The 56,837-nt window shown below is 70.2% G+C and carries 50 protein-coding genes, 1 tRNA gene and 1 pseudogene (2 of these 52 cut by a window edge); 31 read left to right on the top strand and 21 right to left on the bottom strand.

Going from position 1 to position 56,837, the window contains the following annotated elements; all coding sequences use genetic code 11:
- On the bottom strand, positions 1-1,429 hold the 5' portion of the coding sequence (locus tag AB4Z18_RS10290; protein WP_441782580.1) for a DUF4062 domain-containing protein. 1,154 nt of this gene lie to the left of the window's left edge; the window shows 1,429 of its 2,583 coding nt (coding positions 1-1,429); it begins with the start codon at positions 1,427-1,429; its stop codon lies off the left edge, out of view.
- Positions 1,430-1,581: 152 nt separating this feature from the next.
- Between AB4Z18_RS10290 and AB4Z18_RS10285 the strand changes: the two genes are divergently transcribed.
- On the top strand, positions 1,582-2,982 hold the full coding sequence (locus tag AB4Z18_RS10285; RefSeq protein ID WP_441782579.1) for an MFS transporter: 1,401 nt from the start codon (positions 1,582-1,584) through the stop codon (positions 2,980-2,982).
- 11 nt (positions 2,983-2,993) lie between these two features.
- Here AB4Z18_RS10285 and AB4Z18_RS10280 read toward each other — a convergent pair whose 3' ends face one another.
- From AB4Z18_RS10280 to AB4Z18_RS10265, 4 genes are all read right to left on the bottom strand, one after another.
- Positions 2,994-3,797: an alpha/beta fold hydrolase gene (locus tag AB4Z18_RS10280; protein ID WP_441782578.1), complete on the bottom strand. Its 804-nt coding sequence runs from the start codon at positions 3,795-3,797 to the stop codon at positions 2,994-2,996.
- A gap of 5 nt (positions 3,798-3,802) precedes the next feature.
- Positions 3,803-5,767: an MSCRAMM family protein gene (locus tag AB4Z18_RS10275; protein ID WP_441782577.1), complete on the bottom strand. Its 1,965-nt coding sequence runs from the start codon at positions 5,765-5,767 to the stop codon at positions 3,803-3,805.
- A 70-nt stretch (positions 5,768-5,837) separates the two neighbouring features.
- Complete coding sequence (locus AB4Z18_RS10270) at positions 5,838-6,035, bottom strand: hypothetical protein (RefSeq protein WP_441782576.1); 198 nt, start codon at positions 6,033-6,035, stop codon at positions 5,838-5,840.
- Positions 6,036-6,073: 38 nt separating this feature from the next.
- Positions 6,074-7,729: an HAD family acid phosphatase gene (locus AB4Z18_RS10265; protein ID WP_441782575.1), complete on the bottom strand. Its 1,656-nt coding sequence runs from the start codon at positions 7,727-7,729 to the stop codon at positions 6,074-6,076.
- A 146-nt stretch (positions 7,730-7,875) separates the two neighbouring features.
- On the opposite strand from AB4Z18_RS10265, the gene AB4Z18_RS10260 reads away from it, so the two are divergent.
- Together AB4Z18_RS10260 and sufU are read left to right on the top strand one after the other, a co-directional pair.
- On the top strand, positions 7,876-9,165 hold the full coding sequence (locus AB4Z18_RS10260) for a SufS family cysteine desulfurase (RefSeq protein WP_441782574.1): 1,290 nt from the start codon (positions 7,876-7,878) through the stop codon (positions 9,163-9,165).
- Entirely contained in the window at positions 9,162-9,599 is a 438-nt protein-coding gene (sufU, locus tag AB4Z18_RS10255; protein ID WP_441782573.1) for a Fe-S cluster assembly sulfur transfer protein SufU, read from the top strand. Before AB4Z18_RS10260 ends, sufU begins: the two co-directional genes overlap by 4 nt.
- A 175-nt stretch (positions 9,600-9,774) precedes the next feature.
- Here sufU and AB4Z18_RS10250 read toward each other — a convergent pair whose 3' ends face one another.
- A complete protein-coding gene (locus AB4Z18_RS10250) occupies positions 9,775-10,056 on the bottom strand; it encodes a hypothetical protein (RefSeq protein WP_441782572.1) in 282 nt (93 codons plus the stop codon).
- Between the two features lie 107 nt (positions 10,057-10,163).
- Positions 10,164-10,661 (bottom strand): MarR family winged helix-turn-helix transcriptional regulator, encoded by a 498-nt coding sequence (locus AB4Z18_RS10245; protein ID WP_441782571.1) that lies wholly within the window; start codon positions 10,659-10,661, stop codon positions 10,164-10,166.
- 40 nt (positions 10,662-10,701) lie between these two features.
- On the opposite strand from AB4Z18_RS10245, the gene AB4Z18_RS10240 reads away from it, so the two are divergent.
- Positions 10,702-11,655, top strand: coding sequence for a DMT family transporter (locus tag AB4Z18_RS10240; RefSeq protein ID WP_441782570.1), 954 nt, complete (start codon positions 10,702-10,704; stop codon positions 11,653-11,655).
- Here AB4Z18_RS10240 and AB4Z18_RS10235 read toward each other — a convergent pair.
- The 4 genes and pseudogenes from AB4Z18_RS10235 to AB4Z18_RS10220 all read right to left on the bottom strand — a co-directional run.
- Positions 11,565-11,841: pseudogene (locus AB4Z18_RS10235) on the bottom strand (Dyp-type peroxidase); the annotation flags it as partial. The gene AB4Z18_RS10240 and the pseudogene AB4Z18_RS10235 sit on opposite strands and share 91 nt — an antisense overlap.
- A 5-nt stretch (positions 11,842-11,846) precedes the next feature.
- Entirely contained in the window at positions 11,847-12,146 is a 300-nt protein-coding gene (locus AB4Z18_RS10230) for a hypothetical protein (RefSeq protein ID WP_441783014.1), read from the bottom strand.
- Between the two features lie 2 nt (positions 12,147-12,148).
- Positions 12,149-12,970 (bottom strand): hypothetical protein, encoded by an 822-nt coding sequence (locus AB4Z18_RS10225; RefSeq protein ID WP_441782569.1) that lies wholly within the window; start codon positions 12,968-12,970, stop codon positions 12,149-12,151.
- Positions 12,971-13,036: 66 nt separating this feature from the next.
- The gene (locus AB4Z18_RS10220; RefSeq protein ID WP_441782568.1) at positions 13,037-14,002 is read right to left on the bottom strand and encodes a Dyp-type peroxidase; all 966 of its coding nucleotides are present in this window, start codon (positions 14,000-14,002) and stop codon (positions 13,037-13,039) included.
- 74 nt (positions 14,003-14,076) lie between these two features.
- Here AB4Z18_RS10220 and AB4Z18_RS10215 point away from each other — a divergent pair, with 74 nt between their 5' ends.
- Complete coding sequence (locus tag AB4Z18_RS10215; RefSeq protein WP_441782567.1) at positions 14,077-14,955, top strand: metal-dependent hydrolase; 879 nt, start codon at positions 14,077-14,079, stop codon at positions 14,953-14,955.
- Positions 14,956-14,989: 34 nt separating this feature from the next.
- On the opposite strand, the gene AB4Z18_RS10210 is transcribed toward AB4Z18_RS10215, so the two are convergent.
- Complete coding sequence (locus AB4Z18_RS10210) at positions 14,990-15,751, bottom strand: nuclease-related domain-containing protein (RefSeq protein WP_441782566.1); 762 nt, start codon at positions 15,749-15,751, stop codon at positions 14,990-14,992.
- 63 nt (positions 15,752-15,814) lie between these two features.
- A complete protein-coding gene (locus AB4Z18_RS10205; RefSeq protein ID WP_441782565.1) occupies positions 15,815-16,003 on the bottom strand; it encodes a hypothetical protein in 189 nt (62 codons plus the stop codon).
- Positions 16,004-16,080: 77 nt separating this feature from the next.
- Between AB4Z18_RS10205 and AB4Z18_RS10200 the strand changes: the two genes are divergently transcribed.
- Positions 16,081-16,344 (top strand): hypothetical protein, encoded by a 264-nt coding sequence (locus AB4Z18_RS10200; RefSeq protein WP_441782564.1) that lies wholly within the window; start codon positions 16,081-16,083, stop codon positions 16,342-16,344.
- 16 nt (positions 16,345-16,360) lie between these two features.
- Here the strand turns inward: AB4Z18_RS10200 and AB4Z18_RS10195 are convergent, their stop codons facing one another.
- Together AB4Z18_RS10195 and AB4Z18_RS10190 are read right to left on the bottom strand one after the other, a co-directional pair.
- Complete coding sequence (locus AB4Z18_RS10195) at positions 16,361-17,734, bottom strand: cryptochrome/photolyase family protein (RefSeq protein ID WP_441782563.1); 1,374 nt, start codon at positions 17,732-17,734, stop codon at positions 16,361-16,363.
- 3 nt (positions 17,735-17,737) lie between these two features.
- Entirely contained in the window at positions 17,738-18,376 is a 639-nt protein-coding gene (locus AB4Z18_RS10190; RefSeq protein ID WP_441782562.1) for an MBL fold metallo-hydrolase, read from the bottom strand.
- Between the two features lie 108 nt (positions 18,377-18,484).
- On the opposite strand from AB4Z18_RS10190, the gene AB4Z18_RS10185 reads away from it, so the two are divergent.
- The 3 genes from AB4Z18_RS10185 to AB4Z18_RS10175 all read left to right on the top strand — a co-directional run bounded on the left by AB4Z18_RS10185 (position 18,485) and on the right by AB4Z18_RS10175 (position 21,853).
- Positions 18,485-20,665, top strand: a complete 2,181-nt coding sequence (locus AB4Z18_RS10185; RefSeq protein WP_441782561.1) for a heavy metal translocating P-type ATPase — start codon at positions 18,485-18,487, stop codon at positions 20,663-20,665.
- Positions 20,666-20,789: 124 nt separating this feature from the next.
- A complete protein-coding gene (locus AB4Z18_RS10180; RefSeq protein WP_441782560.1) occupies positions 20,790-21,692 on the top strand; it encodes a YegS/Rv2252/BmrU family lipid kinase in 903 nt (300 codons plus the stop codon).
- 88 nt (positions 21,693-21,780) lie between these two features.
- Positions 21,781-21,853, top strand: a tRNA-Glu gene (locus AB4Z18_RS10175).
- A gap of 184 nt (positions 21,854-22,037) precedes the next feature.
- On the opposite strand, the gene AB4Z18_RS10170 is transcribed toward AB4Z18_RS10175, so the two are convergent.
- From AB4Z18_RS10170 to AB4Z18_RS10155, 4 genes are all read right to left on the bottom strand, one after another.
- On the bottom strand, positions 22,038-22,466 hold the full coding sequence (locus AB4Z18_RS10170) for a hypothetical protein (protein WP_441782559.1): 429 nt from the start codon (positions 22,464-22,466) through the stop codon (positions 22,038-22,040).
- A gap of 325 nt (positions 22,467-22,791) precedes the next feature.
- Positions 22,792-24,165 carry a diguanylate cyclase gene (locus AB4Z18_RS10165; RefSeq protein ID WP_441782558.1) on the bottom strand — a complete coding sequence of 458 codons (1,374 nt, stop codon included), beginning with the start codon at positions 24,163-24,165 and terminating at the stop codon, positions 22,792-22,794.
- Positions 24,162-24,977, bottom strand: a complete 816-nt coding sequence (locus tag AB4Z18_RS10160; RefSeq protein ID WP_441782557.1) for an alpha/beta fold hydrolase — start codon at positions 24,975-24,977, stop codon at positions 24,162-24,164. The genes AB4Z18_RS10165 and AB4Z18_RS10160 overlap by 4 nt, the downstream gene beginning before the upstream one ends.
- A gap of 86 nt (positions 24,978-25,063) precedes the next feature.
- A complete protein-coding gene (locus AB4Z18_RS10155) occupies positions 25,064-25,291 on the bottom strand; it encodes a KTSC domain-containing protein (RefSeq protein WP_441782556.1) in 228 nt (75 codons plus the stop codon).
- Positions 25,292-25,506: 215 nt separating this feature from the next.
- Between AB4Z18_RS10155 and AB4Z18_RS10150 the strand changes: the two genes are divergently transcribed.
- From AB4Z18_RS10150 to AB4Z18_RS10075, 16 genes are all read left to right on the top strand, one after another.
- The gene (locus AB4Z18_RS10150; RefSeq protein ID WP_441782555.1) at positions 25,507-26,571 is read left to right on the top strand and encodes a TerC family protein; all 1,065 of its coding nucleotides are present in this window, start codon (positions 25,507-25,509) and stop codon (positions 26,569-26,571) included.
- A 71-nt stretch (positions 26,572-26,642) separates the two neighbouring features.
- The gene (locus tag AB4Z18_RS10145) at positions 26,643-27,461 is read left to right on the top strand and encodes a PP2C family protein-serine/threonine phosphatase (protein WP_441782554.1); all 819 of its coding nucleotides are present in this window, start codon (positions 26,643-26,645) and stop codon (positions 27,459-27,461) included.
- Between the two features lie 7 nt (positions 27,462-27,468).
- Positions 27,469-28,746 (top strand): FHA domain-containing protein, encoded by a 1,278-nt coding sequence (locus AB4Z18_RS10140; protein ID WP_441782553.1) that lies wholly within the window; start codon positions 27,469-27,471, stop codon positions 28,744-28,746.
- 5 nt (positions 28,747-28,751) lie between these two features.
- The gene (locus AB4Z18_RS10135) at positions 28,752-30,452 is read left to right on the top strand and encodes a protein kinase domain-containing protein (RefSeq protein ID WP_441782552.1); all 1,701 of its coding nucleotides are present in this window, start codon (positions 28,752-28,754) and stop codon (positions 30,450-30,452) included.
- Positions 30,449-31,216 carry a hypothetical protein gene (locus tag AB4Z18_RS10130; RefSeq protein ID WP_441782551.1) on the top strand — a complete coding sequence of 256 codons (768 nt, stop codon included), beginning with the start codon at positions 30,449-30,451 and terminating at the stop codon, positions 31,214-31,216. Before AB4Z18_RS10135 ends, AB4Z18_RS10130 begins: the two co-directional genes overlap by 4 nt.
- Before the next feature lie 127 nt (positions 31,217-31,343).
- Positions 31,344-36,611 (top strand): Ig-like domain-containing protein, encoded by a 5,268-nt coding sequence (locus tag AB4Z18_RS10125; RefSeq protein ID WP_441782550.1) that lies wholly within the window; start codon positions 31,344-31,346, stop codon positions 36,609-36,611.
- Between the two features lie 18 nt (positions 36,612-36,629).
- Complete coding sequence (locus AB4Z18_RS10120; protein WP_441783007.1) at positions 36,630-37,592, top strand: AAA family ATPase; 963 nt, start codon at positions 36,630-36,632, stop codon at positions 37,590-37,592.
- 48 nt (positions 37,593-37,640) lie between these two features.
- A complete protein-coding gene (locus AB4Z18_RS10115; RefSeq protein WP_441782549.1) occupies positions 37,641-38,957 on the top strand; it encodes a DUF58 domain-containing protein in 1,317 nt (438 codons plus the stop codon).
- Positions 38,954-41,305: a transglutaminase-like domain-containing protein gene (locus AB4Z18_RS10110; protein ID WP_441782548.1), complete on the top strand. Its 2,352-nt coding sequence runs from the start codon at positions 38,954-38,956 to the stop codon at positions 41,303-41,305. The genes AB4Z18_RS10115 and AB4Z18_RS10110 overlap by 4 nt, the downstream gene beginning before the upstream one ends.
- Positions 41,306-41,584: 279 nt before the next feature.
- Complete coding sequence (locus AB4Z18_RS10105) at positions 41,585-42,070, top strand: FHA domain-containing protein (protein WP_441782547.1); 486 nt, start codon at positions 41,585-41,587, stop codon at positions 42,068-42,070.
- A 151-nt stretch (positions 42,071-42,221) separates the two neighbouring features.
- Positions 42,222-43,706: a 3-isopropylmalate dehydratase large subunit gene (gene leuC, locus AB4Z18_RS10100; RefSeq protein ID WP_441782546.1), complete on the top strand. Its 1,485-nt coding sequence runs from the start codon at positions 42,222-42,224 to the stop codon at positions 43,704-43,706.
- Complete coding sequence (gene leuD, locus AB4Z18_RS10095) at positions 43,706-44,305, top strand: 3-isopropylmalate dehydratase small subunit (protein WP_441782545.1); 600 nt, start codon at positions 43,706-43,708, stop codon at positions 44,303-44,305. Before leuC ends, leuD begins: the two co-directional genes overlap by 1 nt.
- Before the next feature lie 38 nt (positions 44,306-44,343).
- The gene (murA, locus tag AB4Z18_RS10090; protein WP_441782544.1) at positions 44,344-45,672 is read left to right on the top strand and encodes a UDP-N-acetylglucosamine 1-carboxyvinyltransferase; all 1,329 of its coding nucleotides are present in this window, start codon (positions 44,344-44,346) and stop codon (positions 45,670-45,672) included.
- 47 nt (positions 45,673-45,719) lie between these two features.
- On the top strand, positions 45,720-46,514 hold the full coding sequence (locus tag AB4Z18_RS10085; RefSeq protein ID WP_441782543.1) for a lysophospholipid acyltransferase family protein: 795 nt from the start codon (positions 45,720-45,722) through the stop codon (positions 46,512-46,514).
- Positions 46,507-47,637 (top strand): NAD(P)H-dependent glycerol-3-phosphate dehydrogenase, encoded by a 1,131-nt coding sequence (locus AB4Z18_RS10080; protein ID WP_441782542.1) that lies wholly within the window; start codon positions 46,507-46,509, stop codon positions 47,635-47,637. Before AB4Z18_RS10085 ends, AB4Z18_RS10080 begins: the two co-directional genes overlap by 8 nt.
- Positions 47,549-48,646 carry a D-alanine--D-alanine ligase family protein gene (locus AB4Z18_RS10075; protein ID WP_441782541.1) on the top strand — a complete coding sequence of 366 codons (1,098 nt, stop codon included), beginning with the start codon at positions 47,549-47,551 and terminating at the stop codon, positions 48,644-48,646. Before AB4Z18_RS10080 ends, AB4Z18_RS10075 begins: the two co-directional genes overlap by 89 nt.
- Before the next feature lie 21 nt (positions 48,647-48,667).
- Here the strand turns inward: AB4Z18_RS10075 and AB4Z18_RS10070 are convergent, their stop codons facing one another.
- Complete coding sequence (locus AB4Z18_RS10070; RefSeq protein ID WP_441782540.1) at positions 48,668-49,177, bottom strand: DUF3515 family protein; 510 nt, start codon at positions 49,175-49,177, stop codon at positions 48,668-48,670.
- 25 nt (positions 49,178-49,202) lie between these two features.
- Here AB4Z18_RS10070 and thiL point away from each other — a divergent pair, with 25 nt between their 5' ends.
- Complete coding sequence (gene thiL, locus AB4Z18_RS10065; RefSeq protein WP_441782539.1) at positions 49,203-50,204, top strand: thiamine-phosphate kinase; 1,002 nt, start codon at positions 49,203-49,205, stop codon at positions 50,202-50,204.
- Between the two features lie 12 nt (positions 50,205-50,216).
- Here thiL and rsmD read toward each other — a convergent pair whose 3' ends face one another.
- Positions 50,217-50,801, bottom strand: coding sequence for a 16S rRNA (guanine(966)-N(2))-methyltransferase RsmD (gene rsmD / locus AB4Z18_RS10060; RefSeq protein ID WP_441782538.1), 585 nt, complete (start codon positions 50,799-50,801; stop codon positions 50,217-50,219).
- Between the two features lie 49 nt (positions 50,802-50,850).
- Here rsmD and AB4Z18_RS10055 point away from each other — a divergent pair, with 49 nt between their 5' ends.
- From AB4Z18_RS10055 to AB4Z18_RS10035, 5 genes are all read left to right on the top strand, one after another.
- Positions 50,851-51,678: a hypothetical protein gene (locus AB4Z18_RS10055; protein WP_441782537.1), complete on the top strand. Its 828-nt coding sequence runs from the start codon at positions 50,851-50,853 to the stop codon at positions 51,676-51,678.
- A complete protein-coding gene (locus AB4Z18_RS10050; protein ID WP_441782536.1) occupies positions 51,675-53,906 on the top strand; it encodes an ATP-dependent DNA helicase RecG in 2,232 nt (743 codons plus the stop codon). The genes AB4Z18_RS10055 and AB4Z18_RS10050 overlap by 4 nt, the downstream gene beginning before the upstream one ends.
- A gap of 106 nt (positions 53,907-54,012) precedes the next feature.
- Positions 54,013-54,495, top strand: coding sequence for a pantetheine-phosphate adenylyltransferase (coaD, locus tag AB4Z18_RS10045; RefSeq protein ID WP_441782535.1), 483 nt, complete (start codon positions 54,013-54,015; stop codon positions 54,493-54,495).
- 11 nt (positions 54,496-54,506) lie between these two features.
- Complete coding sequence (locus AB4Z18_RS10040) at positions 54,507-55,607, top strand: AAA family ATPase (RefSeq protein ID WP_441782534.1); 1,101 nt, start codon at positions 54,507-54,509, stop codon at positions 55,605-55,607.
- Position 55,608: 1 nt separating this feature from the next.
- On the top strand, positions 55,609-56,837 hold the 5' portion of the coding sequence (locus tag AB4Z18_RS10035; protein WP_441782533.1) for a DUF58 domain-containing protein. It continues 103 nt past the right edge of the window; the window shows 1,229 of its 1,332 coding nt (coding positions 1-1,229); it begins with the start codon at positions 55,609-55,611; its stop codon lies off the right edge, out of view.

The raw sequence follows: 56,837 nt of genomic DNA, 5'->3' as shown, positions 1-56,837 counted from the left end.
CGCCGAGTGCCGAGAGCACATCATCCCCAGGAGCCTCGTCGGCCCCCTCCCGGATGGCGGCGTCGACCGCCTCCGCTGCCTCGAGTGTGAAGCCGCCCTGGAACACGCCGAGCCGGGCGAGCAGCACGCGCTCGGGCTCGTCGAGCAGTTGCGCGCTCCACTCGATGGTTGCCCGCAGGGTCCGCTGGCGCTCGGGCAGGTCGCGTGCACCGCCGACGAGCAGCGGAAGCCGTCGGTCCAGGCGCCGCGCAAGCTCGGCGGGGGGAAGCACCCGGATGCGCGCGGCGCCCAGCTCGATCGCGAGCGGGACCCCGTCCAGCGCCGAGCAGATCCGACCGACATCGTCGGCGTTCGACGGGGTGATCTCGAAGTCGGGACGCACAGCGTGCGCCCGCTCGACGAACAGGCGCATGGCATCGTCGGAGGGGAGGGGGTCGAGTTCGTAGCGTCGCTCGCCACCCACCCGCAGCAGCGACCGGCTGGTGACGATCGCGCTGACCCCGGGGGCTGCCGCGAGCAGTTCTGTGACGGCGGGCGCCGCCGCGAGCGCCTGCTCGAAGTTGTCGAGCACCAGCAGCACCCGGCGGTCGCGGAGCGCCGTCGTCACCTTGTCGGCGAGCGGTGCGTCGCCGGTGTCGCGGACCCCGAGCGCCTGGGCGAGAGCCGCCGTGACGGCGTTCCGGTCGTGTGCGGGCGCGAGGTCGACGAACACCGCGCCGTCGGGGAACCTCTCGCCGAGGCCGGCGGCTGCGGCGATCGCGAGCCGGCTCTTCCCGATCCCGCCCGGCCCCGTGATGGTGACGAGCCGGGCGCCGTCGGCGAGCATCGCGCGCACGGCGGCGATGTCGTCGGTCCGGCCGACCAGCCGCGTGAGCGGCGACGGGAGCGACGGAGCGCGTGCCGGCGACGGTTCGTCGGGCGGGCGCGCTCTGCCGCCGTCGACCCGGCTGAGCTCGAACCGCTCGGCGAGCATGGTGGCGAGGTCCGCCTCCAGCAGCACTTCGAGCTCCTGGGCCGACTCGATGTACTTGAACGACGCGCGGTCGTCGGAGCGGATGCGGTTCAGCAGTTCGGTGAGCCGCTCCTCCCGGGCGGGCGCCGGGTCCTTGATGTAGATCAGGCGGGGGAGGTCGGGCGGGCACAGGTTGTACTCGTCCTCCAGCCCCGACACCTGCTCGTCGGGAGCCACCCATCCATAGCGCTCCCAGTACAGCCCGACGAAGACGTCGCTCTGGTCGAGGTACGCGCGGTACAGCTCGCGCGGTGGATGCGGCCGGGCGCCCAGCTCGAACATCACCGGGGCGAGGTGCAGGCGCTCGATGGCGGCCCGCGCCGCCCGGCGTTCGGGGGCGAGCTCCTTGAGGGTCGAGCTGACGAAGACCCGCAGCCTCTGGTCGGGCGTTCGGATCACCCGGGGTGCCGCGTCCATGCACGCATTCTGTTGCACCCGGCGCCCGGCGCAACAGGGGGTCTGGGGATGCGGTCAGACCCCGTTGCGTCGGATCCGAAATCGTATATCATTGGCGGATCGGAGCGCCGCTCCGTGACAACGACGTCGCACCACCCCGGGAGAACACAACGATGAGCGCATCCCCCTTCACACCCACCGGCAGCATCCGATCTCAGAAGGATCGCCGCAGGGTCGTCTTCGCAACAGTGATCGGCACCACCGTCGAGTGGTACGACTTCTTCATCTACGCGTCGGCAGCCGGCCTGGTCTTCGGCCAGCTGTTCTTCGCGCCGGCCGGGCCGCAGTTCGCAACCATGCTGGCGTTTCTCACGGTCGGCGTGAGCTTCCTGTTCCGGCCGCTCGGCGCGTTCCTCGCCGGTCACTTCGGCGACCGGTACGGCCGCAGAGTCGTCCTGGTGGCCACCCTGATCCTGATGGGCCTCTCCACCGCTCTGGTCGGCCTGCTGCCCACGTACGAGGCCATCGGCATCGCCGCGCCGATCCTGCTCGTGCTGCTGCGTGTACTTCAGGGCATCTCGGCGGGCGGCGAGTGGGGCGGCGCGGTCCTGATGGCCGTCGAGCACGCCCCCACCGCCAAGCGCGGCCTGTTCGGAGCGTCACCGCAGATCGGCGTCCCGCTCGGACTGCTCCTCGCCTCCGGCGCCATGGCGATCATGACGCAGCTCGCGCCGGGCGACGCCTTCCTCGCGTGGGGCTGGCGCGTGCCGTTCCTCCTCTCGGTGGTGCTGATCGCCATCGGCTACTGGGTGCGCCGCCGGGTCGAGGAGAGCCCGGTGTTCACCGAGATCGCGGTGCGCCGCGAGCGCACCCGCATGCCGATCGTGCAGGTGTTCCGCAAGCACGCCCTCCTCGTGATCGTGGCGGCGTTCATCTTCGCCGGAAACAACGCGGTCGGCTACATGACCACCGGCGGCTACATCCAGAACTACTCGACCGACCCGGAGGGCCCGCTGAAGCTCGATCGCGGCCCGGTGCTGTGGGCGGTCGCGGGCTCCGCGGTGACCTGGCTGCTGGCGACCGCGTTCGCCGGCTGGGTGAGCGACCGGATCGGCCGCCGCAACACCTACATCGTGGGATGGATCCTGCAGTTGATCGGAGTATTCGCTCTGTTCCCGCTCGTCAACTCGGGCAGCGTCGGGATGCTGTTCCTTGGCCTTGCGATCCTCACGATCGGCCTCGGCTTCACCTACGGCCCGCAGGCGGCGCTGTACTCGGAGCTGTTCCCGGCGTCCATCCGCTTCTCGGGCGTCTCGATCTCATACGCGATCGGCGCGATCCTCGGCGGTGCGTTCGCCCCGACGATCGCGACCGCGCTGGTGCAGGCGACCGGGACCACCCTGTCGGTGACCTGGTACCTCGCGGGCATGACCGTGATCGGGCTCCTCGCCACGCTGGTGCTCCGTGACCGCACGGGCATCCCGCTGGGACCCGACCACGAGGCGGAGCAGGCGGCGAGCCCCATCCGCGGACTCTCCGGCCGGCGGGAGCCGGTCGACGCCGTCCGCAGCTGAGGCGCAGCCGGTCAGCCCACGACGAAGCGGATCAGGTGCGGTGCGACCGCATCGGCCGACACGTCGTGGGTCTGACCGGCCACGACCTCGAACGTCCCGTCCTGGGAGCTTGCGGCGACGCCTTCCGCACCGAACCGCAGGAAGCCGGGGCTCTGCTCCCCGGCCAGCCCGAGCACCGGCACGCTGACCGCTTGCAGGAGCTCGTCCGGGATGCGGCTGTCACCCATCGCGGCGTCGTCGTACGCGAGCGTGGGCGCGAGGGCGAGGGTGGCGTCCCACCCGGGGGAATTCCGCATCCCCTCGATGCCCGCCTCCGGCACACCGACTCGGCGGAGGAACAGCTCGACCGCGCCCGCCCGGTCGCCAGCGGCGAGCGCCGCGAGGAGGTCGCGGGTGTAGGCCTCGGCGGAGGACAGCATCGGGTCGGGAAGGTACGGAGGCTCGTAGACGGCGACGCGAGGCACGCGCGCGGAGCCTAAGGCTGCGGCCGCGGCCAGCGCGAGCGCGCCGCCGGACGACATCCCGAACAGCGTGGCTGAGCCGCCCGCCGCCTCCACCAGTGCGGCGACGTCGTCGATCTCACGTGCGACGGTGTCGGCCCGGGCCGCCGGGTCCGCCAGCCGGTCGCCGCTCGCCCCGCGGCCGCGGCGGTCGTAGAGGACGACCGTCGCGCGCTCCCGCAACGCTTGCGCGATCGGCCGCATGGGTCCGGCGTCGCGGAAGCACATGGCGCCGTCGATCAGCACGATCGCGGGGCCGCTCCCGTCGAGCTCGTAGGCGATGGATGTTCCGTCGGAGGAGGTGACCGTGCTCATGGCGGTCAGCGTAGTCCGTGGCGCCTCCGCCGCGCTCCGACGAGAACGGCCAGCCCCGAGAACACGAGTAGTGCGGCGGCGAGGGCGACGGGAGCGGCGCCGGATGCGTCGGAGCCGGTGTCGGCGATCGTCGCGGTCTCGAGCGTGGCGGTCGGGTCACCGCCCGCGGGCGTCGTGGGAGGCGAAGGAGGCGGCGGAGTCGTAACCGGCGCGGTGAGCGCGAAGTCCTGGTCGTCCACGCTCTCACCGGCCGCAGTGATCGTGAACGTCCGGGTCGCGGCTCCAGCCACCGTGTAACCGGCCGGTGGCGTGACGGTCACGGTGTAGACGCCCGCGGGAAGCCCACCAAGGGCGTACGACCCGTCGGTCCCCGTGGTCAGCGTGGCGGTGGCGGGACCGCTCAGAGTCACGGTGGCACCGGCCACCGGCAGGCCGCCCGCGGTCACGGCGCCCTCGACCGCGCCCGACCGCGCCAGGGCGAAGTCGACACCGGTGACGTCGGAGGCCGCGACCGTCACGGGGAGTGAGGAGGGGCCGGCCGGGGTGTACTCGGGAGGAGCTTCGATCGTGACCGTGTAGCTTCCTGGCACGACCCGGGGGAGTGTGTAGCTGCCGTCGCCCGCCGTCACAGCTGTCACCGTGCCGCCACCCGCGAGTGTCGCGGTGACGACCACTCCGGCGACACCGCCTGCGCCGTCGGTGACGCGGCCGGTGATGTCCGGGTTCTCCTGGAGCACCGCATCCAGGCCGTCGATCGGGGTCTCGCTTCCGGCCGGTACCGTGAACGGTGGAGGCGCCACCGCGACGGTGTACCCGGCGGGCGGCACGACCGTGACGGTGTGGGGGCCGGGCTGCACTTCCTCGAAGCGGTACACGCCGTCCGGGCCGGTGGTCGTCGTCTCACCGGTGCTGAGGGTCACCGTCGCACCGGGGACGGGGTCGCCGCCGGTGTCCCGGACGGTGCCACTCACGCCCACGGGCACGATCACGTGGACGCCGAAGTCGACCACCGCATCCTGGGCAGACAGATCCGCCGGCTGCTGCACTGCCCCGTCGGCGATGGAGCCGGGCGGAGGTGTGATCGAAACGGTGTAGCCGGCGCTCGCCTGCACGCCCGCGAAGGAGTAGCTGCCGTCGGCCAGGGGCGACGTGGTTGCCACCGCGTCCCCGTCGGCGTCGCGCAGGGTGAGCACGGTGCCGGCAATCGAGCCCGTGGATGCCGTGACCGTGCCGGTGATGTCGCGCGCGAGGCCGGCGAACCAGGTCTGGAAGACGGGGAAGCCCGACCGCTGCGTGTACACGAAGGTGAGGGCGGCGATCGGCGCGCTCGGCTCGAACCAGGCGGCCGCACCGTTGGTGTCCGTGGCGCCCGCGTTACCGGTGAGGGTGGTGGTCGCGGGATCCCAGGAGGGCACATCGGCAGCCGATCCGGTGCACGACGGTTTGCCCGCAAGGGCGGGAGCGCAGTAGTTGAACCCGCCGCGGAACCCGAGCTGGGCCGCGGTCAGAGCCGTCCCGTCCGGGCCGATCGCGCGCACCTGCACTTTGTCGGCGTCGATGTCGCCGAGGACGAACGTCCACCCGCTCGTCGGTGTGGGAGCGGCGAACGAATACGTGGTCGTGGATGGCGCGGTCGGGCTGTCCGCCTTCGGGCGAAGGTTCAGGTACGGGCGGTTCTGGCTGGAGCCGTACTTCGCGCCGACCGGTGTGCCGGCGGCCAGCCAGGTGCTCGTCCCCGAGATGACGCCGATCTGGCCGCTGCGAGAATCGGTGGTCACCGTTGCGCTGAGGCGGGGGCTCGTGCCGACCTGCATCGTGTAGCCGCCGCCGGGAGGGGCCGACCACGTCGCCCACTGAGTCGCTGTCACGGCGACAGCGGGCTCTGCGAGCACGAGTGGTGCTGCCAGGACCGTGACGGAGAGGGCACCCGCGAGCGCCGTGCGTACGAGGATCGATGATCGGCGGCTCACGGCCAGCAGGCTAGTGGGTGCCGAAAGGCTGCGTCTAGACCGGCCGAAACGCGTCCGCCCGCCGACGGCGTCAGCGCCCCTGCCGCCTGCGCACCCCGAACCCGATGAGCACCCCTCCGCCGATGGCGACCAGCACGCCGGCGCCGCGGATGAGCCAGTTCACGTCGGAGGTCACCGCATCCACCAGCAGCGGGCCGGCGAGGCCGACGACGACGAGGGCGATCCCGAGGATGAAGAACCAGGGGGAACCGTTCGTCCGCTCGACCATGCCCCGAGCCTACCGGGGCCGGTCGAGCGGACGGGCGGCTACGGCAGGTAGTACGTCGGGTTCGGCAGCTTCACCGTGCGGTCGGCGTGGCCGCCGATGAGGTCGCTGTACTGGTCGCCGAAGTTGGCGACGATGTCGTACCGGCCGCCAGACGGCGACTCGATGTGCGCGCGGGTCTGCGACTTGTACTCGATGGTCGTGCACTTCGCGGTGGCGCAGGCGATGTACGCCGGCTGCTGGGAGGCTCCCACGCCCGTCCACTTGGTGTAGAAGTTCTGCGCGGTGAAGCCGGTGTAGCCGACCTTCGCCAGGTTGCCGAGCGTGGCCGCCTTCTGATCGTCGTTGCGGCCGGTCAGGCCGATCAGCGTGCAGCCGGCCTTCTGCGCGACCGCCGCGAGCGTCGTCATGTGCGGGGTGGCCGGGAACCGCTGCTCCTGCACCCAGACGTTCTGCTCCACCGGGTCGAAGGTGAAGTGCATGTCCGCGACTTCCATGTCGTAGGTCCACAGCGTCGTGTCGTCGGTGTCGAGCACGATCGCCGGGTTCTTGTGCAGCTTCTTCTCGACGAAGCAGGTGGCGGCGAGGACCGGCGCCTGGCGCTGGACGATCGAGCGCAGTTCGCGGATGTACGGCGAGTCCGTCTTGTTCGCGATGCCGGTGCCGGGGTCGCCGTAGTAGGTGGCGATCGTCTTCTTGACGGAGTCGATGTTTGGGATGCCCTCGCCGCCCTGGGTGGCGCCGCTGGACCCGTCCGGCGCCATCGTGAAGTGCGTGCGCGGAGCGAGACGCGGCTCCGAGACGCCGGGGAGGTCGGCCGACGGCAGGTAGTACGTCGGGTTCGGCAGCTTGAGCGCCTCCTGGGCGTACCCACCCTGAAGGTCGGACCACTGGTCGCCGACGTTGAGCGTGACGGTGTAGCCGAGGTCCTGGATGTGCTTGCGCGTCAGCGCCTTGTACTCGACGGTCGTGCAGCTGGCCGCCGCACAGGTCACGTACGAGGGCTGCTGGGAAGTGCCGGTGCCCGTCCACTTCGTGTAGAAGCGGTCGGAGGTGAAGGCCGTGTAGCCGACCTTGGCGAGATTGCCGAGGGTCGCGGCCTTCTGGTTGTCGTTGCGGCCGGTCAGCCCGAAGACCGTGTAGCCCATCGCGGCGGCCTGGTTCACGAAGTCCACCATGCCGGGAGTCGCGGGGAAGCGCTGGCCCTGGACCCACACATCCTGCTCTGCCGGATTGAAGGTGAAGTGCATGTCCGCGACTTCCATGTCGTAGGTCCACAGCGTCGTGTCGTCGGCGTCGAAGACGATCGCGGGCTTCTGGCCGTGCTGCACGGCGCGGTCGTAGTCGGCCTTCAGCTCGGTCTTCTCACGGCCCAGGATGCTGCCGAGCTCACGGATGTACGGCGAGTCGGTCTTGTTCGAGATGCCCGTCCCCGGATCGCCGTAGTAGGTGGCGATCGTCTTCTTGACGGAGTCGATGTTGGGGATGCCCTCGCCGCCCTGGGTGGCGCCGCTGGAACCGTCCGGCGCCATGGTGAAGGTCGTCCGCGGTGCGAGCGAGGTTCCGCCGTGGCCGGGATCCCAGGCGAGGGCCGCGGGTGCGTCGGCCAGGCCGACGCCGAGCGCCAGGGCGAGGACGCCTGCGGCGCCGATCAGCGCTCGGCGGAGGCGGGAGGATGTAAGGGAAGAGTCGGACATGACGCACCTTTGCGGATCAGAGCCAGCGAGTCTGCCCCCGTCCGGGGGCCGGGAGCAGCCTAGCGAAGCGGCTCTCCCAGGGGAAGCGAATCAGCGGCGACACACTCAGCGGGAGTGAAGTGGGGCCCGGTAACGTTGTCACCGGTATGCGCTCCACGACTCTCGACCCGGCCGCCCTCCGTGCGGACTTCCCGATCCTCTCCCGCGAGGTGAACGGTCACCCCTTCGTCTATCTGGACTCCGGGGCCACGTCGCAGAAACCGCGGCAGGTGCTCGACGCCGAACGCGCCTTCGCCGAGCGCTACACCTCGGCCGTGCATCGCGGCGCCCACACCGTCGCAGGCGAGGCCACCGAGCTGTTCGAGGACGCCCGCGCCCGCGTCGCCGCGTTCGTCGGCGCACAGCCGGACGAACTGGTGTGGACCTCCAATGCGACCGAGGGCATCAACCTCCTCGCCTACGGCATGTCGAACGCGTCGCTCGGGCGCGGAGGCGCGGCCGCCGAGCGGTTCCGGCTCGGCCCGGGCGACGAGCTCGTCGTGACCGAGGCGGAGCACCACGCCAACCTCATCCCGTGGCAGGAGCTGGCCGCGCGCACCGGCGCGACCCTCCGCGTCATCGGCCTCACCGACGACGGGATGCTGCGCCTCGACCAGGCCGCCGAACTGATCGGACCGCGCACGCGCGTCGTCGCGTTCGCCCACGTCTCCAACGTGCTCGGCGGCATCAACCCGGTCGCCGAGCTGGTCGCGCTGGCGCACGAGCACGGCGCGCTGGTCGTGCTCGACGCGTGCCAGTCCGTCCCGCATCTCGCGGTCGACTTCCCTGCGCTCGACGTCGACTTCGCCGTGTTCTCGGGCCACAAGATGCTGGGTCCGACCGGAGTCGGCGCCCTGTACGGCCGCAGCGAACTCCTGAACGCCCTGCCGCCCTTCCTCACCGGCGGTTCGATGATCACCCAGGTGACGTTGGAGGGCGCCGAGTACCTCCCGGCGCCGCAGCGCTTCGAGGCGGGAACGCAGCGCGTGTCGCAGGCCGTGGCGCTGGCCGCCGCCGTCGACTACCTCGAGGCGGTCGGGATGCCGGCGATCGAGGCGCACGAGGAGGCGCTCGGCGAGCGGCTGCTCGCGGGCCTCGGGCAGCTCGAGGGTGTCCGCATCCTCGGCCCCGGCCCGGGCGTCCCGCGGGTGGGGCTCGCCAGTGTCGTCGTGGACGGCATCCACGCGCACGATGTCGGGCAGTTCCTCGACGACCGCGGCATCGCCGTCCGCGTCGGCCACCACTGCGCGCAGCCGGTCCACCGGCGCTACGGCGCCACGGCGAGCACGCGCGTCAGCACCTACCTGTACAACACCGCCGACGAGGTGGATGCCGCGATGGAGGCGATCGCCGACGCCCGCGTCTTCTTCGGCGTCGCGGACGGAGCCACCCGATGAGCGACCTGCAGAACCTGTACCAGCAGGTCATTCTCGACCACGCCCGTGAGAAGCACGGCTACGGGATCGCGGGGGACGAGGCCGCCAGCTCGCACCAGTTCAATCCGACCTGCGGCGACGAGGTGACCGTCGGCGTGCGCACGGCGCCGGACGGCCGCATCCTCGCGATCGGCTGGGAGGGCCACGGCTGCTCGATCTCGACCGCCTCGGCCTCGCTGCTGAGCGATCTGGTCGAGGATGTGGACCGCGCACGGTTGGCCGCATCCATCGGCGCCTTCCGCGAGCTGATGCACTCGAAGGGCGCGCTGGAGGGCGACGAGGAGCTGCTGGGCGACGCGGTCGCGCTGGCCGGCGTCTCGAAGTACGTCACGCGGGTCAAGTGCGCGATGCTGCCGTGGGTGGCCCTCGAGGACGCCCTCCTCAAGTCCGCCTGAGCGCCTGCCCATCCGGCGCTCCGGGGTCCCTGGGCCTCTCTCCCTCTGACAATCGAAGGAGATTCGCCCGCCGCGCCGCCGATTCTCCTTCACCACCGCGGTTCGTAGGAGATTCGGGGCCAAGTCTCCTTCGATAGCCGACAGCGTTCCGTCGGTAGCTCGGTGCGAGCCGCGGCTAGGGAACGGGCGCCAGGTCGACCTCGTCCGCGATCGCCTCCAGCGCCGACGGCAGCGACGGGAACGTCGTCCCGTAGACGAGGCCCGACGGTCCAGCCGCGGTCCACGCCTGCGTGCCCTTGCTGACGCGCCCGACGAGGTAGCGCCGGTGCCCGCCGAGCACCTGCCGCTGGGCGATCGGCAGGGTGAGCGGAAACGCGTAGACGTCTCCCTGGGGGGTGACGACCAGCTCCCAGCGGGCTCGGCCCGGGCTGAACTTGCTCGTGAAGATGCGCGACATGATCGACCGTTTCTACCGCGCGGGCGCACGCCGCCGCCATGAAGATGACGACCTGTTGCGAAAGCCTTCGCCGCGTTACGAGCGCCGCTTCGGCGCCCCGCCGGGCATCAGGGCTCCAGCCGTGCGAGCCAAGCGGTGAGGATGCGCTCGAGCTCGGCCGCATCCCGGCTGGTCAGCTGGTCGAGGAGGCGTCGCTCGTTGGCGATGTGGTCGGTGAAGGCGGAGTCGATGGTCTCCCGCCCGCGGGGCGTCAGCGCGACCACGCGGCCGCGCCCGTCGGTCTCCGATGCCCGCCGCGCGACGAGTCCCGCGCGTTCCAGGCGGTCGATGCGCTTCGACATCCCGCCCGTGGTGATCATCGTGTGTTCGGCCAGCTCGCTCGGTGTGCGCTCATACGGCTCTCCGGCGCGGCGGAGGGTCGCGAGGACGTCGAAGTCGCCCTCGGCGAGCCCGTGGGCGTCGTAGACGGCGACCAGCTCGTCGGTGAGCCGCGCGGCGACGCGGTGGAGTCGCCCGATGACGCCCTGCGGCGCGACGTCGAGGTCGGGGCGCTCGCGCCTCCATTCGTCTTGGATGCGGGCGACGGCGTCGGTCGAGGAGTCCATGGGCTTCACAATACCTTCCATGGAAGCTAAAGTAACTTCCATGGAAGCTATCTCGTGGAGCGGCGCCTGGCGCTGGATGCTCCTCACCGCCATCGCACCGATCGCCTGGGGCTCGACCTACGTCGTGACTCGGGCCGTGCTCCCCGCGGAGCCGCTGTGGGGTGCGGTCATCCGGGCGCTGCCGGCCGGGCTGCTGCTGCTCGTCCTGAGCAGGAGACGGCCGCACGGCGCGTGGTGGTGGCGATCGGCGCTCCTCGGGATGCTGAACACCGGCGGCTTCTTCGCCCTCGTCTACGCGGTGGCCCAGCGGCTGCCCTCCGGTGTGGCCGCAACCGTCATGGCGGCGTCGCCACTCGTGATGATGGCGGCGGCGCGGGTCGTGCTCGGGCAGCGGCCGCGCATCCTGGCACTGACCGGGGGAGCGGCCGGCATCGCCGGGGTCGGCCTCATGCTGTTCGGCGGCGCCGACGCCGTCGACCCGATCGGCATCGTGCTCGCGGTGGTCGCCCTCGTGTCCTCCGCGGTGGGCTACGCCCTCGCGACCCGCTGGGGCGCGGTCGACATCGTCGCCTCCACCGCCTGGCAACTGCTCGCCGGCGGCCTCCTCGTGCTGCCACTCGCTGTCGTCGTAGAAGGCGCGCCGCCGCTGCTCGACGGCGCCGCGTTCGCCGGCTTCGCCTACGTCACCGTCGTCGCGACCGCGCTGGCCTTCGTCGTCTGGTTCGCGGGACTACGACACCTTCCGGCGGCGACGGTGGGACTCATCGGGCTGCTCAACCCCGTCACCGGCGTCGTGCTCGGTGCGCTGGTGGCCGGGGAGGTGCTGACCGGTCGCCAGCTGACCGGGCTCGCGATCGTGCTCGCGGGCATCGCCCTCGGCCAGGTGCGGCTGCGGCGGCGCCGTCAGTTGCCGAGCGACTCCAGGAAGCTCCGGGTCGGCGCGAAGAAGGTCGAGCCGGTCGCCGCGGTCGAGAAGTCCAGGATGCGGTCGTAGCTGCCCTCCGGGTCGCCCACGAACATGCGCTCCAGCATCCGCTCGATCACCCACAGCCGCGCGGGAGTACCCGATGAAGTAGGTGCCGTACTCGCCATGGCCCGGCCGCCCAAAGGGCATGTTGTCGCGCAGGATGTCGTGCTCGACCCCCGCCTCGTCGACGACCGTCGCCAGGGTCTTGTGCGACGGGACTATCCGCCCGGGGTGAGAGTCACGTGCCCTGTGCCCGGATCGGAAACAGTGGCGGTAGCGATCCCGATTGCCAGTGCAATGACGATTGACAAACTGAGCACGATGATCGAGGTCGTCAGCAGCGCCACCGAACGAGGCCGTTGACCGGCCAATCGCACGGATACCCAGACCAAGAGACCGACCGCACCGATGAGAGCAAGTTGCGCGAACACGGCCATACCGCTGACGACGACGGAGGCGACCAGTAGCCATCGGTCGGTCGCGCTGGCGCGGGTGCGAGGTTCGGCAGGCGCGGTCATGGCTAGATGTTCTTCAGGGTCGCACTGGTGAGCCTGGTGCCCTTGTATTGGAGCTGCTGCTGCTTGTTGGCCGAGAAGAAACTCCCCTTGAAGGCCAACGACATCCGGTAGTTGATTGTGCAGACACCCGTGCCGCCCGAAATGTAGTTGCTTTGGCTCGTGCCGATGTTCCAGATTCCGGCTGCTCCGGTGAACCAGCCGGTGCACTCCAGGTTGCGGGTGACGGCGATTGAGGTGGCTTCGAAGACGTATCGCATGGTGAAGGTGCCGGTAGCGATCCCGAACAGGCTCGCGTTCACCGGGTAAGTGGCCGTGTACCGAGGGTTGGAGGCGACAGTCCGAATGTGGAGACCGCTGGCAACGTTTCGTACCGTCGGCTCAGCGGCAGCAGTCACAATGCTTCGTGTCGCGCGCTTGGCCGAGGTGGCGTTCTTTGGCGCCAGCGCCGGTTCGGCGGCGGTTGCCGTGACGGAGGTCAGAGTCGGCTCGCCGGCTGTGAAGGTGAGCACGGACAGCGGGTTCTCCTCGATCGCGTCCGCAAGCCGCTCCTGTTCGGCGTCGGGTAGTCGGTCGAACTTCTGCGCGAGCGCAGCGTCCGTGGTTTCGTCGACCTTCAGCGCTTCCACGAACTCGTCGAACACGATCTCGGCCGAGTCCGGCGCTTCATCGGCGTTCGCCGCAGTGACCCCAGCCCCAAGCACCAGTCCCAGCGCGATGCCACCGGCAGCAGTCACTCTTACCACTCGGTTCATTTCATATCTCCATCGATCGCTGCGCCGAATTGGCAACTGGCAGCAACGTATCCGATACGAAAATGCTGGCATTTCAGTGACTTTGCAGATCAGTAGGGTATACAGGCTTGCTTTGCCTATTGCCGGGATCCCCTAGTCTCAGCTGCCGAGCGACTCCAGGAAGCTCCGCGTCGGCGCGAAGAAGGTGCTTCCCGTCGAGGCCGTCGAGAAGTCCAGGATGCGGTCGTAGCTGCCCTCCGGGTCGCCGACGAACATGCGCTCCAGCATCCGCTCGATCACCCACAGCGCGCGGGAGTACCCGATGAAGTAGGTTCCGTACTCGCCGTGACCCGGCCGCCCGAACGGCATGTTGTCGCGCAGGATGTCGTGCTCGACCCCCGCCTCGTCCACGATCGTGGCGAGGGTCTTGTGCGACTTCTGGCCGTGCTCGGCGTCATCCAGCTCGATGTTCTCCACTTTGGTGCGTCCGATGACACCCTCCTGCGAGGGAACGGGCAGTCGGCTCCAGGAGGACAGGTCGTGCAGGTATTTCTGCACGACGACGTAGCTGCCGCCGGCGTGCTCCGGGTCCTCGTCGGCGACCGTGGTGGCGTCGGCCATGTCGCCGCCGGCCGGGTTGGCCGTGCCGTCGACGAACCCGAGCAGGTCGCGGGCGTCGAAGTAGCGGAAGCCGGTCACCTCATCCACCACCTGGACGGCGTCGCCGAGCGAGTCGAGCAGTTGGCGCTCCAGCTCGAAGGTGAAGTCGGAGCGCTCGGCACGGATGTGGAAGAGCAGGTCACCGGGCGTCGACACAGCGGTGTGCACCGGTCCGGCGATCTCGCGGAACGGATGCAGCTCGCGCGGCGGCGGGGTGTCGGTGATGCGCCGCCAGAGGTCGGCGCCGATCCCGACGTTGCAGGAGAGCCGGGCGCCGAGGTCGCGAAAGCCGACGGTCTTCACCTGGTCGGTGATCCCGCCGAGCACATCCTTCACGGAGGTCAGCGCCTCCGGAGTGTCGCCGACGGTCACGACCAGGAAGACGGCCGCGCGCGAGAGCGGAGCGTCGACCCTCTGGGGGTCGATGGGGACGCGCTGCCAGGGCTGGTCGCCGGTGTTCGCCATGCCCTCATGGTGCCGTACGGGGGCGCTGCGCCGCCACCGGCCAGCTCCCGAACGCCGCCGCCTAGGCTGGAGGGATGACGCTCCCCAGCACCGACACCGCCGTCACCTACCCCGACGGCGACCTCACCTCCACCGGCACCGTGCTCCACCTCGAGCCGCTGGCCGACGGGCGCACGGCCGTGGTCCTCGACCGCACGGCCTTCCACCCCGTCGACGCGGTGTGGCCCGACCAGCCCGCCGACGAGGGGACGCTGACGGCCGGCGGCCGCAGCTACGCGGTGGTGGATGCCGTCGTCGGAGCCACCGACGGCACGGTGCTGCACGTCGGCGACGCGCCCGTGCGCACCGGAACGAAGGGCTGGGCGTTCGTCGTCTGCCATCTCGTCGACGACGCCACCGGTCTCGCCGAGGGCGATGCGGTCGCGGTGAGCGTCGACGCGGCCCGTCGCCGCGCGCTGTCGGCCGGCCACACGGCGTGCCACCTCGCGTCCCTCGCGCTCAACGAGGCGCTGTCCGGTCTGTGGACGAAGGACGTGGTGGTGGATGGCCGCGGCCGACCGAACTTCGACCAGCTGGCCATCACGAGCTCGCGCATCCTGGAGGGCGGTTCCGTCGACGAGTACCGCATCGGCAAGAGCCTGCGGAAGAAGGGATTCGCCGCCGCAGAACTCGCGACGGGTCTGGAGGGGATCACCACCGCCGTCGACCGGGTGCTCGCCGACTGGGTGGCCAGGGCAGCCCCGGTGTCGATCGTCCGCGACGGCGGCCGGCTCGGACTCGGCGACCGGCGGTACTGGCGCGCCTCGCTGCCGGAGGGTGCGGTGGAGATCCCGTGCGGCGGCACGCACCTGCGGTCGCTGGCGGAGCTTGCCGGGGTGGAGGTGCGGCTCGAGTCGACGGAAGCCGACGGCGCCGTCGTGCTCACGATGCGCACCACCGCGCGCGTCGCCTGACGGGGCGCCTGACAGCGTCCGTGCGGCTGCCAGATCAGTGCGGCAGGAACGGCAGCGCCACCGCGAGCATCCCCAGCCCGCCGGCGACGCCCCAGCCGGCGCGCACGAGCTGTGCGGTCCGCACCTCGCGCTCGATCGCGCAGAAACGCTCGGCGGTGTCCGCCCACGGCTCCAACGGGCGCCAGCTCGCCGGGTCGTCGAAGAGGCGTGCGACCCGCGTGACCGTCTCCGCATCCAACGAGGCAGGTCGTCTGGTCAGCCAGCGCACCAGGGACTCGGCACGCAGCAGGGTCGCCCGCGCCGGCTGCTGACGGAAGCGGACCTCCTTCGCCCCGACGACGGCGATGACCGGATGCACGGGCGTGTCGATTCCGGCGCGCAACAGCAGGCCGCGGATGCGTGCGACTTCGAGGTCGGAGTTGCGGAGGTACGGCTGCTTGACCCCATTCACCCAGATCGCGCGCTGGTAGACCGTTACCTTTCCCCCGCGGTGGTGCTTGGTGTTCACGACGAAGACCCCGCCCGGTCCGACGACCAGGTGGTCGACATCCGCTTCGCCCGAGCCGACGGGGACCGCGTGGAACGCACTCCATCCGTGCGGCAGGCGCGTCAGCGCGGCACCGACCTCGCGCTCGCCCAGAGCGCCGGAGAACCAGGGATGCGCATCCTGCGGCAACGGGTCGACGCCGAAGGCGCGCGCGAGCGGTGAGCGGCGGGGCGAGGCCTCCTGCAGCCGCACGACCTGCTCCATCACCGCAGCCCCCGGGGCTCGGTCGCGCATCCGCTGTCCACTCACTCCACGAACGTACCGACCGCGGTGGGCCGCACCCAGTCCCCGGCCGGGGCCAGATCGGAGCGGCTACCCCTGACCGGGGGAGCCCTGCGTGCGGGGAAGGTCTTCGGGGCCGGGCAGGCGCTCCTCAAGCGATTCGTTGCGCTGCTGCACCGTTTCGAGGCGGTCGGTGTCGGTGGCGCCGAGCTCGGTGACGGCGTCGGTCAGCTCGTCGGTGTCGCGCGGGGTTGCTGTCTCATCCGGTCGATCGGTCATGCGGGGCACTGTACGCGCGTGGGTCGCGATTGACGGCGGTTGACGGCGGCCGACCCCGACCGGCTAGCATGCGGAGCATGAGCCGCATCGAAACCGGGATCGTCTCCTACACCGTCTCCGGCGACTACTTCGCCCGGGTCGGCGCCGACTTCGACACAGAAGCCGTCGACGACGCCATCCTCGCCGAACTGAACAGGATGCTGCCGCGCGGCGTGGTGGTCGAGCGCAACGGCAAGGTGCTCGCCGAGGAGGAGGTCGCGGACGAGGCGCGAGCGCTCGACTGGGAGTCGCTGCTCCGGCGCATCGACGTGGACCAGATCCTCGCCGAACACGGGCGCTGACACTGTCGTTGACAGCTCAGCGTGAGCGTTTGACGGCGTCGTAAGCCGCAAGGGCCGCTCGCCGGGTCTCCTTGAGGTCGACGATCGCGTCGGGGTACTCAGGCGTGTCCCATTCGGGCACCCAGCGGCGCACGTAATCGCCCTGGCTGTCGAACTTCTCGCGCTGCAACTTCGGGTTGAACACGCGGAAGTAGGGCGCTGCGTCGGCTCCGCTTCCGGCGATCCACTGCCAGTTGAAACCGTTGTTGGCCGGGTCGGCGTCCACCAGCGTGTCCCAGAACCACTGCTCGCCCAGGCGCCAGTCGATGAGCAGGTTCTTGATGAGGAACGACGCGGTCACCATGCGCACACGGTTGTGCATGACGCCGGTTGTCCACAGTTCCCGCATCCCCGCATCCACCAGTGGCACGCCGGTGCGACCCTGATGCCAGGCCCGCAACGCCGACTCATCGAGCGGGGGCCAGGGAAAGGAGTCGTACTCGCGATGGATGTTCACGGTCGCCAGGTCGGGATGCTCGAAAAGCGTGTGGTAGGCGAACTCGCGCCAGCCGAGTTCCGCCAAGAAGGTCGAGCTGCCCTCCGCCGTGGCACGGTCGCGGCGCTTCGTCGTCGCATGCCAGACCTGGTGCGGGCTGAGCTCTCCCCAGCGCAGCCGTGGCGAAAGACGAGAGGTGGCGTCCACGCCCGGCACATCGCGCTCCTCGCGGTAGGAGCGCACATCGTCGGTGAGAAAGCGCTCCAGCTGCTCGTGGGCGGCCTGTTCGCCCGGCGTCCACGCCTCGCGGAGGCCGGCGGCCCAGTCGGGCTGGGTCGGGAGCAGTCCGAGGTCGTCCAGGGCGACGGCTTTCAGGGAGGCGGGAGGAGTCGCGCCGTGGAGCGTGCGCGGGGCCGGCCCAGGCTTGCGCGGTTCGGGCGCCGAGAGGCACGCGCGCCAAAACGGGGTGTAGACGGAGAACGCGGTTCCCTGGCCGGTCTGGATGGTCCACGGCTCGAAGAGGAGGTTCGCACCGAAGCTCGTTGCCTCGAGCCCGGCATCCCGAGCGGCTGTCTTCACGGCCTCGTCGATCTGCCGCTCGACCCCGCCGTAGCGACGGTTCCAGAAGATCGCCTCCGCGTCGGTCTCGGCCAGCAGCTGTGCGATCACGCGCTCGCTCGGGCCTCGCAGAATCGTCAGGCGTGCGCCCAGCCGTTCGAGCGACTCGGCGAGAGACGCCAGGCTATGGTGCAGCCACCATCGACCCGCCCCGCCGGGCGCGCGGAGGTCCGGCGTCTCCTCGTCCCAGACGAAGACGCACAGCACCGGGCGGCCCGATGCGGCCGCTGCCGACAGAGCCGGATTGTCGGCCACGCGCAGGTCGTCGCGAAACCAGACGACCGCCGGTCGCTCCAACGGTCAGACGTCCAGGGAGTCGCCGGGCTCCAGCGGGTAGAAGGTGCCGCCGTTCTGCTCGGTCGCCCAGGTGAGGCGCGCGTTCGACATGTCCTTGCCCGCGCGCGAGAGGACCATCTCGTGGATGGGGAAGCTGCGCTTGGGCTTCACGGCGAGCACGTAGTCCATGGTCTCGGCGACCTTCATCCAGGGGGCGCCGGCGGGCGCGGCGAGCAGGTCGACCTCGACGTCCTCCGGGACGAAGAAGGAATCTCCCGCGTAATAAAGGGAGTCATTGATGAGCACACCGACGTTGTCGACGACCGGGATGCTCTCGTGGATCACCGCATGCGTGCCGCCGAAGAAGCGCAACGTGAACGGCCCCGCCTCGATCGTGTCGCCGGGGTGGACGACCGTGATGTCGAAGTCCGATGCTGCCGCCGCCACGCCCTCCGGGCCGTAGATCGTCACCTCGGGGGAGAGGTCGCGCACGCGGTTCAGCTGCTCCGGCGTCCAGTGGTCCGGGTGCTCGTGCGTGATCACGACGCCGACGGCATTCGCGGTGTCCGTCAGCGGCGAGGTGAAGCTTCCGGGGTCGACGAACAGCTTCTGTCCGTCCTGTTCGAGGAGCAGGCCGGCATGTTCGAACTTGGTGAGTCTCATGGGTCCAGAAAATACCGGATGGGATGCGTCCGCAAGCTGAGCGCGGGTGGGGTGCGGTTCGCGGCTCGGTTGAGGAATATACCCCTAGGGGGTACCGTTGGACGCGATATGGACGAGAAGAACGAGCCCACGACCATCCAGCAGCCGTCACACCATGACGAGCACGCGCATCACGACGAGCACGCGCATCATGACGAGCACGCGCATCATGACGAGCACGCGCATCATGACGAGCACGCGCATCATCACGGCGCGGACGCCGGTCACGACCATTCGGACCATTCCGGCCACGCCGGCCACGACCATTCGGGCCATGCCGGACACGACCCCGCGATCTTCCGGCGGAAGTTCTGGCTGACGCTCGTCCTGACGATCCCGACACTCGTCTTCTCGCAGGGGCTGCAGGAGATCCTGGGCCTCGATGGTCCGCGGTTCCCCGGCAGCCAGTACATCCCCGCACTCTTCGGTGTCGTCATCTTCTTCTACGGCGGGCTGGTCTTCCTCCGGGGAGCCGTCGACGAACTGCGCGCCAAGCAGCCGGGGATGATGACGCTGATCTCCCTGGCGATCGTCGTCGCCTTCGGCTACAGCCTCGCGGTGACGCTGGGCCTGCCGGGCATGGACTTCTGGTGGGAGCTCGCCACCCTCATCCTGATCATGCTGCTCGGGCACTGGATCGAGATGTCGGCGGTGATGGGAGCCCAGGATGCTCTCGGCGAGCTCGCCAAGCTGCTGCCGGATACGGCGGAGCGGGTGAGCGACGTGCATGCCGAGCCGGAGTACGTCGCGGTGAGCAACCTGCGTGTGGGAGACCTCGTCCGCGTGCGTCCCGGGTCCGCTGTGCCCGCCGACGGCGAGATCGTCGACGGCCGGAGCGAACTGGACGAGTCGCTCCTGACCGGCGAATCGAAGCCGGTGACACGCGGCTCGGGGGAGCAGGTGGTCGCCGGAAGCATCTCGGGCAGTGGCTCCCTCGTGGTCCGGGTGACGCGTACCGGCGGCGACACCGCGCTCGCGGGAATCATGAAGCTCGTCTCCGAGGCCCAAGCCAGCAAGTCGGGCACCCAGGTGCTGGCCGACCGCGCCGCGGCCTGGCTGTTCTACGTCGCGCTCGCCGTGGCCACCGTTACTCTGATCGTCTGGACCCTGCTGCGCCCGGGTGACCCGGCGTTCGTGCTCGAGCGCGTCGTCACAGTGCTCATCATCGCCTGCCCGCACGCGCTGGGACTGGCGATCCCGCTGGTCGCGCAGATCTCTACCGCCCTGGGCGCCCGGAACGGCCTTCTGATCCGTGACCGGCACGCCATGGAGGACGCCCGCCGCGTGGATGTCGTGCTCTTCGACAAGACCGGCACCCTCACCGAGGGCCGCCAGGGCGTCGCCGCGGTTGCCGCCGAGGACGGATCTGAGGAGGCGGCCGAGGCCGCCCTGCTGGCGCTCGCCGCCGCTGTGGAGGCTCCGGCCGAGCACCCGATCGGAGCCGCCATCGTCCGGGAGGCGCGACAGCGCGGGCTGACGATCGCGCCGGTCGCCGAGTTCCAGGCGCTCGGCGGTCGGGGCGCATCCGCCTCGGTAGGCGGCGAGACGGTCGTCGTGGGCGCTCCCCGCCTGCTCGCCGAGCGGGGACTGACCACGGGGGAGTCCGTGCGGGCCGCCGCTGACCGAGCCGCCGCCGAGGGCCAGACGGTCGTCTATGTCCTCCGGGACGACCGGGTCGCCGGCATGATCGCGCTGGCGGACGTCATCCGTCCCGAGTCGCGGGAGGCCGTGCGCTCGCTGCGCGATCGTGGCGTCCGTGTCGCCATGCTCACCGGCGACTCCCGCGCGGTCGCCGAGGCCGTCGCCGCGGAGCTCGGCATCGACGAGGTGTTCGCCGAGGTGCTTCCCGGCGACAAGTCCGGAACAGTGGCGCGCCTGCAGTCCGACGGCTCGCGCGTCGCGATGGTCGGCGATGGCGTCAACGATGCCCCTGCGCTCGCGCAAGCGGATGTCGGCATCGCCATCGGTGCCGGAACCGACGTCGCGATCGAGTCGGCTGGGGTCGTGCTGGCCTCCAGCGACCCGCGCGGTGTCGCCAAGGTGATCACGCTCTCCGCCGCCACCTACCGCAAGATGCTGCAGAACCTGGCATGGGCCACCGGGTACAACGTGATCGCGCTCCCGCTCGCGGCGGGCGTGGCCATCGGTCTCGGGGTGGTCGTGTCCCCGGCGTTCGGCGCAGTGCTGATGTCGCTGTCCACGATCGTGGTCGCGATCAACGCCCAGCTCCTGCGCCGGGTGCGCCTGTGACCCAGGTGCGTCTGTGACCCGGGTGCGTCTGTGACCCAGGTGCGTCTCTGACCCGGAGTCCGAAGCCGACAGACACCGCGGCCTGCGGCGTCGACGGCGGCTGCATGTGTCATCATCAGGCACTGTGACCGCAATTCCGCGGGCCGTGGTCGTCGCGGTCAACCCCATGGCCTCCTTCGGCCACCGACGTGAGGTGGGGCCGCGCGTCATCCAGCGCCTCCGCCAGGCCGGGCACCGGGTGACCGCCATGGACGAGGCCAACATCGAGCTCCTCCGGCGCGAGACGGCGCGGGCGCTGCAGGAGCCGACCGACGCGCTGGTCGTCGTCGGAGGCGACGGGATGGCGAACCTCGGCATCGACCTCGTGGCGACCAGCGGCATCCCGCTCGGCATCGTCCCCAGCGGCACCGGCAACGACCTCGCCGACGGCCTCGGCATCCCCGTGAAGGACACGGAGGCGGCGATCGACTTCGTGCTGGACGCGCTCCAGCGCGAACCGCGCACCATCGACGCCGGCACGATCCGTCACGGCGAACTCACCACCTGGTTCGGATGCGTCGTCTCGGCCGGCTTCGACGCGACGGTGAACGAGCGCGCGAATCTGATGACGCGCCCGCGCGGGCGCAGCCGCTACATCGTCGCCCTCCTCCGCGAGCTCGCCACGCTGAAACCGCGCCAGTACCGCATCCACGCCGACGGGCGCCTCATCGAAGTCGAGGCCATGCTGGTGTCGGTGGCCAACAACCGGTCCCTCGGCGGCGGGATGCGTATCGTCCCGGACGCCGACCTGGCCGACGGTCTGCTCGACCTCTTCATCGTCGCGCGGATGTCCCGGGTGCGCTTCCTGCGCATGTTCCCGAAGGTGTTCCGAGGTGAGCACACCGGCCTCCCGGAGGTGACCATCCTGCCGGTGTCGGGCGTGCGTATCGAGGCCGACGACATCGTCGCCTACGCGGACGGTGAGCGCATCGGTCCGCTGCCGATCGAGGTCGCCGTGGCGCCCGGAGCGCTCCGCCTTCTCGCCTGACAGGATGCACCCACCCGACGCGCCCGGGACGCCCGTCCCGTTTTGGCACCCGAACCCCATCTGTGGCATGATCTTCTAGTTGCCAGACGGCCCCATCGTCTAGCGGCCTAGGACGTCGCCCTCTCACGGCGGTAACGCGGGTTCAAATCCCGCTGGGGTCACAACTGCCCGCTTCCCTTATTTCACAAGGGAAGCGGGCTTTTTTCTTACCCGCCGACGGGTGTTGAGAATCCGTAGACATCCAGGGTGATGCACAGACTGTCCCGCCGCTAGGAAGTTTGTCCAGTTCGGCGTTCAGGACCATCTGCACGGCGGGATCCGATGGTGTCCAGTCACTGCGGCGTGTCAGCCCTGGCCCTGATCCCAGAGCCGCCATCCCGCCTTTGTTAGGCGATAACAGAACGACCACGGTTCGGTCCCGCCCTCGTCGGTGCCGTCGAGGCCGGTGTCGGTGGTGACCGTGTACGCCATGCACTCGCCGTCGTCGCCGGTGCGGCCGAGAAATGTGTACGAGAGCAGCCGAGGACGGTCGCACCACGCCGTCGTGTTGGAAGTGGTGAGGGCGCGGGTCATATCGCAGTCGTCCTGCTTTGCGGCCTCCATGTAGGTGTGCGCCGTCGAGGAGAGCGTTGCGTCGGCGCCAGGGACCGGACCGCCTGCGGTCGGACCATCCGATGCGGGGTTCAAGAGCGCGTTTGCCCCGATCAGCGTTCCGCCTAGTCCGACGACGATCGCGAGGCCGACCAGAGGAACCTTCCACGTCGACTTCGCCATAACGCCAACCTAAGGCCCGCTGCCACGACTCGGCAGAGGAACGCGCTACGCGAAGCGCGAGACGATCTTCCTACTCAACGCATGGGAGGTTGCGCGGGCACCAACGCTCCCGGAGGTCGACGTCGAAAATCGCGCCGTCCCGACCAGGAATGAAGTGGACGCGTACCCCGTCGACAGGCCAAACGGCAAACTCTCGCCCTCTGCCAGATCGTGTCTGTTGAGCGGCAGCGGCGAATGGGGTCATCCCCAAAAGGCGTCAGCGAACCGAGCCCAGTCGAAGTCCGACGTCAGGGCACAATGATGGCGCAGGTCGGCCGAAGCCCCGCTACAGCGCGATAACGCTGACCTGGTCTTTGCCGCGATCCTTCGACCGGTACATCGCCCGGTCGGCGACGCGCAGCAGTTCGGGTCCGCTGAGCAGCCGGGACGGGCTCGCGGTGTGGACCGTCACTCCGACGCTGGCGGTGACGGTGCGCTGCCAGCCGTCGTCGTGGAGCGGCTGCTTGATGGCGACACGGATGCGCTCGGCGATCGCCGCCGCGCGCTCATGGTCGGTGTTCTGGCAGACGACGATGAACTCGTCGCCTCCGTAGCGGCAGACCAGGTCGTCCCCGCGCACCGCGGAGACGAGGCGTGAGGCGATCAGCTTCAGCACGGTGTCGCCGGCGGTGTGGTCGAGCTCGTCGTTGACGGATTTGAAGTCGTCGAGGTCGACGAAGATCAGCGCGAGGGGCTCTCGGAGTTCGATCGCCGAGGCGACGCTGGCGGTGATGTGGCTTCGCAGCAGCACCCGGTTGGCGAGTCCGGTGAGCGGATCGTGGAGGGCGATGGCCGCCAGCTGCGTCTGCAGCCGGAGCCGGGCGACCGTTTGAGCCGCCTGACGGCACAGCGACCCGAGCAGTTCGACGGCGTGCTCGTCGAGTTCCGGTGGACGAGAGAAGTAGCAGGCGAGTGTCCCGAGCGACGCGCCGCCGTAGACGAGCGGCGTGGCGAGCATCGAGTCGAGGCGGGCGGCGCGCAGGGCGGTGGCGGCGTCGGGATGCGCCAGCTCGTCGCGCACGGACCAGCTGGAGATGCCGTCGGCCGGGAGGGGATCCGCGGGCAGCCCGCCGGGCAGGAGTGCGGCGTCGAGCGGGACGGTCCCTCCGACCAGGTGCGGCTCGTGGCCGTCGAGGAAGACGGCGGCGGCCGTCGCGCCGAGCGCTTCCCGTGCGCTCTCGGCGAGCGCCTGCGCGAGCAGTTCGACGGTCTCGCTGTCACCGAACGCCGTGGTCGCGTTCTGCAGCACCCGGGTCCGCGCCTCGGACGCCTCCGCTTCGCGGCGGGCGGTCAGCAGCTGGCGCTCGTAGTCCTGCCGGCGGCTCGAGTCGAAGACCGCGACATGCACCACCGGGGCCGCGCCGGTCCGGTCGAGGACGGCGTTGACCAGCACCGGCAGCGCGGCGTCGTGCGCGGTGCGGAGCGACAGAGCGACCTCCCGCACCTCGCCCTGCAGGTGAAGCACGGGGAGGAAGCGCGTCTCGTAGAAGATCCGGGCACCCGGTTCGAGCAGGTCGGTCAGGCGCGTGCCGGCGAGACGATCGAGGGCAAGACCCGTCCATGTGGCGAACGTCGCGTTGGCCCGCACGATCCGGCCGTCCTCGGTCATCGTGGCGAGTCCGCAGGGTGCGTGGTCGTACAGTTCGTCGACCAGCGTCATCCCAGCGAGCTCCGGATGGCGTCAGCCAGCTCGTCCGGATCCGACAGGTTAGGCGTATGCCCGCTCGCCGCCAACTGGATGAAGGTGCTGCCCGGAATCCGCTCGTGAACGTACAGACCGACGGGCACGGGCGCGATGGCGTCCTCCGCGCACTGCAGCACCACCGTCGGCACGGTCACCTCGGGGAGGTCGGCGCGGTTGTCCGAGAGGAAAGTGACCCGCGCGAAGTGGCCGGCGATGGCAGGGTCGGTGCGGCAGAAGCTGGCCGTCAGCTCGGCCCCTACCTCCGGACGGTCAGGATTGCCCGCGATGACGGGTGCCATCGCCTCCGACCAGCCAAGGTAGTTGCCGTCGAGCGTGTCGAGGAGTCCGTCGATGTCCGGCCGGGTGAATCCGCCGATGTAGTCGCCGTCGTCGATGTAGCGGGGGGAGGGGCCGACCAGCACGAGCCGGCCGAATCGCTCGGGTGCGCGGTTCGCGGCCAGCACGCCGATCATGGCGCTGACCGAGTGGCCGACGAAGACCACGTCTTCCAGGGACAGCGCGTCGAGGATCTCGAGGACGTCGTCCGCATACCCGTGCAACGAGTCGTACTTCGCGCGGTCGTACGCCGCGAGATCGGAGTCGCCTGCGCCGACGTGGTCGAAGACGATGACGCGGTAGTCGGACTCGAAGTGGGGGAGGACCCTGCGCCACATCTCCTGACTGCAGCCGAAGCCGTGCGCGAAAACGATCGGGCGACCGGCAGGGTTCCCCGATTCACGAACGCTGTTTCGGCGAAGAACGTCGACAGCTTCTGTCGGTTGCAGCATCCACGGTCCCATCTCAGTGCGAGGAACAGTCCGTCGGGCATTATCGGCCGTTTCCGCTCACTGAGCATAACGGCGACCGGAAGCGCTCACGGCGTTGCGTCCTTCGGCATCCACTCCTCCGGATGGTGGCCCCGGATCGCGGACCCGAAGTAGGCGCCCGCCGACTCGGCGTCGCGCAATTCCCGCCACTTCCGGGCGGGGACGAGGAAGTAGCGGTACACCTCGCCGGACACGAACTCGATCTCGAGCACGCGGGCCGACGGGTCGTAGCCCGCCGACGCGATCACCGAGCTGTCGAATCCCACCCGTTCCACGGCTGCACACTACGCCCGCCCTCGCTCCGGCACTAAGCTGTCGGAAGCGAAGGGGAGTATCCCGGACGGCCTCAGGGCGGGCGCGAGCACGGCCCAGAGAGCCGGCGCTGTGCACGTCATCACGGTCCGCGACGCAGGGGGCCCGGGCACAGCGGCACCGTCAGGTGCGGGAGAGACTTTCGGTCGATGTCCGACGCCCCTCGAAAGGTTCCCCCGTGGAAGTCGCCCTGCCCCTCTGGTTCGAAATCACGTCCTTCGTGGCGCTCGTGCTGATCCTCGCCTTCGACCTGCTGATCGTCTTCAAGCGGCCGCACATCCCGAGCCCGAAGGAGTCGGCGCTCTGGGTGTCGTTCTATGTGGCGCTCGCGCTGATCTTCGCGCTGCTCATGCTGCTGATCGGGGATGCGGAGCACGCCGGGCAGTTCCTTGCCGGGTGGCTGACCGAGTACAGCCTGAGCATCGACAACCTGTTCGTGTTCGTGATCATCATGGGCAGGTTCGCGGTGCCCCGGAAGTATCAGCAGGAAGTGCTGATGGTGGGCATCATCCTGGCGCTGGTGTTCCGCGGTGTGTTCATCCTGCTCGGCGCAGGCCTCATCGCGAGCTTCAGCGCGATCTTCTACCTGTTCGGCGCGTTCCTGCTGTGGACGGCCTTCAACCAGGCGTTCGGCAAGCACGACGACGAGGGCGGCGAGGACACGTGGTTCATCCGGTTCGCGCGGCGCCACCTGAAGGTCTCGACGCAGTACGAGGGCAACAAGCTGCGCACCACGGTCGCAGGCCGGCGCATGTTCACGCCGCTGATCATCGTGTTCCTGGCGCTCGGGACGACGGACTTGCTGTTCGCGCTCGACTCCATCCCGGCGATCTTCGGGATCACCCAGAGCCCGTTCATCGTGTTCACCGCCAACGTCTTCGCGCTGATGGGGTTGCGCCAGCTGTACTTCCTGCTCGGGCACCTGCTCGACAAGCTCGTGTACCTCAAGTACGGGATCGCGTTCATCCTCGCCTTCATCGGCGTGAAGCTCGTCTTCCACGCCATGCACGAGAACGAGCTGCCGTTCATCAACAACGGTGAGCACATCGAGTGGGCGCCGGACATCAGCACCTGGACCTCGCTGATCGTGATCATCGGTTCCATGGCGGTCGCGACCATCGCCAGCCTGATCAAGCTGCGGATGAGCGGCACGAGTATCTCCGAGGCCATCCACGCTGACGACGACGAGGCAGACTCAGAGACCCCCGCCGTGGACGGCGCGCAGGAGGATCCGCGCGCCTGAGGCCTCCGCCCACCATAAGATGGTCCGACCGGCGCGGGATGGCGCCGCGAGATCCGGAGGACCATCACCACATGAGCTCTCTCGTCGGCGTGACCGTCCGCAGTGACACGGGTGCGGTCCGCCACGTCAACGAGGACAGCGCCCTGGCGCAGGATCCGGTGTTCGTCGTCGCCGACGGCATGGGCGGGCACGCCCGCGGCGACCTGGCGAGCCGGACCGCGGTGGAGAGCCTGGCGCGCACGCTTCAGCCGGGCACCCGGCCGACCCCGCTTGAGGTCGTGACGGCCATCGACGAGGCGAACGCAGCCGTGCGGTCCCTGTCGGGTGCGGACGAGTCCGGAGCCGCCGTCGCCGGGACCACGCTGACAGGGATCGTGCGCGTGCGCGTGCCGGAACTGGCGTCCGAGCAGTGGATGGTCGTCAACGTCGGCGACTCGCGCGTCTATTCGTGGGACGGCCGGGAGCTGCGACAGCTGACCGTCGATCACTCCGCGGTGCAGGAGCTGGTGGATGCGGGACTCATCACGGAGGCGCAGGCCGCCGTGCATCCCGAACGCAACGTGATCACGCGTGCCCTGGGCGCCGAGGACTTCGTCGACACGGACACCGAACTGGTCGCGGAGCAGGGCCGCCAGACCTTCCTGATCTGCTCGGACGGACTGACCCGCGAGCTGAGCGATCAGCGGATCGCCGAGATCCTGGCCCAGGGGCATCCGGACCCCGCGTCTGTGCTCGTCGACGCGGCGAACGAGGCGGGCGGCCACGACAACATCACCGTGATCGTGATTGAATCGGTGACCGGGGATGATGCTCCGGCCCCCGTCGACACGCGCGACCGCGCAAACGACGACGACGGCCGGGAGTTCGAAGACACGCAGCCGAGGGAGTAGGTCGTCCGTGTTCGAGGTGCAGCAGGCGACGCCGGGGGAGCGGAGCGAGTGGACGGTCGTCGCGGGCGGTTCGCGCATCCTGCTGGTCGCCGAGACCGACCGGGCGCGTCTGCTCGCCCATTTCGAGGCGGTGCGGGCCGGCTTCGCTGAGACGCTGGATGCGCTCGTCGCCGACGGTCTGAGCCGGACACCGGCGTTCGCGCTGCTCGACACGTCCGCACGACCGGCGCTGCTGGCCGTGCGCGGCATGGCGACGGCGACGGTCGACGAGAGCGGACGCGAGCGCGAGGTGCGGGCGAGCGGGGTGTCGTCGTGGGTCGAGACGCAGCTCGTCGACCCCGCCACCGTGTCCCTCGGTGCCAGCGGTTCCGGCGACGCGCTGCCGCTGGTCGAAGGCGTCGTGCGGGCCGTCGGCGTGGTGTGGTCCACTGCTCAGGACGCGGAGGACGTCGGCGCGACGGTCGCCGCGCCGCCCCGGCGGGAACGCGACACGGGACCTGTGGATGCGGTTCCGGACATCGTCGCCGGCCCCGCGGTGGAGGCGTTCGCGCCGGAGCCGGAGGCCGAGGCCGGGCCGGAGCCGGAAGCCGAGCCGGAAGCCGAGGCCGATCCGCACACGCGCGTCCCCGAGGCCACCTTCACGGACGTGGCCGCCGCATCCCCCGCGGAGCCGGCGAAGCCCGCCGACCAGTCCGGCTACGACCACCTGTTCGGCGCGACGATGATGCGGAGCGTGGAGGATGCGGCCGTGCGTCCCGACGAGGAGGACGAGGCCGCCCCGCCTCGCATCGCCCTTCCGGGGTTCATCACCGACTCGTTCCCGCCCGCCGCCGGCCGGCTGGAGGGCGACCACGACGGGCTGACCGTGATGAGCGGCGACCTCCCGGAGCGGTCGCGGCCGTCAGCCGACGAAGCGGACGCGGCACCGCCCGCGCCTGCGCCTCAAAGGTTCGCCGTGCTCCTCTCCGACGGACGGCGTGAGCCGCTCTCCGCACCCGTCGTCGTCGGGCGCGCGCCGAGCATCTCGGCCGTCCCGTCGCTCCGCGGCGCCCGCCCGGTGACGCTCACCAGTGCCGAGGACGACATCTCCCGCTCCCACGTCGCCGTCGCGGTGGAGGGGGACAGCGTCGTCGTCACGGACCTGCACTCCCGCAACGGCACGATGATCGTCCTTCCCGGCACGTCGCCGCAGAAGCTGCGCAGCGGCGAACCGACCACGGTGGTGCTCGGAACGGTGATCGACCTGGGGAGCGGCGCGACGCTGACCGTCGAGGCCGCCGGATGAGGCGCATGGCCTCGCAGCCGCCCGAGCTCGACGGCTTCCACTTCATCCGTCTCCTCGGTTCCGGCGGGTTCTCCGACGTCTTCCTCTACGAGCAGGAGCTTCCCAAGCGCAGCGTCGCGGTGAAGGTCCTGCTGACCGACGGCGTGGATGAGGCGGCCCGGGCACGGTTCGTCGCCGAGGCGAACGTCATGGCGCGGCTGTCTGCGCATCCCTACATCGTGACGATCTTCCACGCGGGAGTCGCGGGCGACGACCGGCCGTACCTCGTCATGGAGTACTGCTCCGGCCCGTCCCTCGCCGACCGGCTGAAGCGCGAGCGCATCGGCGTCGAGGACGCCCTGCGGACCGGCGTGCGGCTCTCCAGCGCGGTCGCGACCGCGCACGCGGCGGGCATCCTGCACCGTGACATCAAGCCGGCCAACGTGCTCACGAACGCCCTCGGCTGGCCGGCGCTCACCGACTTCGGTATCGCCTCGGCGCTCGAGGAGCTGCCGGTGCACACGACGACGCTGTCCGAGCTGCGGCGCTCCCCGTCGGACACGGCCACCTCGGGCAGCCGCAGTGTCGGCCTCAGCGTGCCGTGGTCGCCGCCGGAGATGTTCTCGGACGACCCGGATCCGGATGTGCGCAGCGACATCTTCTCGCTCTCGGCGACCGTCCACACCCTCCTCGCCGGCCGCACGCCGTTCGAGGTGCCGGGCCGGTCCAACGGCACGCTCGACCTCATGGGCCGCATCGAGCGCGGGGTCATCACCCCGCTCGATCGTGACGACATCCCGGCGTCACTGGAGGCGTCGCTGCGTCGCGGCATGGCGACGCGCCGCGAGGACCGCTACGCGACAGCGGTGGACTTCGCGCGTGCGCTGCAGCGGGTGGAGCTCGAGCTCGGGCTTGCGCCGACGAGCATCGACGTGCCGAACCTCAGTTTCCGGGATGCGCGGCCCGCGCCGACCCCCGGCGACGGCGACCAGGAGACGCGGGCCCGCTCGGTCGCGACCATCCGGGCGCAGTCGCCCAGCCCGGCGCCCGCTCGTGACCGCGTCGCCGCGTCGGAGCCGCCGGCCGCCGTCGAGCCGGAGGCGACCCGAGTGCGCGGCGTGGTCCCGGTGTCGCCCGAAGCGCCGGCGCGCGTCCCCGCCGCGGGTTCGGATGGAGGCGATGCGTCCGCTCCCGAGCACACGGTCTTGCGTTCCCGGCAAGCGCCTGTCGCCGAGGCCGCCGCCGCTGCAGTCGTCCGCGCCGACGACTCCGGCGACGACTCCGCCGACGTCCCCGACCAGGCTGCCCGCGACCCCCGCCGCCGACTCCTCACCTGGATCGGCGCAGGAGCCGCCGCCGTCGTGGTCCTCGTAATCGTCGCCGCCGTGCTCGCCAACGTGCTCACTCCTCCCTCGTCGCCCTCGGGTCCCGATGCCGGCCCCGGTGACGGTGGCAGCATCGCGGTGACGGTCGTCCCGCCGCCGGTGCTGGTGTCGGCCGTCCGCTCGGCGGACGGCGCGAACGCCGACTTCACGTGGAAGACGAAGGACCCGCAGAAGGGCGACCAGTTCACCTGGGTTCAGGAGGGCACGACGAACGGCCCGTCCGTCACGGCCCAGCCGAGGGTCACCGTCACCGGGCTCACCCCGGGCGTTCCGGTCTGCATCGACGTCGCCACGGTCCGCTCCGGGCGCACGTCCGAGCAGCTGAAGGCCTGCGCCCCGTGACCACCGCCGCCGTGAAGCCGCTCACCGTGGAGTTCTGCGGCGAGCTCTACAGCGTCGACGCCGGGACCGAGTTCGGGATCGGCCGCGAGGCCGAGCTGACGATCGACGACAACCCGTACCTGCACCGCCGCTTCCTCACGGTCGGGCACGACTTCGGGATGTGGTGGCTGAGCAACGTCGGCACGCTCCTCACCGCGACGGTGACCGACGCGACCGGGACGATGCAGGCGTGGCTGGCGCCCGGGGCGAAGCTGCCGATCGTCTTCCAGACGATGCACGTCATGTTCAGCGCCGGCGCGACGACCTACGACTTCACGATCTCCAGCGACGAGGACTACTTCAACACCGCGGTGCAGGTGGATGCCTCTGGCGGTTCCACGACGGTGCTTCCGGTGACTCTGACCACCAGCCAGCGGCAGCTGATCGTCGCGCTGGCCGAGGGGGTGCTCACCCAGACCGTTCCCGGCCGGGGCACCATCCCGAGCTCGGCCGAGGCGGCAGAGCGGCTGGGCTGGAGCATGACCACGTTCAACCGCAAGCTCGACAACGTCTGCGACAAGCTCGACAAGCTCGGCGTCGCGGGCTTGCGCGGCGGCCGCGGCAAGCTGGCGACGAACCGGCGCGCACGGCTGGTGGAATACGCGGTGACGACCCGGCTGGTCGGCGTCGAGGACCTGCCGCTGCTCGATCGTGCGGCCGCGCCCGACCCGGATGCGCCTCTTGACCGGGCCGCGAACGCGGAGGATGGTGGTGCGGTCGACTGACGCGCTTCCCGCGTGGCCCGGCGGTATCGGCCGGGGTATGGGGAGTGCTCCCCATAACGGACGCGTCGTGGGGTCGTGTTAGCGTAGACGCGTTTCCGGCCCGGGGGATTGCAGAGTCTTGGTTTCGTTGAGTTCGTGGTTCCGAGAGCGGAAAACGCTCGCAGTAGTCACTGCTCTCGCCGTCGTCGCCGGGGTCCCGCTGACGATCGCCGTCCTGCACAAGGGCTTCCCGGTCAACGCGGTCGAACTCGACACGCGAGACGTCTGGGTCACCAACGGCGAGAAGCTGCTCGGCGGCCGCCTCAACCATCAGATCGACGAGCTGGATGCGGCGGTGACCGGCGCGAGCGCCGACCTCGACGTCCTGCAGGACGGCGCGGCGTATTTCCTCACCGACCTCCCGCACGGAACCGTGGACCGCATCGACCCGGCGTTCGTCTCGCTCGGGGGCCGCATCCAGATCCCGGAGGATTCGCAGGTCGGCTACGGCGGGACCACTCTGTCGGTGCTCTCCCCGGACGGATCGCTCTGGGTGCTCGACGCCGCCGGCCGCCTCGACTTCGACCGCTCGAAGACGAAGCCCGCGGCGAAGGTGGGCCGGGGAGCGAAGCTGACGGTCGCGAAGTCCGGCAAGACGTTCGTCGTCGCGCCGAAGGGGAAGCGGCTGGTGACGGTCGACCGGCCTGGGGCGAAGGCGGACTCCCGCGACTTCCCGGTGCCCGGGGCGTTCCAGGTCAGCGCGGTCGGTGACCAGCCGGTGGTCCTCGACACCCAGCGCAACCGCGTCATCACCGGCGGCGGAACGACGGTCGACCTGCCGGCGAAAGGGCTGCGGCTGCAGCAGCCGGGGCTGGACGACCGCGCGGCGGTCGTCGCGACGGCGAACAGCCTCCTGAGCGTGCCGCTCGGCGGCGGTACGGTCACGGCAAGCGCGGCCGGAGCGACCTCGAAGGGCGGTCCCGACGCCGTGTCCGCCCCGGTGCGGCTCGGAAGCTGCTCGTACGGGGCGTGGTCCGGGTCGGGCCGGTACCTCTACGCCTGCGACGGCAAGAAGCCGGTCGGCATCGACATCGACCAGCCGGTGGCCGGCGACGACCTCGAGTTCCGCGTCAATCACAACGTGATCGCGCTCAACAACCTCCGCGACGGCAATGCCTGGGTGGTCTCCTCGAACATGCGGCTGGTGCAGAACTGGGCGCAGCTGAAGCCGAACGACACCACCGTGCAGGGCGACACCGGCGAGGAGAAGCCGGTCGTGCAGTCCTTCGCCGACACGCTCGCCCAGCGCACGAAGGTCAACCGGCCCCCGATCGCGGTGAACGACGCGTACGGCGTGCGACCGGGGCGCTCGACCGTGCTGCACGTGCTGTCGAACGACACCGATCCGGACGGCGACGTGCTCACCATCTCGGACGTGTCGGCCATCCCCGCCGCGCAGGGGCAGCTGCAGCTGGTGGAGGGCGGCCGCGCCCTCCAGTTCACCCCGAAAGAGGGGCTCAGCGGCACCATCTCGTTCCGCTACTCGATCGACGACGGGCGCGGAGGCACCTCCTCGGCCCAGGTGGATGCGACCCTCAAGCAGCCCGCGGTCAATACGGCCCCGGCGTCCGCGCGGTCGAGCACCGCGCAGACCGAGGTGGGGCAGTCCGTCACCTACAACGTCCTCAACGACTGGGCGGATCCGGACGGCGACGACCTGAGCCTGGTCGCCGCGACGGCGACCACCGAGGACGACGTGCGGTTCAAGCCGAACGGCGACGTCACCTTCACCAGCAAGACCGGCCAGGCGGGGTCGAAGGAGGTCCGCGTCACGATCTCGGACGGCCGCGCCTCCGCCACGGGCAGCCTGATCGTCACGGTGAAGCCGGCGGGCACCCTCGACCCGGTCGCGGTGACCGACTTCGGTGACGGCTTCACCGGCCGGCCAGTGGTGCTGCATCCCCTCGACAACGACCAGTCGCCCTCCGGAGAGCCGCTGACACTGGTCGGCGCGAACCTCGACGGCAGCGGTGCGCAGGTGACGACCGACACGACCCGCGGCACGATCACGCTGCGCAGCAACTCGCCCGGTCAGTACTACCTCGTGTACACCCTCGGTGCCGGCCCCAAGACGACCACCGGGCTCGCGCGGGTGGACATCGCCGCGCAGGGAGCGAGCGAGGCGCCGCCGATCGCGGTGACCGACAAGGCGTACGTCCGCCCCGGCGAGCCGACCTCCGTCGCCGTGCTCGACAACGACGTCTCGCCCTCCGGACGCGTTCTCGCCGTGCGGTCGGTGACCGTCGGCACGGGCGCGGAGGACCTCAATGTGGAGGTTCTGGACAACGCCGTGGTGAAGGTGACGGCCCCGACCGTGCTCACCCAGCAGGTCCAGCTGAGCTACGTCGTCTCCGACGGCATCAACGAGGCGACGGCCGGGATCACGGTGGTCCCTGTCCCGCCGCTCGTGCAGCACCAGCCTCCCGTGGCCGTCGACGACCAGGTGCCCGTGCGCGCCGGCGACGTCGCCACCGTGCCCGTGATGGACAACGACTACTCGCCCGACAACGCTCCCTTCACGCTGGATGCGCAGCTGCGGGATGCGAGCGGCGCCGGGTCCGGAGCCGAAGCCTTCGTGAGCGGCGAGACCGTGCGCTACCAGGCGCCCACCGAGCCCGGTCAGTACAACGTGGTCTACGGGATCACCGACAAGTACGGGCAGAAGGCGCAGGCGACCGTGACCTTCGTGGTCGGCGGACCCGACAAGGGCTCCGACCGCGCTCCGCAGCCGCAGCCGCTGACCGTGCGGGCGTTCGCGGGTTCCTCGGTCCCGGTGGATGTGCCCCTCGACGGCATCGACCCGGACGGCGACTCGGTGTCGCTCTCCGGCCTCGCCACGCAGCCCACGTTGGGCCGGATCTCCGACTCCACCAGCCGGTCCTTCACTTACCAGGCCTACCCCGACTCCGCCGGCACGGATACCTTCACCTATCAGGTGAAGGACACGTACGGGAAGTCGGCCACCGGCACGGTCTCGATCGCGGTCATCCCGCGCCCCGGCCAGGTCCGGCCGCCGATCGCGGTCAACGACCCGGTGCAGGTGAAGCCCGGTCGCACCATCGCCGTCCCGGTGCTCGACAACGACTCCGACCCCAACGGCTACGCGATCGCCCTCCAGAAGAAGTTGCTGCAGGTGGATGACGGCCTCAAGGCGTCCGTGCACGGCAAGATCGTTCTGGTCACCGCGCCGAAGGACGAAGGGTCGTTCGTCGTCCGCTACCAGATCACCAACGGTCAGGGCGGAGTGGCGAGCGCATTCATCCAGGTCACCGTCACGCCGAACGCGAAGGATGTGCCGCCCACCGCGATCGACCACGTGCTCGAACCGGACGAAGTGGCGAATAAGCAGAGCGTGAAGGTGAACGCGCTGCAGGGCGCGACGAACCCGTCCGGCCTGGTCGACGACCTCACGGTCGACGTCACGGGTCCTAACGCCTCGGCGGCGTCCGTCGGCGACGACGGCAGCATCGCGGTGAAGCCGGGGGAGCGGCGGATCGCCATCGCATACACGCTGACGGACACCGTCACCGGCCTGAAGGGCACGGCGTTCATCGTCGTCCCGCCCAAGGGCGACGCGACCGCTCCGCCGCGCATCCGCGACGGCTTGCCGCAGCAGATCGTGCAGGCGGACGGGTCGAAGAGCTGGAAGCTGTCGGACATCCTCACCGTCCCCTCCGGTCGCGGCGTCAAGCTCACCGGCGCGTCGGGCGTGAGCGCGACGAACAGCTCGGGCGGATCGTCGTACGGTGACGAGCAGACGCTCACGTTCACGGCGGCGAAGGGTTACCGCGGACCGGCTGCGATCACCTTCAAGGTGAACGACGGCCGCGAATCGGGTCAGAACACCGACCGCGTCACGACGCTCGTGCTGCCGATCACCGTCGGCGAGCCGGACCAGTCCGACGTCGCGCCGACCTTCACCTCGCCGAGCGAGAAGATCGAGCCGGGTGAGGCGCCGCTGTCGGTCGACCTGCGCGCGTCGAGCTTCCATCCGAACCCGGACATCCTGAGCAAGCTGACCTACTCTGGCGGAACGTCGTCGAACCCGAAGATCCAGTCGTCGCTGAGCGGATCGACGCTGACGCTGTCCGCTCCGCTCGGCGCTCAGGCGGGGGAGACGGCCACCATTCCGGTGACGGTCAGCTCGGGCACCCACACGGTCAACGGGACGGTCAGCGTGCAGGTGGTCAGCTCCAGCCGGCCGGTCGCGACGCAGAAGAACCCGCCGCAGACCGAAGAGGTCAAGCGCGGGCAGACCGCGACCCTGAGCGGCGCGTCGAGCGATGGCCAGTGGGTCAACCCGTTCCCGGGCCAGCCGCTGACGATCACGGACGCGACGGCACAGAGCGCGCCGTCTGGCGTGACAGTGACGCACACCGGGTCGTCGATCAGCGTCAGCGCGGCCTCCGGGGCGGCCATCGGAGCGGTGAACGTGGTTTACCACGTCGAGGACGCCACGAAGGATCCGAAGCGGACCGCCTCGGCCATCGGGCAGCTGAGGGTGACCATCCACGATGTGCCGTCGAAGCCGAGCGCGCCGTCGGATCCGCGCGCAAGCGACGGGAAGGTCACCGTCGCGATCAAGGCGCCGGCCGACAACGGCAAGCCGATCACGCAGTATGAGGTCACCGACGGGACGCACTCGGTGGCGACGACTTCGGTGGGGGATGTGACCATCGGTGGCCTCACGAACGGCAAGTCGTACTCGTTCACTGTGCGGGCGCAGAACGCCGACGGGTGGAGTGAACGGTCGGCCGGAAGCACGCCGGTTACGCCGTACGGGACGCCGGCGAAGGTCAGCGGTCTCTCGATCAAGAGCAGCGGCGATGCCCCAAGCGACCTGACGATGAGCTGGGATGCATTGTCTGACCCGAACGGCACCGGCGGCGGCAAGGCGACCTACCACTACAAGCTCAACAACGGCGGCTGGCAGACGACGAACGGTACGACGGCCCACGCGAACAACCAGGGCAAGGGCACCTACTCGTTCGAGATCTACGCCTCCAACCCGGGCGGTAAGGACGGGCCTCACGCGACGTCCAACTCCGTGCAGGTGCAGGACCCGCCGCCGCCGTCGCCGTCGATCAGCCTGAAGAAGGGCGACCTCGAACCCGGTTACGCGCACAGCTACACGTACGACGTGACGGTCAACGACTTCCCTCCGAACCGTTCGTTCACCATCTACGCCCACTGCAACGGGGGGCTGCTGTCGTCGGCGTATTCGATCTCGACGAACGGCAGCGGAGGCGGTCATTACCGCGGCAGCCCGAACGGTCAGCATCCGTGGTGCGGCTTCCCGGGCGCGTACGTGGTCGTGAACGGGGTGCAGAGCAGTGTTCAGGATTGGTCCAAGTAAGGAGATGCGGCAGTGGCAGTGACACAGGAGCAGGCGGAGTGGTTCGCCGGGGCGTTCTCGCAACTGGTGGCGAACGTCGACAAGGCGATCCTCGGCAAGGAGCACAGCGTCCGGCTGGTGATCACCGCGATGCTCTCCGGGGGCCACGTGCTGCTCGAGGATGTGCCCGGGACGGGTAAGACTGTGCTGGCGAAGGCCCTCGCCAACACGGTCGAAGGCACGCAGTCGCGCATCCAGTTCACGCCTGACCTCCTGCCGTCGGATGTCACCGGCGTCACCATCTACGACCAGTCGACCGGTCGTTTCGAGTTCCACCCCGGGCCGATCTTCGCCTCGGTGGTCCTTGCCGACGAGATCAACCGCGCCAGCCCGAAGACCCAGTCGGCGCTCCTGGAGGTCATGGAGGAGGGCGTCGTGACGGTCGACGGTGTCGGCCACTCCGTCGGCGCGCCGTTCATCGTGATCGCCACGCAGAACCCCGTGGAGCAGGCGGGCACCTACTCGCTGCCCGAGGCGCAGCTCGACCGCTTCCTCATCAAGACCTCGCTCGGCTACCCGGACCACGCGACGACCGTCAACCTCCTGCTCGACTCGTCCAACCGGTCCCGCGCGTCCGCCGTGCGCCCGATCATCGCCTCCGACTCCGTGTCGACCCTCGCGCAGTTGGCGTCCGAGGTCCACACGGACGCCAGCGTCATGGGCTACCTGAGCGAGATCGTCACGGCGACGCGCGACGACAAGGATGCGGCACTCGGTGTCAGCATCCGCGGTGCGCTCGCCCTCGCACGGGCCGCGAAGACCTGGGCGATCGCCTCCGGGCGCACCTTCGTCACGCCGGACGACATCCGCGACCTGGCACAGCCCGTGCTCGCGCACCGCGTGATCGTCGATCCGGAGTCGGAGTTCGCGGGTGTGCGCGCGGCAGACATCGTGGATCGCGCGGTCGCCTCGGCCGAGCCGCCGGCGTACCGAGCGGCGTAGCACCCGGCCAGGACCGACCACTCTCACGACCGGATAGGACTCCGACCCATGACCACCGACAGCCCCGCTCGCGGCCGGCGCCGCCGAGCGTCCGCCGTCGATCAGGCGCGCATCGCGAGGGAACTCGTCGCGGGCGCTGTGTCGCGGGCGTCCGGCGCTGTCTGGGGTCGTGTTGCGCCGCTCGCGCGCTCGGTCGGCAGTCGCGTCCGTCCCGTGGTGGGCGTCGTCAGCACGCTCGGCTGGATCGTCCTCGGCTCCGCCCTGGTGTCCGTGGTACTCGCGGTGTGGCTCGGCTGGGCCGAGTTCGTCTTCATCGCGGCGACCCTGCTGGCCGCGCTCGTCGTCGCGTCGGCCTTCGTCTTCGGCCGGTCGACCTATCGGGTCGACATCGAACTCAATCCCCGACGGGTGGTGGCGGGCGCGCGTGCGCTCGGCCGCCTCACCGTCGCCAACAGCGGAAGCAGAGCGGTGCTGCCGACCCGGATGGAGCTGCCCGTCGGCGAGGGCCAAGCCGACTTCACCATCCCGAGGCTCGCGCCGGGCGCCGAGACGGAGGAGCTGTTCGCGGTCCCGACCGCGCGGCGGGCACTCATCCTCGCAGGCCCCGCCCTTTCCGTGCGCGGCGACCAGCTGGGGCTCCTGCGCCGCACCAATCAATGGACCGACCAGATCGAGCTGTTCGTGCATCCCCGCACCGTGCGTCTCGCGGCGACGGCCCGCGGGCTCGTGCGTGACCTCGAAGGCCAGACGACCAAGGTCATCACCGACAGCGACCTGGCCTTCCACGCACTGCGCACCTACGAGCCCGGCGACGACATCCGTAACGTCCACTGGCGCACGTCCGCCCGCACCGGGCAACTGATGGTGCGCCAGTACCAGGAGACCCGCCGTTCGCAGCTCGTGCTCGCCTTCGACGCCGAGAGGTCGCATTTCGCCTCCGACGACGAGTTCGAGCTCGGTGTGTCGGTGCTGGCGTCGATCGGGTGCCAGGTGATCCGCGAGGAGACGGAGCTCCGGGCGCTGTGGCAGGGCGGCGGGATGCGCGTGGAGACGCCGACGGCGCTGCTCGACGACTCGTGTCGCATCCAGCCCGTGGATGGGGCGCAGGCGACCCTGCGCGAGTTCCTGCGGCAGGCGACGCTGCGCCTTGCGACGCCGAGTCTCGCCGTCACGATCGTCGGATCCCAGCTGGAGGCGGCGGAGCTGCGAGGTGCGGCCGCGCTGTGGGCGGGCGACACCGAGACGATCATCATCCGGGTGGACGAAGCGGCGGAGCCGCGGCTCACCCGGCTCGGGCGTTCCCTGCTTCTCACCGTGTCGACCCTGCCGGAACTGCCGGCCCTCCTGAAACGAGCCGGCCGATGAGCGCGGCCACCGGCGCCACGCGTTCCGCGGCCTCATCCTCCGCCGCGCAGCCGATGTTCGACCGGCTGTCCACCACGACGTGGATCGACGTGGCCGTGCTGACCGTACTGAGTCTGGTGGCAGTGGCGGGGTTCGAGCCCGCCTTCGGCCACTACGCCTTCGCGCAGGCCGCGATCGGCGGCATCGTCGTCGGCGGGGGAGTCGCCGTCCTCGGGCGACTGCTCCGGCTGTCGTGGCCGCTCACCACGGTCCTTGCGCTGGCCGCCTACTTCCTCTTCGGGACACCGCTCGCGCTTCCCGGCCAGGCGCTCTACGGCGTACTGCCGACGCTCGACAGTCTCTCCGGGCTGGTCTTCGGGGCCGTCTTCGGCTGGTCCGACGCGGTGACGCTGCGAGCGCCGCTGGAGGCTCCGCCGTACGTCGCGGTCGTGCCGTACGTGGCCGGCTGGCTCGTCTCGCTGGTCTCGGTGACCCTGGCGGTGCGCTGGCTCCCACGGCTGCGCCGGGCCTCCGCCGGTCGCGCCGCGGTGCTCCTTGCGGGACCGGCGCTGCTGTTGCTCGCATCCATCCTGCTCGGCACCCGCGACCCGTTCTTCGCGGGCGTCCGCGGCGTGCTGTTCGCGGCGGTCGCCCTGGTGTGGCTCTCGTGGCGGCGTGCCCGCTTCGCCCGCGATCGCGTCGAGACCGACTCCACCGTCCGGCGCAGCTGCGTGTTGGGCGGTGCGGCGGTCGTGCTGGGGGCCGTCCTGGTCGGTGCGCTGGCCGGCGCGGTCCTGGCACCACCGCCGTCGTCCCGGTTCGTCGTGCGCGACGAGATCACCCCGCCGTTCGATCCCCTCGACTACCCGAGCCCCCTCGCGGGCTTCCGGAAGTACACGAAAGACCTGCAGAAGACCAAGCTGTTCACGGTCACCGGTTTGAAGCAGGGTCAGGTCGTGCGGCTCGCCACCATGGACAGCTACGACGGCATCGTCTGGTCGGTGGCGTCCCCCGGCAGCGACACCGACGCCTCCGGTGCCTTCGAATTGCTCGGCAGCACCATCCCTCGTCCTCCGCTGTTCACGGCGGGCGCCAGCACGACCGCGTCGATCGATGTGCTCGGCTACTCCGACGTGTGGCTGCCCACCCTCGGCTACACGAACCGGTTGATGTTCGATGCGCACACGGGTCAGGACCCGACGTCCACGGTCCGCGTCAACACCGCGACCGGTACGGCCGCCGTCACCAGCGGAGTCCGGGACGGTCTGAACTACACCGTCGGAGCAACGGCACAGAAGGTGCCCAACGACCGTGCACTCGCCAAGGTAGCGCCCGCGAAACTCACCCTTCCGACGGTCACCAACGTGCCCGACGTGGTCTCCGCGAAGGCGGAGGAGTACGCGGGCTCGGCCGACACCGCCATCCAGAAGCTGCGGAACATCGAGCGTTCGCTGAAGTCGCTCGGGTACCTGAGCCACGGCCGCGCCTCCGACCCCGTCCCGTCCCGTGCAGGCCAGGGCGCCGATCGCATGACCGACCTGCTCTCGAAAGCGCCCATGGTCGGCGACCAGGAGCAGTACGCCAGCGCGTTCGCCCTCATGGCGCGCCGCCTCGGCTACCCGACCCGCGTCGTCATGGGATTCGCTCCGAAGGTGACCGGCAGCACGACCACGGTGACGGGAGACGATGTCACCGCCTGGGACGAGGTCGCCTTCGACGGCGTCGGCTGGGTGCCGTTCTTCCCGACCCCCACCAAGACGGATGCGCCCAAGAACCAGACCACGAAGCCGAAGCTGGAGCCGCAGCCGCAGGTCCGTCAGCCTCCGCCCGCCGACCCGCGGGCGGAAGACCTCCTGACGCCGGTCAAGACCAAGGACAACGACCCGAAGGACAAGGCGAAGGCCTTCCAGCTGCCGGTCTGGGCCTGGGTGTTGCTCGGGGTGATCGGAATCCCGCTGCTGGCCTACTTCATCCCGTTCCTCTTGATCGCGGCCCTGAAACGGCGACGCCGACGTCGTCGCGAGACGACGGGCCCACCCGACCGCCGCGCCGCCGGCGCGTGGGACGAGCTCGCCGACGGCTACGCCGAACTCGGGCTCACCCTGCCCGAGCGCGCCACCCGCCTGCAGGCGGCCGCCGCGCTAGAGGAGCAGTCCGCAGTGCAGGACCTCCCGGTGCCGGACGGCGGACTCCGCGACCTGGCGCGCCACGTCGACGCAGCCGTCTTCGACGGAACCGTCGTCGCCGAGGACCGCGTGCACCACGCCTGGACGGCCACCACCGACGCCCTCGCCCGGGCGACGGCGGCCGCCGGTCCCGTGCGCGCGCGCCTCGCCGCCTTCCGCTACCGCCGCGCGCGCCGCGCCTGACGCCCACGCCGCCCAACCAGCCCACGAAACGTCGCTTCCGCCCGGACCTGTTTTCAGGACTTCCGCGCCTGCGCGCGTTCCGCATCCTGTTTTCAGGACTTCCACGCCTGCGCGCGTCCGCATCCTGTATTCAGGACCCTGCGCTCCTGTTTTCAGGAGGATGCGGCGTTGACGTGCAGCTATGTCCTGTTTTCAGGACGTAGCTGCACGGGGATGCGCTGATCTCCTGAAAACAGGAGAACGGAGTCCTGAATTCAGGAGATCCGTATAGTGGGCGGCATGGACGACAGCGGGTTCATCGTTCCGCCGCCCGGGCTCATTCCGTCGAAGCCGGCCGCCGGCTCGCCGGTCCAGGGGGAAGCCGTCGCTGCCGTGCGCCCGCTCCCGGCGTTCACGCCTCCGACGCCCGCCGCGCCGGCCGCGCCCGTCCGCCCCTTGTGGAGACTCATCCTGCCCGCCGGACGCAGCGTGCCGATCACACGGGACGTCCTGCTCGGCCGCAATCCGTCCCGGGCAGCGCACCCGGAATCCACCACGCACACCTCAGACCCCGAGCTGATCGCCCTCGACGACCCCACCTCCACCGTCTCCAAGACTCACGCGCTGCTCAGCCCGGACGGCGACGCGCTCACCGTCACGGACCTCCATTCGACGAACGGCGTCCTCGTGGGCGGCACTCGAGCGGAGCCCGGCGCGCCCACACCCGTCCCCGACGGCGCCGACCTATTGCTCGGCGACCTGGCCGTCCGCGTGCAGCGCTCCTGACCCGGCCACCGCGCCCCCGGGTGATACCCTTTCTTTCGTGTACGCGGGTCTTTTTCTCCTTAGCCGCCGCGGCGAGTCCTAGCATCAGGCCACCCTCGCCGCGGAGTCCGTCGACGGCTGATCCGTTACACGCTAAGGAGTCCGTAAGAGCATGAGCACCCCCACCGGTCCACTGACTTTGGCCGAGAAGGTCTGGAACGACCATCTGGTCGCCAAGGGCGAGGAGGGTTCGCCCGACCTCATCTACATCGACCTGCACCTGGTGCACGAGGTCACCAGCCCGCAGGCCTTCGACGGCCTCCGGATGGCGGGCCGCCCTGTTCGTCGGCCCGATCTCACGATCGCCACGGAAGACCACAACACGCCGACGATCGGCATCGACAAGCCCATCGCAGACCTCACGAGCCGTACCCAGATCGAGACGCTGCGTCGCAACGCCGAGGAGTTCGGCATCCGCCTGCACTCGCTGGGCGACGTCGAGCAGGGGATCGTGCACGTCGTCGGTCCGCAGCTGGGCCTCACGATGCCCGGCATCACCGTCGTCTGCGGCGACTCGCACACCTCCACGCACGGCGCGTTCGGCGCCATGGCGTTCGGGATCGGCACCAGCGAGGTCGAGCACGTGCTCGCCACGCAGACCCTCCCGCTGAAGCCGTTCAAGACCATGGCGATCACGGTCGAGGGCGAACTGCGCCCCGGCGTGACCGCGAAGGACATCATCCTCGCCGTCATCGCCAAGATCGGCACCGGCGGCGGCCAGGGCTACGTCCTGGAGTACCGCGGCAGCGCCATCCGCTCGCTCTCCATGGAGGGCCGGATGACGATCTGCAACATGTCGATCGAGGCAGGGGCCCGGGCCGGGATGGTCGCGCCCGACGAGACGACGTACGCCTACCTGAAGGGCCGCCCGCACGCGCCGGAGGGCGCCGACTGGGATGAGGCGGTCGCCTACTGGAGCACCCTGCAGACCGACGACGCCGCCGTCTTCGACGCCGAGGTGTACCTCGACGCCGCCGAGATCGAGCCGTTCGTCACCTGGGGCACGAATCCGGGGCAGGGCGTGTCGCTCAGCGAGGCCGTGCCCGACCCGGCGGCGATCGCCGACCCGAACGCCCGCGCCGCCGCCGAGCGCGCGCTGGAGTACATGGACCTCGAGCCCGGCACGCCGATGAAGAGCATCCCGGTGGATGCGGTCTTCATGGGCTCGTGCACCAACAGCCGCATCGAGGACCTCCGCGCGTTCGCCTCCATCATCAAGGGCCACAAGAAGGCCGACGGAGTGCGCGTCATGGTCGTCCCCGGATCCGCGCGCGTGCGCATCGAGGCTGAGGCGGAGGGCATCGACAAGATCGTCGAGGAGTTCGGCGCCGAGTGGCGTTTCGCCGGCTGCTCTATGTGCCTCGGAATGAACCCGGACCAGCTGGCGCCGGGGGAGCGCTGCGCCTCCACGTCGAACCGCAACTTCGAGGGTCGCCAGGGCAAGGGCGGCCGTACTCACCTCGTCTCGCCGCTCGTTGCGGCGGCGACGGCGATCCGCGGCACACTCTCGAGTCCCTGGGACTTGGAGAGCGAAGGCGGCGACACGCCGAACGGTAGCGGCACGGATACCCGCATCGGGGAGAAGGTGGGCGCCTGATGGAGAAGTTCGAGACCGTCACAGGAACGGCCGTCCCCTTCCGACGCTCCGACGTCGACACCGACCAGATCATCCCGGCGGTGTTCCTCAAGCGCGTCACCAAGACCGGCTTCGAGGATGCCCTCTTCCACGCCTGGCGACAGGACCCGGACTTCATCCTCAACCGTCCGGAGTACCAGGGCGCCACGGTGCTCGTCGCCGGCTCCGATTTCGGCACGGGTTCGTCACGCGAACATGCCGTCTGGGCCCTTCGCGACTTCGGCTTCCGCGTCGTTCTGAGCCCCCGGTTCGCGGACATCTTCCGGGGCAACGCGGGCAAGCAGGGCCTGCTCACGGGCATCATCTCCGAGGAGGACGCCGAGCGCCTGTGGAACGCCATCGAGGCGCAGCCGGGAATAGCGGCGACGGTCGATCTGGTTGCCAAGACTGCGACCGTCGGTGAGGTCCAGGTCTCTTTCGAGATCGACGACTACACTCGCTGGCGTTTGCTCGAAGGGCTGGATGACATCGCTCTGACCCTGCGCGACGAGGCGCGAATCTCCGAATACGAATCGGGCCGTGCCAGTTGGCGGCCCACGACCCTCCCGGTGAAACTTTGACATCTCTTCTTCAGGACGCACAGGCAGCAGGAGCACGCGTGGGCCTCAAGGGCGACCGCATCACCATCAACGGTGGCCGTCCCCTCGAGGGGCGCATCGAGGTGCGCGGCGCCAAGAACTTCGTCACGAAGGCCATGGTCGCGGCGATCCTCGGCGAGAGCCCGAGCGTGCTGCGGAACGTGCCCGACATCTCCGACGTCCGCGTAGTGCGCGGGCTGCTGGAGGTGCACGGCGTCAAGGTGACGGACGGCGCCGAGGAGGGCGAGCTCCTGCTCGACCCCAGTGCGGTGGAGTCGGCGCACATGGCCGACATCGACGCGCACGCGGGCTCCAGCCGCATCCCGATCCTGTTCTGCGGCCCGCTGCTGCACCGGCTGGGTGAGGCGTTCATCCCCGACCTCGGCGGCTGCCGCATCGGCGACCGCCCGATCGACTACCACCTGGAGGTGCTGCGCAAGTTCGGCGCCGTGGTGGACAAGCTGCCGAGTGGCATCCGGATGACGGCCCCGAACGGGCTGCACGGAGCGAAGCTCGAGCTGCCGTACCCGAGTGTCGGTGCGACGGAGCAGGTGCTCCTGACCGCGGTGCGCGCCGACGGTATCACCGAGCTCAAGGGCGCGGCGATCGAGCCCGAGATCATGGATCTCATCAACGTCCTGCAGAAGATGGGCGCCATCATTTCGGTCGACACCGACCGCGTGATCCGCATCGAGGGCGTCGACTCGCTCTCCGGCTACAGCCACACCGCCCTGTTCGACCGGAACGAGGCGGCCAGCTGGGCTGCCGCCGCGCTCGCGACCGGTGGCGACATCTTCGTCGGCGGCGCTCGCCAGCCCGAGATGCTGACCTTCCTCAACGTCTTCCGCAAGGTCGGCGGCGCCTTCGAGATCCACGACGACGGCATCCGCTTCTACCACCCGGGCGGCGAGCTCAAGCCGGTGGTCATCGAGACGGATGTCCACCCTGGCTTCATGACCGACTGGCAGCAGCCGCTGGTCGTGGCGCTCACGAAGGCGTCCGGCGTGTCGATCGTGCACGAGACGGTGTACGAGCAGCGCTTCGGCTTCGTGGATGCCCTGGTCGACATGGGCGCGAAGATCCAGGTCCACAAGGAGTGCCTCGGCGGTCACCCGTGCCGCTTCGGTCAGCGCAACTTCAACCACTCGGCCGTCATCATGGGCCCGGTGGAGCTGAAGGGCGCCGACATCGAGGTCCCGGATCTCCGCGGCGGCTTCAGCCACCTCATCGCGGCTCTGACCGCTGAGGGGCGTTCGACCGTCAGCAACGTGGGCATCATCAGCCGCGGCTACGAGAACTTCATCACGAAGCTCCAGCTGCTCGGTGCTGATTTCGTCCTCGAAGGCTGAGCGACCGGATTCATCCACAGGTCCGCGGGGCGCATGCGCCGAGCGCCATGCGTGTCACGGATAATAGGACGGTGCCAGAAACCGCTTCGCCCGTGAAGAGACAACGCTCCGAGAAGGGCCGCCCGTCGGTTTTCTGGGTGCTTGCCGGCCTTGTCGTCCCGATCGGCAGTCTGCTCGCCCGATTCCGGATTGTGGATGGCGACAAGCTTCCGCGCACCGGCGCGTTCGTGCTGACGCCCAACCACTACAGCGAGATCGACCCGGTGATGGTGGGCATGGTCGCGTGGAAGCTGGGACGGCTCCCGCGGTTCCTGGCGAAGGAGAGCCTGTTCAAGGTCCCCGTTGTGGGCTGGTTCCTGCGCCGCTCCGGCCAGGTGCCGGTGTCCCGCGGCGGCAGCGCCCGGGGGTCGGCGCCGCTGGAGGCGGCACGGAGCATCGTCGAAGAGGGCCGGATCGTCGTCATCTACCCGGAGGGTTCCCTCACCCGCGACCCGGACATGTGGCCCATGCGCGGCAAGACCGGGGCTGCGCGGATGGCGCTCGAGAACGACCTCCCCGTCATCCCGATGGCGCACTGGGGAACCCAGCAGGTCATGGCGCGCTACGCGAAGAAGATCAGCTGGTTCCCACGGAAGACCGTCGACGTGAAGATCGGCGATCCGGTCGACCTGTCCGCGTTCCGCGGCCGTCCGCTCGACAATGCGACCCTCACCGAGGCGACCGCGGTGATCATGGATGCGATCAGCGCGCTCCTGGAAGACCTGCGAGGCGAGAAGGCTCCCGCCGAGCGGTGGGATCCGTCGCAGCACAACCAGAAGGACACCGGGCGCTTCGATGGCTAAGGCAGTGAAGGCTCCCGTCGCTCAGCCCCGCCGCATCGCCGTGCTCGGCGCCGGCAGTTGGGGGACGACGTTCGCCAAGATCCTCGCCGACGGCGGCTCGGATGTGGTGCTCTGGGCGCGGCGCCCGGAGCTCGCGCGCGAGATCAACGAGGTGAAGCGCAACAGCGACTACCTGGAGGGCATCAACCTCCCGCGCAACCTTCGGGCGACATCCCGGCTGGGGGAGGCGATGGGCGGCGCCGAGCAGGTGTTCGTGTCGATCCCGAGCCAGATGCTCCGGTCGAACCTGGAGGCGATGATCCCGTTCCTCGGCCCCGAGACCGTCGTGGTCAGCCTGATGAAGGGCGTCGAGAAGGGCACGGGCCTCCGGATGAGCGAGGTGATCGCGCAGGGGCTCCCCGTGGAGCCCGAGCGAATCGCCGTCGCCTCGGGTCCGAACCTGGCGCTGGAGATCGCCCGCGAGCAGCCGACGGCTGCCGTCGTCTCGTCCGAGAGCCTGGAGACGGCGCAGGCCGTCGCTATTTCGGCGACGAACCGGTACTTCCGCAGCTTCGTCAACACCGACGTCATCGGCACCGAGTTCGGCGGCGTTCTCAAGAACCTGATCGCCGTGGCGATCGGCATCGTCGACGGCGTCGGCTACGGCGAGAACACGAAGGCGTCGATCATCACCCGGGGCCTCGTGGAGATGACGGATTTCGCGGTGGCGTACGGCGCGAAGCCCGAGACGCTGTCGGGGCTCGCAGGGCTCGGCGATCTGATCGCCACGTGCGAGTCGTCGTTGAGTCGCAACAACACCGCCGGCCGTCTGCTCGGCCAGGGATACGGGTTCCACGACGTCGTGAAGCAGATGAACCAGACGGCGGAGGGTCTCGCCTCCGTCGCGCCCATCCTGAGCCTCGCCGAGGCGCGCGGGGTGGAGATGCCGATCGTCCGTCAGGTGAGCCAGGTGCTCGCCGGTACGCTCGATCCGAAAGACATCGCACCGCATCTCACGACGGATTCGGACGAGCCGCAAGGCGAAAGGACACTGGATGACGGACAAGGTCGCAGTCGCGCTTCTCTTTGGGGGCCGGTCAAGCGAGCATTCGATCAGCTGCGCGACGGCGGCGGGCGTTCTTGAGGCGATCGACCGTGAGCGCTACGACGTCATCCCGATCGGGATCACCCACGAGGGCGCGTTCACGCTGCAGCCGGATGACGCTGCGCGATTCGCGCTGAACGCGGAGCACCTTCCCGAGGTCGAGGACAACGGGTCGCGCGTCCTGTGGCCGGACAGCGTCGCGACGCGCGAGCTGACCGTTGTCGACCGTGAGGGGGTTCGAACCTCCCTCGGCGAGGTCGACATCGTCTTCCCGATCCTGCACGGCCCGTGGGGCGAGGACGGCACCCTTCAGGGTCTGCTGGAGCTCGTCGGACTGCCATACGTCGGCAGCGGCGTGCTGGCGAGCGCGCTCGGGATGGACAAGCACTTCACGAAGACGGTCCTGGAGCAGGCGGGCATCCCCGTCGCGCCGTGGCGCACTGTGTCGGCGTTCGAGTGGCGCACGCAGCCGGACAAGATCCGTGAGTCGGTTCGAGCGCTCGGGCTGCCGGCCTTCGTGAAGCCGGCCCGGGCAGGATCGAGTGTCGGCGTCACCAAGGTGAAGGACTGGTCCGAGCTCGACGCAGCGATGGAGACGGCCCTGGCCGAGGACGACCGCGTCCTCATCGAGTCGATGGTGACCGGCCGCGAGGTCGAGATCGCCGTTCTCGGCGGTCGCCCGGGGGAGCCCGCGCGGGCGTCGGTCGCCGGCGAGATCGTCATCAGCGGACGCGACTTCTACGACTTCGCGGCGAAGTACCTGGATGCCCCCGGCATCGACTTGGTCTGCCCTGCCGACCTCATGGACGGGCAACTCGCCGACATGCGCGACCTGGCTGTCCGCGGCTTCGACGCCATCGGCGCGGAGGGGCTGGCCCGGGTCGACTTCTTCCTCACCGACGACGGTTTCGTGATCAATGAGATCAACACGATGCCGGGCTTCACGCCCATCTCGATGTTCCCGCGCTGCTGGCAGGAGTCGGGACTCAGCTATCCGGAACTGATCGACGAGCTCATCCAGGTCGCGCTGGCCCGCGCCGCCGCCTGAGCGCGCGCGGGCGCGCTATGCCTAGCGCGACGGCGTCGCCGACGGGGTCGCCGTCGGGTCGGTGTCGAGCGTCGAGAGGCACTTCTGCGTCTGCTTCACGGTCGACACCGCACTCGCGAACTCCGGGAGCACGGACGAGTCGGACACACCCGAGACGTGATCGATGATGACCTCGGTCGCGGGCGTCCGTCCGAACGTCTGGTAGACGATCGTCTTCGCGGCCGGATCGGTCATGAGCACCCAGTCCACGCCGTTCACATTCACGCACGGCTTCGTGGTGGCGCCGATGGGAGGGACGCCGCAGCGCAGGATCACCGCGGCCGGGTCGCCCCAGGCGCCGGTCGCCTGCGCATCCGTCTCACGCTTGGCCTTGTCGGCGACCGCGTCGGGCAGGCGCACGCTGATCTCGGCGCAGCCGGGCGCGTTGCTGTTCGCCGCAGGGTCGAGCGAGACGATCGGCGCGCATCCGGCGAGGAGCAGGGCGGCGCCTGTGAGCAGGACGGCGGGGAGGGCGCGGCGACGGGACTTCATCGGTTTCAGGCTACCGTTTCAGATCATGGGAATCTCTGGGAGCGACGCGGCGGGCATCACGATCGGGGAGGCCTCTGAGCGGGAGGCGCTGCGGCGCATCTTCCCGCGGCTTCCGGAGTCCGCAGCGACGCTCGTCGGCCCGGGCGATGACGCCGCCGTGCTCGCGGCGCCGGACGGCCGCTTCGTGGTGACGACCGACATGATGGTGCACGGCCCCGATTTCCGCCTCGCCTGGTCGAGAGCGGAGGATCTGGGCTGGAAGGCGGCCGCCACGAACCTCTCCGACGTCGCGGCGATGGGCGCTGTGCCGACCGCGCTCGTGGTGGCGATCGCGGCGCCACCCGAGACCCCGGTGGCCTGGCTGGAGGGTGTGGCCGACGGCTTCCGGCTGGCCTGCGAGCACCTGGCCCCCGGGTGCGGCGTGGTGGGCGGTGACCTCTCCGTGTCGGCCACCCTGACCATCGCGGTGACAGCGTTCGGCGACCTCCAGGGTCGCGCGCCGGTGCTGCGGAGCGGCGCCCGACCGGGTGATGTGGTCGCCGTCTCGGGGGCGCTGGGGGAGGCCGCGATTGGGCTCTCCCTCCTGTTCGCCGAGGCCGTGGATGCAGCGGGCGAGCCGGATGCGGAGCGGTTCGCGGCCGTCGCGGCCGCGCATCCAGAAGCCGTCCGGGCACAGCTGAGGCCGCTCCCGCCGATTGCCGACGGACCTCTCGCGGCGGAGGCGGGCGCGACCGCGATGCTCGATCTGAGCGACGGTCTCGCGCTGGATGCGCGGCGGGTCGCCGAGGCCAGCGGCGTCGCGATCGACCTCGACCCGGCGGCCCTGGGCACGGACGTGCGGACGGCCCTGACCGGAGGCGAGGACCACGGACTGCTCGCGGCGTTCCCACCAGGCACGACACTCCCGGGCGGCTTCCGTCCCATCGGCGTCGTGCGCGCCGGCAGCGGCCTGCTGGTCGACGGTCGCCTCTTCGACGAGCGCGGAGGGTGGGATCCGTACCTGGAGTGGGACGGCGGCCGCGGCTAGGGCTGCAGCACGCTAGGGCTGCGGGACATCCGGCGTCAGCCAGTAGATCGCAGTCTCGCCGTAGTCCTTTCGCCGCTCGACGATGAGGGCATCCGGCAGCGTCGGCTCGGGGTCGCGTGCACTGCGTTCGACACAGACCACGGCATCCTCTGAGAGGAGGGGGACGAGCGCCGTCAGCACGCCCACCAGTTCTTCGTCGCCGGTCAGGTAGGGCGGGTCGATGAAGACCACGTCGAACGGCCCGGTCGCACCTGCGAGGTAGCTCTGAACAGAGGACGCGCGCACGTCCAGGTCGGGGACCACCCTGCGCGCAGCCTTCGCCGCCGAAGCGACCGCAGCGGCGTTGCGCCGGCATACCTGCGCCGCGGCCGCGCTCCGCTCCACCAGGACCACGCAGGCTGCGCCGCGGCTGGCCGCTTCGAGCCCCAGCGCACCGGATCCTGAATACAGGTCGAGCACCCGGGCATCGCGGACGGCGTCCCGCGCATCCAGTGCCGAGAAGATCGCCTCGCGCACCCGGTCGCTGGTGGGTCGGGTCCCGCTCTTGGGCACCTGGAGGGTGAGTGAGCCGGCGAAACCGGAGACGATTCGGGTCATGGCCCCACGAGCCTAGCGTCGGCGGGGCCGGTGCCGCCAAGATATGGGGATGGAGGAACGCCTGGAGCAGGCAGAGCTCGACGCCCTGTGGCTCCCCGGTGACCCGATCGCCTCCGCCGACCGGCTGGCTGCTGCCGCCGCGGAACCGGACCGGTCGGAGCTCGTCCGGGCCGAGCTGGAGACTCAGCGCGCCCGCGCGCTGGGATTGCAGGGCCGGTTCGAGGAGGCCGAGGCGCTGCTGGAGTCTTTGGAGCCCGCGTTCGGCGTGCTCGAGGTGCGTGTGCTGCTGGAGCGCGGACGCCTGCGGAACGCGGTCGGACGCTCCTGGGAGGCCGTGCCCATCCTCGAGGCCGCTCTGCGCACCGCGCGACGCGACGACGAGCTGGCCCTGGCGGTGGAGTCGGCGCTCGTTCTGGCGGAGGCCGACCGCACGCGAGCGCAGCAGTGGATCGAGGAGGGCCTGGCGGATCTCGCAGGCTCCGAGGACCCGCGCACGCTGCGCTGGGGCGTGGTGCTGCACGACCTGAAAGGCTGGGCGCTGCTCTCCGACGGGGACGCGGCCGCAGCACTCGTCTCGTTCGAGGACGCGGTGGAGTACGCAGAGGGCTACGGGACCTTGGACCAGCAGTTCGCGGCGAAGTGGGCACTCGGGCGCTGCCTCCGCGAGCTGGGTCGCCTCCCCGAGGCTCTGGAGCTCCAGCGACGGCTTGCGACCGAGCGGCCCGACGAGCCCGCGGTCGCCGAGGAGCTGGCGGCTCTCGCGGCTCTCGGAACGCAGGAGCCCGAGCGCGACAGCACAGCGCCCGACAGCACAGCACAGCACGACACAGCACCGGACGACACAGCGCCGGAGGAGAGACATACCATCGACTCATGACCTCCGCCTCCGCCCCAGCCGGCTCCGGATCCGCCGACGCGGGCGCCGTCGGCCTGGACTCCCGCCTGACGGGTGTGCTCGGCGGGCGCACCGCCTCCGCGTTCGAGAAGGCGTTCGGGATGCGCACCGTCGCCGACCTGCTCAGCCACTATCCCCGCCGTTTCGCGAAGCGCGGGGAGCTGACCGCTCTGGCCAACCTGCCGCTGGATGAGAACGTCACGATCATCGCCGAGGTGCTGCGGGTGCAGGACCGTCCGATGCGTGCCCGGCGGGGCAGCATCCTGGAGGTGAAGATCTCCGACGGCGAGGGCATCCTCACGCTCACGTTCTTCAACCAGGCGTGGCGTTCGCGTGAACTGACGCCGGGGGTCCGCGGAATCTTCGCCGGGAAGGTCTCGGCCTACCGCGGCGCGCTGCAGCTCGCGCATCCCGACTACGAGCTGTTCGAGCCGGACGCGGAAAACGCGGTCGCTCCTGGCAGCGCGGCCGCGAAGGAGTGGGCGCAGACGCCGATCCCGATCTACCCGGCGACGGGGACGGTCGCCAGCTGGCAGGTTCAGAAGGCCGTCGGGCTCGCCCTCGACGCACTGGCGCCGGTTGCCGATCCTGTGCCGGAGAACGTTGCCGCGGAGCGCGGACTCGTGCCGTACAGCGACGCACTGGAGGGCATCCACCGCCCGCAGAAGGATTCGCAGTGGCAGCGCGCCCGCGACTCGCTGCGCTTCCAGGAGGCGTTCGTGCTGCAGGCGGCGCTCCTGCAGCAGCGGGCGGCGAGCCGGGAGGCGGCGGCCACCCCCAGACAAGCCGTGCCGGGCGGCCTGCTGGAGCGGTTCGACGCGTCCCTCCCGTTCGACCTCACCGGAGACCAGGAGGTGGTCGGCCGGGAGATCGCACAGGACCTGGCGGCCACGGCCGCGATGCACCGCCTGGTGCAGGGCGAGGTCGGCTCGGGGAAGACGCTCGTGGCTCTGCGCGCGATGCTCGCCGTCGCCGACTCGGGCGGCCAGTCCGCCCTGCTGGCGCCGACAGAGGTGCTCGCAGCCCAGCACCTGCGCTCGATCGCGGCGATGCTCGGCCCGGACCTGTCTGCTCAGCTGATGCCGACCCTCCTGACTGGGCAGTTGTCCGCCGCCGAACGGAAACGCGCGCTGCTCCGGACCGTCTCCGGGCAGGCCCGCATCGTGGTCGGCACCCACGCGCTCCTCGGCGACGCGGTCACGTTCTACGATCTGGGGCTCGTCGTCGTCGACGAGCAGCATCGCTTCGGCGTCGAGCAGCGCGAGGCGCTCCGGGCGAAGGGCGGGACGCCGCCGCACGTGCTCGTGCTCACCGCCACGCCCATCCCGCGCACGGTGGCGATGACGGTGTTCGGCGACCTGGATGTGTCGACGATCGCGCAGCTTCCCGCCGGTCGGCAGGGCATCGAGAGCTTCGTGGTGCCGCTGGCCGACCGCCCCGGCTGGGAGCGGCGGATCTGGGAGCGCGCCTCCGAGGAGATCGGCAAGGGGCGCCAGGTGTTCGTGGTCTGCCCCGCGATCTCGGGAAAGGACGCGGAGGACGACGGCGAAGAGCCGGAGCCGGTCGAGCCCGGGGCGGAGGGGGTCCCCGCCCGGCCGATCGCCACCGTCGAGGCCGTCGCCGCCCAGGTGCGCGCCGACCCGCTCTTCCGCGAGGCGCGCATTGGAGTGCTGCACGGCCGCCTGTCGTCCGAGGTGAAGGACGAGGTCATGCGCGCGTTCGCCGCCGGTGACATCGACCTCCTGATCGCCACGACCGTGATCGAGGTCGGCGTGAATGTCCCGAACGCCTCGGCCATGGTGGTGCTGGATGCGGACCGCTTCGGCGTCTCGCAGCTCCACCAGCTGCGCGGCCGGGTCGGTCGCGGCGGCATCCCGGGCCTCTGCCTCCTGGTCACGGCGGCCGAGCAGGGGAGCCTCGCGCGGGAGAGGGTGGAGGCTGTGGCCGCGACATTGGACGGCTTCGAACTCGCGAACATCGACCTCGAACTCCGGCGGGAGGGCGATGTGCTCGGCAGCCGCCAGTCGGGTGGGCGCTCGTCGCTCCGGCTGCTGCGGGTCGCCAGCGACGGCGAGCTGATCTCCGAGGCGAGGGTGGCGGCGGAGGAGACTTTGGACGCCGATCCCTCGCTCTCGCAGCATCCCGCGCTGCAGGCCGCGCTGGCCCGCAGGCTGGATGAGAGCGAGCGCGCCTTCCTCGGCAAGTCGTAGCCGAGCGGCCCGGCCGCCGCGACTGCATCCCACGCCACACGGACGAAACCCGTTGGTAACGGATTCACAACGAAATGCCGGGAACCGCGGGATAGTCTGGGGGTCTATGAACAGGATCGCCGTTGTCCCTGGATCGTTCGACCCGGTCACTCTCGGGCACCTCGATGTGATCGAGCGTGCTGCCGGTCTCTGGGACGAGGTCCACGTCGTGGTGGTCCACAACCCGGACAAGACGGCCCTGCTCCCCATCGCCCAGCGGGTCGCCCTGCTGGAGCGGTCGATCGAGGATGCCGGCATCGTCGGCAACATCGTCATCGCCTCCTGGTCGATGGGCCTCCTCGTCGACTACTGCACCGACGTCGGCGCGCACGTGCTGGTGAAGGGCATCCGGTCGTCGGTGGATGTGGCCTACGAGACGCCGATGGCGATCGTCAACCGCCACCTCGCCGACGTCGAGACCGTCTTCCTGCTGCCCAACCCGGCCAACGCGCACGTGTCGAGCTCTCTCGTGCGCCAGGTGTCCGCCCTCGGCGGCGACGTGAGCCCGTACGTGCCGCCGGCCGTCCACGAATACCTCCAAGACGTTTAGCGCGGGGAGCCATGAACAGTTACGCGACGAGACAGCCCACCGAGTCCACCGTCGCGCCAGAAGAGGAGACCGGGGCGGTTCCCCGGATGGGTCTGGATGAGCTGCGGCTCGCCGCCGCTCAGATCACCGAGAACGTCGAGTCCGTCATCGACGGGAAGCACGAAGCGGTGCAGACCGCGCTGGTGGTGCTCCTGGCGGAGGGCCACCTGCTGATCGAGGATGTGCCCGGCGTCGGCAAGACGATGCTCGCGAAGTCGCTGGCGAAGTCGGTGGACTGCACGGTCAGCCGCATCCAGTTCACACCCGACCTGCTGCCCAGCGACGTGACCGGAGTCTCCGTCTACAACCAGGCGGAGCGGCGGTTCGAGTTCAAGCCGGGCGCCATCTTCGCGAACATCGTCATCGGCGACGAGATCAACCGCGCCAGCCCCAAGACGCAGTCCGCCCTGCTGGAGTGCATGGAGGAGCGCCAGGTCACGGTCGACGGCTCGACCTATCCACTGGGCGCGCCGTTCATCGTGGTGGCGACGCAGAACCCCATCGAGATGGAGGGCACCTACGCCCTGCCCGAGGCGCAACGCGACCGCTTCATGGCGCGGATCGCCATGGGGTACCCGGACGAGGGCTCGGAGCTCGCCATGCTCACCACGCGCGACACGTCCAGTCCGCTTTCGCGCATCCGGCCGGTCGTCACCTCCGACGACCTGAGGGCCATGATGGTCACCGCCCGGAGCGTGTTCGCGTCCACCCCGGTGAAGCAGTACGCCGTGGACCTGGTGCGAGCCACACGCGAGGACCGCGACCTCCGCCTCGGCGCCAGCCCCCGCGCGACCCTGCAGCTGATCCGTGCGGCCAAGGCGATGGCCGCGCTGGCCGGCCGTGACTTCGTGCTCCCGGACGACGTGGATGCGCTGGCCGTACCGGTGCTCGGACACCGACTGCTCCCGACGAGCAGGGCCCTCGGGCACCACCACGAGAGTGCGCCCGTGATCGCCGACATCGTGCGCCGGATCGTGGCCGCGACACCGGTCCCGGTCGGCTCCGCAGGCGTCGGCGCCCCCACTCCCGCCGGCTCCGCCGCTCCCGGCCCGGTGCGCGCGACGGGTCGTTAGCATGCCCGCCCGCGGTCGCGTCTCCTCCCCGCTCAAGCGGCCGCGCCCGACCGCGCGCGGGTGGACGCTCGGCGCCATCGGGGCGCTCGCGCTGGTCGGCTCGGCGCTGCTCGGCCGCACCGACGTCCTGTTCGTCGGCGTCTTCCTCACGGTGCTCCCGCTCGCGGCGATGATCTCGGTCACCGTCGACCGGCCGCGCCTCGGCGTCGCCCGCAGCTTCCATCCGGATGTGGTGGCGACGGGGGAGCAGGCCACGATCGTCACGACGGTCCGCAACCAGTCGCCGCGGCCCAGCCCCGCGGCCCGCTGGCGCGAGTCGGCTCCCGACGCCGTCGGTGTGCAGGGCTCAGCGCCGTTCCCTCGCCTGGGAGCTCACCAGGCGGACGGGAGTCTCGGCCGAGACACTGTGGTCTTGCGGCAGGACGTAGTGCCCGAGCGGCGCGGCGCGCATCCCGTCGGCCCTCTGATCGTCAGCCGCACGGACCCGTTCGGCATCGCGTATGCCGAGTACGCCGTGGGCCAGCCGCGTCAGTTGCTGGTGACGCCGCGGGTGGTCACGCTCCCGCGCGGCGAACTGGATGTCGCCCACAGCGAGGGGACCGAGCACGAACTGCTGCGGCACAGCATCCCGAGTGCTGACGAGCTGATCGCCCGCGAGTACCGCCCGGGCGATCCGCTCCGCCGCGTCCACTGGCGGGCCACGGCTCGCCACGACCAGCTGATGGTGCGGCAGGAGGAGCAGCGCAGCAACCCGGAGGCGTGGATGCTGATGGACACGCGCCCGCTTCCCCTCCACACCGACGGTGTCGACGAGGAGTTTGAGACCCTCGTCGACCTGGTCGCCTCGATCGGCGTGCACCTGCTCGACGAGGGATTCTCGGTCAGCGTCGTTGAGACCGGGCACCGGCAGCTCTCGGGCCGCAGCGGCGCCGGGCGCACGGGCACCATGGGCGCCATGACGGCGACCTACGACGTGGGCAGCGCAGACCGGATGCTGCTCGCCGACCTGGCCGCCGTGGAGAGCTCGACCGATGTGCGCGAGGATGCGGTCGCCGAGCTGGGTGCGGGCCTGCGGCGGGCCGGTCGTCCCGTCCCCGTCTTCGCCGTGCTCGCCGGTGCTGCTCCCACGGAGCTCGGCGCCCTGGCCGCCCTGCGCTCGATGGGCGACCCGGCTGTGGCGTTCGTCGCAGCATCCATGCCTGCGGAGGTTGCAGAGCTCCTCGCCGACGC

Origin of the sequence: Leifsonia sp. 2TAF2, assembly GCF_052115085.1 — a bacterium.
Lineage (GTDB): Bacteria > Actinomycetota > Actinomycetes > Actinomycetales > Microbacteriaceae > Leifsonia.
The sequence above is the reverse complement of the archived record's forward strand: the minus strand, read 5'-3'. Positions and strand labels throughout refer to the sequence as shown.

Bases quoted from the DNA above. Each gene is read 5' to 3' on its own strand.
- AB4Z18_RS10285 (WP_441782579.1), top strand. From the start codon at position 1,582: ATGAGCGCATCCCCCTTCACACCCACCGGCAGCATCCGATCTCAGAAG.
- AB4Z18_RS10280 (WP_441782578.1), bottom strand. From the start codon at position 3,797: ATGAGCACGGTCACCTCCTCCGACGGAACATCCATCGCCTACGAGCTC.
- AB4Z18_RS10270 (WP_441782576.1), bottom strand. From the start codon at position 6,035: ATGGTCGAGCGGACGAACGGTTCCCCCTGGTTCTTCATCCTCGGGATC.
- AB4Z18_RS10265 (WP_441782575.1), bottom strand. From the start codon at position 7,729: ATGTCCGACTCTTCCCTTACATCCTCCCGCCTCCGCCGAGCGCTGATC.
- AB4Z18_RS10260 (WP_441782574.1), top strand. From the start codon at position 7,876: ATGCGCTCCACGACTCTCGACCCGGCCGCCCTCCGTGCGGACTTCCCG.
- sufU (WP_441782573.1), top strand. From the start codon at position 9,162: ATGAGCGACCTGCAGAACCTGTACCAGCAGGTCATTCTCGACCACGCC.
- AB4Z18_RS10250 (WP_441782572.1), bottom strand. From the start codon at position 10,056: ATGTCGCGCATCTTCACGAGCAAGTTCAGCCCGGGCCGAGCCCGCTGG.
- AB4Z18_RS10245 (WP_441782571.1), bottom strand. From the start codon at position 10,661: ATGGACTCCTCGACCGACGCCGTCGCCCGCATCCAAGACGAATGGAGG.
- AB4Z18_RS10240 (WP_441782570.1), top strand. From the start codon at position 10,702: ATGGAAGCTATCTCGTGGAGCGGCGCCTGGCGCTGGATGCTCCTCACC.
- AB4Z18_RS10230 (WP_441783014.1), bottom strand. From the start codon at position 12,146: ATGACCGCGCCTGCCGAACCTCGCACCCGCGCCAGCGCGACCGACCGA.
- AB4Z18_RS10225 (WP_441782569.1), bottom strand. From the start codon at position 12,970: ATGCCAGCATTTTCGTATCGGATACGTTGCTGCCAGTTGCCAATTCGG.
- AB4Z18_RS10220 (WP_441782568.1), bottom strand. From the start codon at position 14,002: ATGGCGAACACCGGCGACCAGCCCTGGCAGCGCGTCCCCATCGACCCC.
- AB4Z18_RS10215 (WP_441782567.1), top strand. From the start codon at position 14,077: ATGACGCTCCCCAGCACCGACACCGCCGTCACCTACCCCGACGGCGAC.
- AB4Z18_RS10205 (WP_441782565.1), bottom strand. From the start codon at position 16,003: ATGACCGATCGACCGGATGAGACAGCAACCCCGCGCGACACCGACGAG.
- AB4Z18_RS10200 (WP_441782564.1), top strand. From the start codon at position 16,081: ATGAGCCGCATCGAAACCGGGATCGTCTCCTACACCGTCTCCGGCGAC.
- AB4Z18_RS10190 (WP_441782562.1), bottom strand. From the start codon at position 18,376: ATGAGACTCACCAAGTTCGAACATGCCGGCCTGCTCCTCGAACAGGAC.
- AB4Z18_RS10185 (WP_441782561.1), top strand. From the start codon at position 18,485: ATGGACGAGAAGAACGAGCCCACGACCATCCAGCAGCCGTCACACCAT.
- AB4Z18_RS10170 (WP_441782559.1), bottom strand. From the start codon at position 22,466: ATGGCGAAGTCGACGTGGAAGGTTCCTCTGGTCGGCCTCGCGATCGTC.
- AB4Z18_RS10165 (WP_441782558.1), bottom strand. From the start codon at position 24,165: ATGACGCTGGTCGACGAACTGTACGACCACGCACCCTGCGGACTCGCC.
- AB4Z18_RS10160 (WP_441782557.1), bottom strand. From the start codon at position 24,977: ATGCTGCAACCGACAGAAGCTGTCGACGTTCTTCGCCGAAACAGCGTT.
- AB4Z18_RS10145 (WP_441782554.1), top strand. From the start codon at position 26,643: ATGAGCTCTCTCGTCGGCGTGACCGTCCGCAGTGACACGGGTGCGGTC.
- AB4Z18_RS10135 (WP_441782552.1), top strand. From the start codon at position 28,752: ATGGCCTCGCAGCCGCCCGAGCTCGACGGCTTCCACTTCATCCGTCTC.
- AB4Z18_RS10115 (WP_441782549.1), top strand. From the start codon at position 37,641: ATGACCACCGACAGCCCCGCTCGCGGCCGGCGCCGCCGAGCGTCCGCC.
- AB4Z18_RS10110 (WP_441782548.1), top strand. From the start codon at position 38,954: ATGAGCGCGGCCACCGGCGCCACGCGTTCCGCGGCCTCATCCTCCGCC.
- AB4Z18_RS10105 (WP_441782547.1), top strand. From the start codon at position 41,585: ATGGACGACAGCGGGTTCATCGTTCCGCCGCCCGGGCTCATTCCGTCG.
- leuC (WP_441782546.1), top strand. From the start codon at position 42,222: ATGAGCACCCCCACCGGTCCACTGACTTTGGCCGAGAAGGTCTGGAAC.
- leuD (WP_441782545.1), top strand. From the start codon at position 43,706: ATGGAGAAGTTCGAGACCGTCACAGGAACGGCCGTCCCCTTCCGACGC.
- AB4Z18_RS10085 (WP_441782543.1), top strand. From the start codon at position 45,720: ATGCGTGTCACGGATAATAGGACGGTGCCAGAAACCGCTTCGCCCGTG.
- AB4Z18_RS10080 (WP_441782542.1), top strand. From the start codon at position 46,507: ATGGCTAAGGCAGTGAAGGCTCCCGTCGCTCAGCCCCGCCGCATCGCC.
- AB4Z18_RS10075 (WP_441782541.1), top strand. From the start codon at position 47,549: ATGACGGACAAGGTCGCAGTCGCGCTTCTCTTTGGGGGCCGGTCAAGC.
- AB4Z18_RS10070 (WP_441782540.1), bottom strand. From the start codon at position 49,177: ATGAAGTCCCGTCGCCGCGCCCTCCCCGCCGTCCTGCTCACAGGCGCC.
- thiL (WP_441782539.1), top strand. From the start codon at position 49,203: ATGGGAATCTCTGGGAGCGACGCGGCGGGCATCACGATCGGGGAGGCC.
- rsmD (WP_441782538.1), bottom strand. From the start codon at position 50,801: ATGACCCGAATCGTCTCCGGTTTCGCCGGCTCACTCACCCTCCAGGTG.
- AB4Z18_RS10055 (WP_441782537.1), top strand. From the start codon at position 50,851: ATGGAGGAACGCCTGGAGCAGGCAGAGCTCGACGCCCTGTGGCTCCCC.
- AB4Z18_RS10050 (WP_441782536.1), top strand. From the start codon at position 51,675: ATGACCTCCGCCTCCGCCCCAGCCGGCTCCGGATCCGCCGACGCGGGC.
- coaD (WP_441782535.1), top strand. From the start codon at position 54,013: ATGAACAGGATCGCCGTTGTCCCTGGATCGTTCGACCCGGTCACTCTC.
- AB4Z18_RS10040 (WP_441782534.1), top strand. From the start codon at position 54,507: ATGAACAGTTACGCGACGAGACAGCCCACCGAGTCCACCGTCGCGCCA.